Source organism: Nocardioides sp. GY 10127 (assembly GCF_004919085.1).
Taxonomy (GTDB): Bacteria; Actinomycetota; Actinomycetes; order Propionibacteriales; family Nocardioidaceae; genus Nocardioides.
Genome location: NZ_STGL01000005.1, coordinates 400879 through 458549 on the forward strand (window position 1 = coordinate 400879; position 57671 = coordinate 458549).

The following is a 57671-nucleotide window of genomic DNA, read 5'->3' on the forward strand; positions in this document are numbered from 1 at the left end:
TGCGCCTCGGCGATCGGGTCCGCCTGGTCGACGTGGGCGCCGAGGACGAGCCCCGCGCTGCTGGCGGTGTCTGCGCCTCCCGTGCCGTCGGTGGCTTGCGTCTGCGTCTCCGAGCCGGTCATGGCGCCAGGGTAGGCGGTGCCTCCGACAGCGTCGGGCGTGTCCTCGGGGCGGTCCTCGGGCCGGCGTGGGCGGGCGTGGGCCGCGGGTCAGGCCGGCTTCGTGTCGTCGGTGTCGTCGGTGTCGCTGCCCGAGCCCGGCAGCCAGCGCAGCCACCAGCGGGTGGGCTGGGTGCGGGAGAGCGAGTCGCGCCCGGGGCGGTGCTCGGGGTCGGGGCCGAGGCGGTCCGGGACGAACGGAGGGCGGCGGTCCAGCTCCCACGGTGCACCCGCGGGGACGCCCGCAGAGCGCAGCATGGCGCGTGCCTCGCGGGCGCTGAGCGGCCGGTCGGCGGGGTCCTGCGCGGTGAGCTCCCCGACGACGCCGGCGAGGAGGCCTTGGACCTCCGGCTGGGGCGGCTCGTCCCCGGTGGGCGGCGGGGCCCCGGTGAGCAGCTCGCGGGCCAGCACCCCGAGGGCGAACAGGTCGGCGCGGGGGTCCGGTCGGGCGCCGGCGTCCTGCTCGGGGCTGGCGTAGCCGGGCGTCCCCACCCGCGGGCGCCCGTGCGTGCGCTCGCCGGCGGCGAGGCCGAAGTCGGCGAGCCAGGCGTGCGGGCGCCTCGAGCCGGTGGGCTCGAGCAGGACGTTGGCGGCGGTCACGTCGCGGTGGACGAGACCCGAGCCATGGACGGCGACGAGCGCGTCGAGGAGCTGGTCGAGGACGACCGCGACGAACATGCTCGGCAGCGGGCCGTGGTCGACGAGGAGCTGGCCCAGCGTGCCGCCGCGCACGAGGGGCGCCAGGGCCCAGGCGAGCCCGTCGCCGCCGTGCACGGTGTCGTAGGGGGCCAGGACGTGGGGGTGCGCCGCGTGCGCGCCCTCGCCGCGGTCGAGGGGCACCTCGGCGCCGAGCGGGAAGGCGGCGGCCGCCACCCACCGGTCGTCGCGGCGGTCCAGCGCGCGCCAGACGACGCCCTGGGCGCCGTGCCCGATCTCGTCGTGGAGGACGAGCCGGTCGGCGACGACGTCGCCGGGCTCCGGAGGGGAGAGGTCGTCGGTCACGTCCGCCCTCTACCCCGTCCCGCCCGTCTCACCCGTCCCACGAGGCATTCTTTGCCGGGCAGACCCCGGCCGTCCTCGCGCCCGGGCGCCCCGACAATCCGCGACCCGGGGCCCATCGCGCGGCGTCCTGCTGCTTCGGGTGGCTGCTGCTTCGGGTGGTTGGGTTTCGGGCGCTTGTGCTTCGGGTGGTTGGGTTTCGGGCGTTTGTGCTTCGGGTGGTTGTGCTTCGCCGGGCCGGTGGGTGGCGTTCGGTCCTCGTGTCCACGAGGACCGAACGCAGCACGCGGCCGGCGGCTGCTGCGTCGGTGCAGGTCAGCGGGGTGCTGCGGGGTGCTGGGGGGTTGGTGAGCGCGTTCGGTCCTGGTGAGCACGAGGACCAAAGCCAGCACCGGGCCCGGTGGCGGCCGCGCCGGTCGGTGGCGTTCAGTCCTCGTGGCCGCGAGGACCGAACGCAGCACGCGGCCGGGTGTCAGATGCATTGCTGCAGGTCAGCGGGGTGCTGCAGGGTTGGTGGGGGCGTTGGGTCCTCGTGTCCACGAGGACCGAAGCCGAGCAGGGGGCCGGGGACGGGGCCGGGCGCGGTGAGGGGCTCAGCGAGGGGCCCAGTCGACGGGGCAAGCTGGCACCTGACGAGTGCCCGGCGCGAATGGCTCCTGCGGGGCGTCCGCTGCTAGCCTGCACTGTCCTCCCGCGAGCCTCCACCGACGGAGCGCGGACGGTGGGGCCCCCGCTGTCGGCCGTGCGGCCGCCGTCGGGGAACGCAAGCCCTCCTGCCACGGAAGCGCCGTGGCCGCTGAGTCCAGAGGAGGTGGAGACGCTTTGCGTGCCTACGAAATGATGGTCATCCTCGACCCGAGCCTCGACGAGCGCACCATCCAGCCGTCGCTGGAGAAGTACCTCACCGTCGTCACGAACGACGGTGGTTCCGTCGAGTCCGTCGACGTGTGGGGCCGCCGTCGCCTGTCGTACGAGATCAAGAAGAACGCCGAGGCGATCTACGCGGTCATCCAGCTCAAGGCCGAGCCCGCGACCGTCAAGGAGCTCGACCGTCAGTTCACGCTGAACGAGAGCATCCTGCGCACCAAGGTCATCCGCCCCGACGCTCGCTGAGCGCGGCCGTCCGCACGGCGTCGCTGACGCCACGTGGACGGATGTGGATGACTCCCGCCGACTGTCGGCGGAGTGGGGCAGGATCGTCCCGACCCCTTCCTCGTGGAGGGGACGGGGGCCCGCCCCCGCACCACTGACACCGGCACACCACCGACCAGACGCCGGCGCTCGCGCGCCGGCTCGATGGGAGAACCCATGGCAGGCGAGACCGTCATCACCGTGATCGGGAACCTCGTCGACGACCCGGAGCTGCGCTTCACCCCGTCGGGGGCGGCCGTGGCGAACTTCCGGATCGCCTCGACCCCGCGCACCTTCAACCGCCAGACCAACGAGTGGGAGGACGGCGAGAGCCTGTTCCTCTCCTGCGCGATCTGGCGCCAGGCCGCCGAGAACGTCGCCGAGTCCCTGCAGAAGGGGATGCGCGTGATCGTGAACGGTCGGCTGAAGCAGCGGTCGTACGAGACCCGCGAGGGTGAGAAGCGCACGGTCTTCGAGCTGGACGTCGAGGAGGTCGGCCCGTCGCTGCGCAACGCGACGGCGAAGGTCGCCCGCACCTCGCGCCAGGGCGGCGGCGGTGGCGGCTACTCCGGTGGCGGCCAGCAGTCGTCGGCTCCCAGCCAGTCCAACGACCCCTGGGCCACCCCGGCGCCGCAGCGCGGCGGCGGCGGTGACTCGTGGGGCGGCGGGAACGACCGTGGCGGCAACGACCGCGGCGGCTCGTCCCGCTCCGGCGGGGGCGACCCCTGGGGCGCCCCGGGCGTGTCCTCGGAGGAGCCCCCGTTCTGACGGGTGCCCCACGAGGCGCCACCGGCGCTCCGCCCACCGGTCGGTGGGCACCACCCCGGACCGCACCGCGGCCCGGACCAGCACATCAACCTCAACCATTCCGACCCGGTAGCCACTCCGGGACGGGCTTCTAGAAAGGAAGCACCACAATGGCCAAGGCAGTGATGCGCAAGCCCAAGAAGAAGGTTTGCCAGTTCTGCAAGGAGAAGGCGGACGGTGTCGACTACAAGGACACCACGCTGCTCCGCAAGTTCATCTCCGACCGCGGCAAGATCCGCGCGCGTCGGGTGACCGGCAACTGCGTCCAGCACCAGCGCGACGTGGCCATCGCCGTCAAGAACGCCCGTGAGGTGGCCCTGCTGCCCTACACCTCGACCGGTCGCTGAGAAGGAGCCTGAATCATGAAGCTCATCCTCACCCAGGAGGTCACCGGCCTCGGTGGCCCCGGCGACGTCGTCGAGGTCAAGGACGGCTACGGCCGTAACTACCTCGTCCCCCGTGGCGTCGCGATCCGTTGGACCCGCGGTGCCGAGAAGACCGTCGAGTCGATCAAGGCCGCCCGCGGCGCCCGCGCCGTCCGCGACCTCGACCACGCGGTCGAGGTCAAGGGCAAGCTCGAGGCCGCCCAGGCCAAGGTCGCCGTCAAGGCCGGCGCGGAGGGTCGTCTCTTCGGCTCCGTGACGCCCGCCGAGGTCGCCGACGCCCTCTCCGCCGCCAGCGGCGAGTCGGTCGACAAGCGGACCATCGCGATCAAGAACCCGATCAAGTCGCTCGGTGCCCACACCGTCACCGTGCGCCTCCACGACGAGGTCTCCGCGACCGTCACCGTCGAGGTCGTCAAGGCCTGATCAGGCTCCGGCCCGCCCCGCCTCACGGCGGGGTGCGCCACCGACGAGGGTCGGACCCACCAGGGTCCGGCCCTCGTTCGCTTTTCTGCGGGGTCGGCAGCGCGAGCCGTTCGTCGGCCCGGCACGCGCGGGGTCAGGCGCCGGTGACCATCCAGGCGCCGGAGCGGTCGCGGGCGAGGAGCACCGCGGCGCGGGCGCCCATGAAGACGACGCTGAACACGGTCCACACGGCGAGCAGGCCGGACCACCAGCCCGCGAGCAGGACCAGCGGGAGGTAGACGGCGAGGACGACCAGCCCGCCCCAGGCGAGGTAACGCCCGTCGCCGGCGCCGATCAGGACGCCGTCGAGCACGAAGGCGACGCCCGCCAGGGGCTGGAGCAGCGCCGCGACCAGCAGGACGGGGACGAGTCGCTCGGCCACCGCCGGGTCCGGCGTGAACAGGGCCCCGACCCAGGGGCTGACCGCCGCGAGGGTGAGGCCGGTCGCGGCGCCGCCCAGGACGCCCCAGCCGATCATCCGGCGGGTGAGCGCGCGGGTGCCCGCGACGTCCCCCGCCCCCAGGCTCCTGCCGGTGAGCGCCTGGGCGGCGATCGCGACGGAGTCCAGCACGAACGCGAGGAAGGACCAGAGGGTCCAGGCGAGCTGGTGGGCGGCGAGGTCGACGTCGAGGCTCGCCCCGCTCGCGCCGAGCGTGACGGCGGCGGTGGTGGCGAGGAGCGCCGCTCGCAGGGTCAGGGTCCGGACGACGAGGGGCACCCCGGCTCGCGCGGAGGCCAGGACGCCCCCGAGGTCGGGCCGCAGGGAAGCGCCCTCGCGGCGGGCGCCGCGGACCACCACGAGCACGAGCGCGGCCGCCGCCCCCGTCTGGGCCGTCACGGACCCCCAGGCGGAGCCGGCGATCCCGAGGCCGACACCGTGCACGAGCAGGACGTTGAGGGCGAGGTTCGCGACGTTGGCGACGACCGCCACGGCCAGCGGGGTCCGGGTGTCCTGGAGCCCGCGCAGCACCCCGGTGGCCGCCAGCATGAGCAGCAGCGGGGTGGTGCCCAGGAGCGCGGGGCGCAGGTATGCGACCGCCTGGGCGGCCGTGGCCTCGCTGGGGTGGAACAGCCCCACCAGCCACGGTGAGAGGGGGAGCGCGACGAGGGTGGCGAGGACGCCGATCGCGCAGGCGAGCCAGAGGCCGTCGACGCCCTGGACGAGGGCGCCGCGTCGGTCGCCGGCCCCGAGTCGGCGGGAGACCGAGGCGGTGGTGCCGTAGGCCAGGAAGACGCACAGCCCCACGAGGCTCTGCAGCAGGCCCGAGGCGATCCCGAGCCCGGCGAGGGGGGTGGTGCCCAGCCGGCCGACGACCGCGGCGTCGCCGAGGAGGAACAGCGGCTCGGCGACGAGCGCGAGGAACGCCGGCCACGCCAGTCGGAGGATCTCCGCGTCGACAGCGGTGGGTCGCAGCCGGGCGAGCAGGGAGTCGCGCGACGTGACCGGGCCCTGGGCGGGGCGGCGGTGGTCGTCGTCCCGGGTCACCCAGCCAGCCTAGGAGGGGGACGCCGGGGCGGGCGGGTCGGGGCGAGGAGGGCCGCCGGGACCGTGGCGAACCAGGCACGTCCGTATCCCTCAATCGGGGTACACCCCGTCCGACCTGCACGTTCCTGAGGAGCAGGTGAGAACACCGGGGCAGACCGGTGGAAAAACCTGGGGAGACGGTGGAAAAACCTCGGCCGGACGCTTTGTCGACATGGCGCCGCGACGTCCTCTGCGTGTCGTACCAGTGAACGAGATCGCTCCGAGAAATTCTCACCCACAGCCCGGGAATCTCTGTTCGTGCAGGTCAGGCGCCGTGCACTGGATCCGAGACCGCCACAGTCCACAAAGTTCTCCCCAGCCTGTGGGTCACCATCAACAGGTAAGCCACCGACACCACCAGGTTATCCACAGGCCCTGTGGACAGGCCGGTGTCGCGAGCACCCCCGGACCGCGTAGCGTCACGTCACGACCAGGTTTCGGGCACGACCCGCCCCCGGTCAGGGCGACGGGGCCGGAGCCGTCCGCGTCCGCGGCCCTGTCGGTGCCCCGACCTAGCGTGGGGGGTGCCGGCGTCGGGCTCGTCGGTCGGTGGGTCGGGCGGTCGAGTGAGGCGGGGAGACAGTGCAGCAGCGGGTCGAGGGAGCGTCATGAGCATCGCCGAGCAGGCCGGCAGGGACACCGCCGAGCCGCCGTTCGACGACTGGGGCGACGGCCCGGTCTCCTACGAGCCCGGGCAGCGTCCCACGTCCGGGAACGACCGCACGCCCCCGCAGGACATGGCGGCGGAGCAGTCCGTCCTAGGCTCGATGCTGATCTCCAAGGAGGCCATCTCCGAGGTCGGCGAGGTCATCCGGGGCACCGACTTCTACCGGCCGGCGCACGAGGTCGTCTACGACGCCATCATCGACCTCTACGGCCGCAGCGAGCCGGTCGACATGATCACCGTCGCCCACGAGCTCCAGCGGCGCGGCGAGCTCGCCAAGATCGGCGGCGCGCCCTACCTGCACACGCTCTCGGCGAACGTGCCGATCGCGGCCAACGCCGGCTACTACGCCGAGATCGTCCGTGAGAAGGCGATCCTGCGCCGCCTGGTCGAGGCCGGCACCAAGATCGTCCAGATCGGCTACGCCGGCGAGGGCGAGGTCGACGCGATCGTGGACGAGGCCCAGGCCGAGGTCTACAAGATCGCCGACAAGCGCAACGGCGAGGACTACGTGCCCCTCGCCGACATCATGGACGGCGTCCTCGACGAGATCGAGGCGATCGGCAACCGCGAGGCCGGCGTCTACGGCGTGCCCACCGGGTTCGCCGACTTCGACGAACTCACCAACGGTCTGCACGGCGGCCAGATGATCATCGTCGCGGCTCGTCCTGCCATGGGCAAGTCGACGTTGGCTCTGGACTTCGTCCGGGCGGCGTCCATCCACAACGGCATGACCAGCGTCTTCTTCTCCCTGGAGATGACGCGGTCCGAGATCACCATGCGTCTGCTCTCGGCCGAGGCGAAGGTGCCGCTGAACCACATCCGCAACGGCAACATGACCGACGACGACTGGCAGAAGCTGGCCCGCAAGATGGGTGAGGTCTCCAGCTCGCCCGTCTTCATCGACGACTCGCCGAACATGACGATGATGGAGATCCGGGCCAAGGCCCGCCGGCTCAAGCAGCGCCACGACCTCAAGCTCATCGTGATCGACTACCTGCAGCTGATGAGCTCGGGCAAGAAGGTCGAGTCCCGCCAGCTCGAGGTCTCGGAGTTCTCCCGGCAGATCAAGCTGCTGGCCAAGGAGCTGGACGTCCCGATCATCGCGCTCTCGCAGCTGAACCGTGGCCCCGAGCAGCGCGGCGACAAGCGCCCGATGATGTCGGACCTGCGTGAGTCCGGCTCGATCGAGCAGGACGCCGACATGGTCATCCTGCTGCACCGCGACGACGTCTACGAGAAGGAGTCGCAGCGCCCCGGCGAGGCGGACCTGATCGTGGCCAAGCACCGCAACGGCGCCACCCGGGACATCGTCGTGGCGTTCCAGGGTCACTACTCGCGCTTCGTGGACATGGCCCACTGAGCCGCAGCGGCCACGATCGTCAGGGCGGGCGGACGTCCCGCGCCCCTGACGCCGACGGAGGCCCCCGTGCGACGCGACATCCTCGCGAGCAACCTCGTGGCGGGGGCCGTCGGCCTCGCGCTGCTGATCCCGATGGGGTCGTGGCCGTTGCTGCTGTGCGGTGTGCCGTACGTGGTCGTCGCGTCCCTGTTCCTGGCGCGTGCCTACCGAGGTCCGGCGATGACGACCCGCCGCGAGGCGCTGACGTGGCTGGCGCCGTGGGCGGGGAACTCCGCGATCTGGGTGCCGCTCTTCGTGACGGACTTCGGCAACGGCGCCTCCGCGGGGGTCGCGCCCACCGCACTCGCCGTCCTCTACGGCCTGCTCCTCGCGGGGCTCCTCTGCGTGGCGTGGCAGCTGATGGCCCTGTTCCTGCGCGTGAGCGTGAGGGGTCGTGTGCCTGAGACGGGCCGTGGGGCCACTCCTGGGCACACGACTGCGGCGGAGGCCGTCCCGCGCTGACCAGGGTCCGGGCGAGATGTCCGGAAAATGCCACCAGGGCCGACAGCCCGCGCCTACCGTGCTGAGAAGCAGGTCCGCCGTGATGCCTGGACCCCAATCCGGGTATCACCCCCACGCGGCGGCACCTGCGCCCCCAGACCCGGGCACCCCGCCTGGCCCCACCCCCACGAAGGCTGCGATGAGCAACAGCAGCGAACCCCCTGCGCGCGACCCCGCCGACCCCGCCGACCCCGCCAGATCTGCCGAGCAGCACCGACGCGAGCCCGGCGAACCCTGGGTCGCGCCCGTCCAGGCGGTCGACCGCGGGCCCCGCCTCCTCGTCCGGCTCGCGGCCGCCGACCAGCCGGGGCTGACGCCAGAACCGTCACGTCAGGTCGCTGACCTGCTGCGTCGCACGTCCACCCTCACCGACGAGCAGTTCGAGCAGCTCCTGGACGCCGCTGACTGGCTGCGGACCGAGGTCCCCCGGCGGGGCCACCGCCGCGGCGCCCGCACGACCCTGCCCGCCCCCGACCTGCCGGAGCGGCTGGTGCGCCGGCACGCGGAGGAGCTCGCCGTCCTCGCCGGCCTCGTGGACGCCGACGGGCGGCCCGTCACCGCGGGGGTGCTCGAGGGCCTGCGGCCGGACGCGCCGCTGGGTGACGATCCGCTGCCTGACGGAGCACCCGCCCGGGTGCCGCGGCCGCCTTCCTGAGCAGGCCGGTCCGGGCTCAGCCCACCCGCACGTCCAGCGCGGACGGCTGGACGACGAACAGCGTCTCGGTCGCCTCGCCGAGGACGTCGCCGTCCACCTCGCAGGGCTCGGGCCGCTCGGAGCGCAGGTGCACGACCTTGGCACGCGACCGCTCGAGGGCGGGGCCGTCCTTGCGGCGGCCGGTGAGCACCCGCGCCGCTGTGCCGAACCAGTGCAGCAGGTGCTGGGGGGTGAGGACGGCGACGTCGAGGCAGCCGTCGTCGACCTCGGCGTCGGGCAGCAGCACGACGCCGCCGGTCAGCTCGCCGCAGGAGCCGACGACGACGGTCCGCGCCTCGACCCGGGTGGGCTCCCCGTCGTCCAGCCGGACCTCGAGCCCGAACGGCTCGTCGCCGAGGTGCTGGGCGCCACTGGCCACGTAGGCCGCCCAGCCCGCCCTGGCCTTCACGTCCTCGGGCGCGTCGTCCATGACGTGCGCGTCGAAGCCGAGGCCCGCCATCACCGCGAAGGCGTGGACGTTGTCGGCCCGCTCCGGACAGGTGGGGGACGCCGGATCGACCAGCTGCTCCTCGCTCGGGTCGACCACGAGCCAGCCGACGTCGATGCGGCGCACGGTCGAGCCGAGCGCGATCCGGGCGGCGTCCTCCAGCGAGGTCACCGGCAGGCCGAGGTTGCGCGCGAGCAGGTTGCCGGTGCCGCCGGGGAGGAGGCCGAGAGGGACGTCGGTCCCGACCAGCTCCTGCGCGACCGCCCGGACGGTGCCGTCCCCGCCGAGCGCGCAGACGACGCTCGCGCCGGCGGCCACCGCCTCGCGGGTCTGCCCGAAGCCGGGGTCCTCGGCGGTCGTCTCGACCAGCCTCGGCTCCGGCACGCCCAGCTCCGCGGCCACGGCCGCGAGGCAGGACCGGACGTCGTCGAGGTCGTCGACCTTCGTCGGGTTCACGATCACGACGGGTGCGCTGGTGGGGCCTGGGGCGTCGTCCACGCGCGCAGTCTGGCAGCGCCGGGTCAACCCCGGCCTCACCCCGTCCAGCCCGTCCCGTCCCCCCACGAGCGGGCCGGACGGGGGTCACGCTCCGTCCCACCGGGGCCTTCACCCCGGTGGGTGGGTTCCGTGTCGTTACCGAACGGTGACATTCATCAGGGATGGCGCAACGTCTGCGTCACCCGCGTCCCGACGCGACCAGGATCTCCGGCCGGTCGCGGGGCGCGGTCGGACCACCCCTGACCACGGAAGACCAGGTGACCTCGATGACGAGCGCCGACTCGACCCCGAGCCCCCGCAGCCACACCGCACCGCAGCACCGTCACGACCCCGCCGGGTCACCCCGCACCCACGGCGGCCTGCGCTGGACCTACCGCACGGTCACCGTGCTGGCCGTCGCCGGCACCATCGTCCTCGGACCGTTCCGCGTGGACGGCAACACCGACGACTCCTCCTCCACCACCGACTCCCCGGTCCTGGTCAGCACCCGCTGAGGCCCGCCCACGCCTCCGCCCACGCCCCGGCCCGCGCCTCCGCCCACGCCCGGGGTGGCACACTCGCCGCCCATGAGCCGGGGCTGGAGCGAGGAGGGCGTCGCGCGCGCCTACGCCGAGACGTTCGCGCCGCTGTGTGCGGGCGTGCACGACGAGGTGCTGCGGGCCGCAGGGGTCGGTGACGTCGGCTCGGAGGGCGGCCCGGCTCGGCGACGCGTGCTCGACGTCGGTGCGGGCACCGGCGCGCTCGCGGTGCGGGCGGCGGCGCTCGACGCCGAGGTCGTGGCCGTCGAGCCGGACCCGGCGATGCGGGAGCTGGCGATGCGCGAGCTGGCGCGCGGCGAGACGGCGCGCGCCGAGCACCCCCAGCCCACCCGGCCCGGCCTCGACCTCCGCGCCGGCGCCCTGCCCGACCTCCCGGTGGGGGACGGCTGGGCCGACGCCACCCTCGCGGTGTTCGTGGTCAACCACCTTGACGACCCGCGCGCCGGCGTGGCCGAGCTGGCCCGCGTGACGCGCCCGGGCGGCCGGGTGGTCGTCACGATCTGGCCGTCGGGCCAGACCGTCCAGGGCCGCCTGTGGGAGGAGGCGCTGGCCGAGGCCGGCGCGGTCCGCCCGCCCGGCGTCCGCCTGCCCCCCGAGCGCGACTTCCCGCGCACCGAGGAGGGCCTGGCCGCCCTCCTCGCCGGGGCGGGCCTGGTGGACGTCGAGGCGCGGACCGTCGCCTGGGAGCACCGGTGCCCGCCGGACACCCTGTGGCGCGGTGCCGCCGGCGGCGTGGGCGGGATCGGCGCCACGGTGCGCGCGCAGGGCCCGGACGTCCGGGCGCGGCTGCGTCGGGCCCACGACCGGCTGGTCGCGCCCCTGGTCGTCGACGGCGACCTGCGCCTGGCCACGCAGGCGGTGCTGGCGGTCGGCACCGCCTGAGAGGGACGGCTAGCAGTCCGAGGCGTGCGGGACGCCGTGCTCGGACTCCGGCAGCGAGGGTTCCTCGACCTCGGCCAGGTGCACGACGGCGTCGCCGCTGTTGACCAGCGGCGCCTCGGTGCGGCCGATGACGACGCCGTCCCGGTCGGCCCGCACGAGCCGGACCCGCTTGCCGAACGAGTCGAAGAGCCCGCCGAGCCGGTCGCCCTTCGTCACCCGGTCGCCCAGGTGCGCCTCGAGGTGCAGCATGCCGGTGCCGCGGGCGCGCACCCAGCCGCTGCGCCAGGACACGGCGGACGGCGCGGGCGGCTCCTCCTCGACGGGGTCGGTCATGCCGAGGGCGGCCAGCACCCGCCGGACACCCAGGACGCCGGCGTCCACGGCCCACCGGTCCATCCGCCAGGCCTCGCCCGCCTCGTAGAGCAGGACGGTGGCGCCCTGCTCGCGGGCGGCGTAGCGCAGGGAGCCGTCGCGCAGCCGCGCGTGCATCATCACCGGCGCGGCGAAGGCGCTGGCCAGCTCGCGGGTGCGCGGGTCCTCCAGGTCGGCCCGGATCTGGGGCAGGTTGGTGCGCCGGTCGGAGCCGGTGTGCAGGTCGATCCCGACCTCGCACTTGGCCACGACCTCGGTCATCATCAGGTGCGCGATCTGGGAGGCCAGCGAGCCGCGGGCCGCGCCGGGGAACGACCGGTTGAGGTCACGACGGTCGGGCAGGTAGCGGTCGCCGTTGGAGAAGCCGAGCACGTTGACGATCGGCACCGCGATGAGCGTGCCGCGCAGCTTCTTCGGGTCGAGGTCGGCCAGCACCTGGCGCACGACCTCGACCCCGACCGCCTCGTCGCCGTGGATCGCGGCGTCGATCCAGACGGTCGGGCCGTCCTCCTTGCCGTGGACCACGCGCACCGGCAGGTCGACGTCCGCGCCCGTGACGAGCCGGGTGATGGGCAGCGAGACGGACTGGGTCCGCCCGGCACGCACCCGCACCGGGCCGATCTCGAAGGAGGGACGCACGGGGGCATCCTTCCACCGCACGTCACCAGGCCCGTCGCCGACGCGCCTCGACGCCCCGCCGCCGGGGACCGGGGTTCAGCGCCCGCGGTTGCGCCGCCGCGTGGAGAGCGGTGGGCGCCCGCCGAGGTAGGACGACGCGGGGTCGACCACGTAGCCCTGCCGCAGCCCCTCACGCCCGATGAGCATCCGGAAGCCCATCTCGTCGCGGCGCGAGAGGGTCATCTCGGTGGTGATGGTGCGACCCATCAGCGTGACGTCCATGGGGACGACGAACCGCTCGTCGGCGTGGCCGGAGGAGGAGCGGACCTCGCGGACGTCGAGGACCGGGCGCTCGACGACGACGGCGTCCTCGTCGCTGCCCTGCCACGGGTGGACGCCGAAGCGCACCCAGCGCTCGCCGTCCTTCTCGATCTCCGTGAGGTCGAAGGCGTGGATGGCCGAGGACCGCGCGCCGGTGTCCAGCTTGGCCTTCAGCCAGGTCACGCCGCACCCTGGCAGGGCGACCCACTCGCGCCACCCGGCCACCGTGTAGGAAGGTGTCGACGGGGTCCCGGTGTCGGGCTCGGTCACGGTGCGCTCCTCTCTCGTGCGGAGGCGCCGGTCGCCCTCGGCGAGGGTCGGCACCTCGTTGCTCCCAGCAGTTCCTGCACGACCGTCACCCTGCCACCCTGCCACCCTGCCACCCTGCCACCCACCGGCCACACCCGATGCCGTCCATCGGGGCCATCCTTCGGGGGATCACGTTGAAGCTCGCCATCCTGTCCCGCGCACCGCGCTCGTACAGCACGCAGCGCCTGCGCACGGCCGCCGCCGACCGCGGCCACACGGTGAAGGTGCTCAACACGCTGCGCTTCGGCATCGACCTGGCGGGCGACGAGCCCGACCTCCAGTTCCGCGGCAAGCCGCTCTCCACCTACGACGCGATCCTCCCGCGCATCGGCAACTCCGTGACCTACTTCGGCACCGCGGTCGTCCGGCAGTTCGAGCAGATGGACGTCTACACGCCGAACACGTCCTGGGGCATCGCCAACAGCCGCGACAAGCTCCGGGCCACCCAGATCCTCTCGCGCCACCAGATCGGGATGCCGGCGACGACGTTCGTGCGCGACCGCGCCGACGTGATCCCCGCGATCGAGCGGGTGGGCGGCGCGCCCGTCGTCATCAAGCTCCTCGAGGGCACCCAGGGCATCGGCGTGATCCTGGCTCCCGAGCTCAAGGTCGCGGAGGCGATCATCGAGACGCTCCAGTCGACCCGCCAGAACGTGCTCATCCAGCGGTTCGTGAAGGAGTCGAAGGGACGCGACATCCGCGCCCTCGTCGTCGGCGACCGCGTCGTCGCGGCGATGCGGCGGGTGGCCCAGGGCGACGAATTCCGCTCCAACGTCCATCGCGGCGGGTCGGTCGAGATGGTCAGGCTCGACCCCGAGTTCGAGAAGGTCGCCGTGCGGGCGGCCCAGATCATGGGCCTGCGGGTGGCCGGTGTCGACATGCTCGAGGGCAACGACGGGCCGCTGGTGATGGAGGTGAACTCCTCCCCGGGCCTGGAGGGCATCGAGCGGGCGACCAACCTCGACGTGGCCGGCGCGATCATCGACTACATCGACAACCAGGTGGCGTTCCCCGAGATCGACGTGCGCCAGCGGCTCACGGTCTCCACCGGCTACGGCGTGGCGGAGATCCAGGTGGGCGAGGCGTCCGACATGGTGGGCCGCTCGCTGGGCGAGTCCGGCCTGCGCGAGCGCGACATCACCGCGCTGACGCTGCACAAGGGCACCCAGGTGATCCCGAACCCCAACGCGCACCACGTGCTCGAGGCCGGCGACCGACTGCTGTGCTTCGGCAAGCTCGAGGAGATGCGCTCGATGATCCCGCGCCGCAAGCGTCGCCAGAAGCTGAAGAAGCTGCCCGCCGAGCCGATCCACGAGCCGGCGGAGGCGCCGACGCACCCCTCGCAGGGCACGACCCCCGTGTACGGCGGGGACGCCGGGGGCAGCTGAGCCCCCTCAGCAGGACTCGTCAGCCGGACTCAGCTGGCGCGACGCAGCGGCTCGGCCGAGCGCACCGCCGGCCCGGCGGGCGGTGCCGGTCGTCGCACCGGAGCCGGCCGGCCGGCGGCCAGCAGGGACTCCACGCCCGAGAGCTGGGTGACCTCCAGCCCGACGACGTTCCCGGCCGAGGGGACGTCACGCCAGCGCAGCCGCTCCGCGGCGTCACCGGTGCGCAGTCGACCCTCGACGAGGACCTTCCAGCCCGAGACCGGGCCGGTCCAGGAGACCTCCAGGCGGGCGAGCTCGCCCGCCGCTCCGGCGCGGAGCAGGGCGGGCTCGATCGAGCGCACGGCCAGGAGGTCGGCGTCCACCACCGCGTAGCCGGCCACGCACGAGCCGGACCGGTCCAGGACCAGGCGGGCGTAGGCGTGCTGCTCGAGCAGGTCCCAGCACTGGGGGGTGGTGAAGGGGTGAGGTGAGGTGGTCATGGGGCCCTCCGGGGAAGTGAGGGGGTGTGGGGGGAGTGCCGGACCGGCTCCGCTGAGTGGGGGAGGCGCCGGACGGGCGGTGGTGCGGGTACCAGGCTAGGTATGCGGTGCGCTGCTCGGACAGAGCTCGGGACGTTCGGGCCGGGCCCTCAGTCCTCCGGGCGCCGGGACCAAGGTCCCGGAGTCGCGCGATCCACGCAGGTGAGGGAAACGTAAACGTGTGTGCTGACAACAGAGCCGCCGTGCAGAGTTCGTGAAGATCTCGTCAGCCGTGGTCTGGTCCGGGCTGCCCCGTGGGCTGGGGTGCGGTCGACCGCGTCTGGCCCGTTCGGGTCAGGCCGGGTGACCCTGACGGGCTCGCCCGGGTGGTGGCACGGCCCCGGTCCGGACACTCCCGGACAGCGGTCGGACGGAACCAACCGGGTGAGGGACGGACCCGAGCGGGCTCAGACCGCCGCGTCGAGCGCGAGGCGCCCCTGGGCCAACGACTCGCAGCCGCCCATCGTGCTCACCTCGAGGACGACGACGTGGCCGCGGTCGGGCACGTCGCCGAGGAAGGCGTCGCGCACCGGGCACGCCTGACGCAGCGTGCCGCCGAGCAGGACGGTCCAGGCCGAGTGGCGCCCGGCGCCACCCAGCTCCAGCACGGCCTCGTCGCCGCGGCGCGCGCCCAGCTCGAGCAGCGGGCTCGGCGAGCGCAGGGCCACCATCCCGGGGCCGACGGCGGCGTAGCCGACGGTGACGCCGGGGCGGCCGGCCACCTCGACGCGGGCGTGGTCGTGCTCGAGGAGCAGCGCCCAGCACTGCTCGTCGTCCAGCCGGTGGCAGGCGCGGTGGGTGGCGTCCTCGGCTCGGCGGAGCGCGTCGGACGGGTCGGGGCAGCTGTGGTCTCGCACGGTCATGCGGGCCTCCAGGGGTGAGGCGGGGAAGTGGCCCGGGGGAAGGCCGGTCCGGTCGGGGTTCCGGGTCGCTCGACGGTAGCCCGGGTCAGGAAGCCCCGACCGGGCCGTTGGTCCCATGGGAGGGGGTCCAGCGAGGGCTGGGACAGATCTGGCGGGCCAGGCGGAAATGTGACTGTCGCCCCGCATTCGGGCGGGCGGTCGGGCAGGTCTCAACCGGGCACCCGGGCATCAGCCCGAGCGTGGCTCGGCCACGCGCCGCCTGAGTGGCCCGGAGGGCGGGGTTCAACCGGGCAGGGCCCGGGCACGCTGGACGGCGGGTCCGGGCGCAGCGGCGTCAGGCTGCGGTGTCAGGCTGCGGCGTCAGGCCGTCGCGGCCCGCGCCTTCATGATGAGCACCTCGCGACCGGTGACGACCTCGGGGGTGATCTCGATGACGTCCCACTTGGGGGTCGGAACCCACGGGATCGTGTCGAGCGCGGCGTACTTGCCGGACTCGCTCTCCGGCACGATGTGGGCCTTCCCGCGCACGAGCACGGACCAGCCCGTCTCCTCGGCGAACCCGTCGATCTCCAGGGCCACCTCGTACTCGAGGGCGGCCGAGAGCAGCTTGTTGCCGGCGTCGGTCCGGATGGCGGGCTTGCCGTCGACGACCAGGTAGTTCACGGGGACGACGTGCACCTCGTCGACGAGGCGGTAGCCGAGACGTCCGACCTCGTGCGAGGCGAGCTTGGCCCAGCACTCCTCGGGGCTCAGCGTGGACACGGGCTGGTCGATCGAGACGCTCATGGCGGACTCCGGGTGCTCGGTGGGAAACGTCAGTGGTTCGTACCAGCGACGCTAGGCCGAGCAGCCGGTGGTGTCAGGGGGCACGGGTCCCGGTCGGGGCGGGACCTCCGCCCGTCGGCGCCCGTCGCTGCCGTTCGCAGCACCCTTACTGGGTGTGTCCCTATTCGCCCTGAGCTAGGACACCGTTGCCTTCGCCGGCGGGGGCGCTGGGGTGGGCCTCGGGGTTGGCTACTGGCTGGATCGCCAGCGTCGCGCGGCAGCCGTCGTGCGGCGTGCGTCGGACCACGCGACCATCGCCGTACGCAGACGCGGCGACCGCACAGCGCTGCCGCCGCGACGAGCGTGGAGATCGTCGCGAAGCCAACCGGGTGCGTGTGCAGCGTCGATGGCCGAGGTTTTCGTGATGAGGGCGCCGGTGGCGAGCGCGTGGCGCGCGCGGGCCATAGAGGTGAGTCCCAGATCGGCGATGGAAGGGTTGAGCCACCACCATGGGTGACGCACGGCTTTCGTCCAATAGCCGGCGAGCTCTGCGTGAGCGGCGCGTCGAACGTCATCGTCGCTCACTTTTTCCAGCACGGCATCGGGCGGACGGCCGAAGACTGCGAAGCCGTGCCTGACGAGCTCTGCCCGCGAGATTCCGGAGAATGGGCGGTCGACCAGATGTCCGTGAGTCCAGGTCGGATGGCGAGAAGCCACGTCGAGCAAGGCTGAGTTTGCGACGTAGGCACAACCGAGGTTGGCCCCTGCCGCGGTCGTAGCATCCAGTGAGCGATGGATTGCTGTGATAGTCGAACGCGCTTCGGCGTCAAGTGGTCCGTCGGTGAGCCCCACGAGGTCGATGTCGCTTACGTCTGGCCGGTAGTCACCGGTTGCGAGCGAGCCACCGACGAGAAGGTCCGTCACCCAGCCGAGAGCGATCAGCTTGGCGGAGAGTTCGTCGACCGCTGCTGGCATGTCCACGTGCTCATCTTGTCGTGTCAGCCGGGCGACCGGTTGGGCGTGCGGGATCGAGGCTTGTCACTTACGCCGCGACTGCGGGTCGGCGGCGGCGCGCCTGCTCGCGCGAGAGATGGCGAAGCGTGGTTGCGATGCAGGCGACTTGAAGCCACCCGGTCGCTGAGGCGGTGGTGTTCTCGAACGACTTCGCCAACCGGCGGGAACGCCCCAGGCGGCCGTGGGCGACCTCGACGCGCCAGGCGTGTCGGATGGGTCGGAAGACCGGCTGCTTGTCGTCCCACCCGACACGGCGGACCTCGACGTCGTGGTCCCGGCCGAGGTCCCTGGCGGCGGCCGCGGTGACTCCGCGGTCCACCAAGACGAGCTCGAGTCGGCCGGCGACACCCTGCTGATTCAGGTGCTCCAACATCAGGTCGCTGGCCCGGTTCTCGTGGGTCGAGGCGGGAACGACCACCGCGGCCACCGGAAGGCCCGTCACGTCAACGGCCACGACACGCTTGGCGCCCTTGGTGCGCCCGTAGGGGCCGCCTCGGTCGTGGAACGTGAACCCGCCGTTCGATGCTCCACGTGCGAGGTGGGTGTCGATGACGACCATCGAGGGCGTCTCTTCTGCCCTTCCGTCCTGTCGCCGCGCGGCTGCGTGCAGCACCGTCAGGGCCTGCGCCCACGTGCCGTTGCGTGACCAGCGGCGGAACTGCGACCAGACCCGCGTCCACGGTCCGAACGACTCCGGGAGGTAGCGCCACTGGCAGCCGGTCTGGGCGATGTACAGCATCGCTTCCACGACGCTGCGGAGGTCATCGGCGTGCCTGCGGCCTCGCTTGCCCGGCGCGTTGAACACCGGCTCCAGCAGGTTCCACTGCTCATCGGTCAGATCGCTTGGGTACGGCATGCCCCGCACGGTGATCACGCCCCTCGCCCAGGCAATAGGGACACACCCAGTGAGGCGCCGGTCAGCGCAGCCGACCGACGTAGGCGGCGGCCCGCCGCACGTCCGTCAGCCGCGCCTCCCACGTCAGCGCGACCGCTCCCAGCACCAGGCCGGCGAGCACGAACGGGACCCACCGCGGCCCCGCCGTGAGCCACGGCGTGGCCTCCCGGACGAGCAGGGCGAGCCCGCCCAGCGCCCCGGCCAGCAGCGGCTGCGAGAGCCGCAGCCGCACCCCGAGCAGGACCGCGACGAGGCAGCCGGCGCCGAGCAGGGCGGCCCGCAGGGTCAGCGGCTCGTCGAGCACCAGCCAGAGGCTGGGGAGGAGGGCGAGCCACAGCCCGGCCGCCAGCGCCCGGGAGGACGGAAGCGCCGGGTCGCGGCGCATCAGCCACCACCCGTGCAGCAGGAGGCCCGTGGCGAGCGGGAGCGTGTAGGCCTCGGGCGTGCTCACGCCCGCCCGGTGCAGCAGGAGCCACGACCCGGCCGTGACGAGGGCGGAGGCCACCCAGCCCGCCCAGCGCCGCGAGGCGTGGGCCGCCGCGTGGGCAGCCACCAGCACTCCGCCGCCGAGCAGCTCGAGCGCGGCCACCAGGGCGGGCTCGCGGGCGACGCTCACGCTCATCAGACCCGCGACGAGGCAGGAGGACGCCACGACGGCCTCGAGGCCGGGGACGGGTCGACGCCACCGGGCGGCGCACGCCACCACCGTCAGCGCCGCCGCGACCAGCATCACCGGACCCGCCAGGAGCAGACCGGGGGCGGTGGTCGTCGCCGCGGAGAGCGCGGCGGCGCCGGAGATCCCGGGGACGGTCACGAGCAGCGGCACGGCGAGGGCGCCCGCGGCCCAGGCGCCGCCCAGCGCGGCGTCGGCCGCGGGATCGGGGGCCGTGCTCGAACCTGCGCCCGCACCCGTGCCCGTGCCGTCGGCCGCGGCCAGGGCCCTGGGCCGCACCCACCTGACGGCGGCCAGGGTGCCGCCCAGGGTCGCGAGCGTGAGGAGGGCGAGGGGTCGGTCAGCGAGGGAGCCGAGGAGCGCGAGCGGCACGAGGACGAGCACGGAGACCAGGACGGCGGGCCGCAGCCGCCCGAGGACGAGCCGGGCCAGGGCCACCGCGGCGGCGATCGTCACGACGGCGACCGCGGCGCCTCGCGGCAGCCCTGCCCCCGCGAGGCCCGCGGCCCCCAGGAGCAGGGCGGCCCGGGCCAGCCAGTGGCGGACCCAGCGCAGGGTCGCCTCGTGGACGGTCGTCGGCCCCCCGAGGCGCCGCAGCCAGGGGAGCGCGGCGAGCGTGGCGGTGACGAGCACGCACGGCACCGTGGCGAGACGGTCGGGGCTCGCCCCGCCACCGACGACGTCGCCGACCGGGGTGACCAGCCAGGGGACGGCCACCAGGTCCACCGCCGCGGTGAGGAGGAGACCGGCGGGCACCAGCGACGCCAGCGCGACGGCGCCCCCGGCGGCCAGCCTCGACCGGTGCTCCGCCTCCGTCACCTCCGGGCCGGTGGGCCCGGGGCGCGGGACCAGCGGGACGACGGCCAGCCCGGCGCCACCGACCACGGCCGCGACGACGGCGGCCCCGAGCGCGCCGACGAGCGCGTCGGCGCGTCCGTCCAGCGCGACCCCGGCGGCCGTCGCGGCCAGGACCACCAACGCGGCGGTGACGCCGGTGAGCCAGCGGTCGGCGCGACGGACCAGACTGGTGCCCACCACCAGGACAAGCGCGACCAGCGCCACGACGAGGGCCGCCCATGGGCCACCCCCGTCGGGACCGTGGGCGGCCGCGCCGAGGCGGGCGTGGCCGGTGCTCTCGGTGGCCCCGATGGCGACCCCGGCCAGCGTGGTGAGCAGGACCACGCGACGCAGCTCCTCGCGGCCTCCCGCCGCACCCGACGCGATGGGCGCGCCCGCCGCCTCGGGCGTGGGTCGTCGGAGCAGCACGAGCGCCACGGCGGCACCGGCCCCGGCGAGGGCCACGCAGGAGTCCACCGCGGAGGGCAGCGAGAGCAGCACCGCCAGGGCGGCCGCCACGAGACCTGGGAGCCAGGAGCGCAGGCTCAGGGCGACGCCCGCGACCGTCCACCCGACGACCACCACGAGCAGGCCCGCGCCCGAGAGCAGGAGCCAGGCGCTCGTCGTCACGGCCAGCACGCAGGCGCCCGCCCGCAGGGACGCTCCACGCGTGCCGCGGCCGACCTGCGTGGTGAGGGTGGCCAGGGCGCCCACCAGCAGCACCGGCGCCACCAGGAGCAGGACGGCGAGCAGGGCGACCGTCACGCCGTCGGGGTGCGGGTCCAGCCCCAGACCCGTCGAGTACAGGGTGCCGGGATCGAGCCCGACCAGCGCGGGGTGGCTCCACATCGCGCCGAGCGCGGCGAGCCCGCCGACGGCGACGACCACGTGGACGACGACCGGGACGGCGGAGACCACGACCCACGGGGCGGTGGCCAGCCGTGCGCCGGCACGCCAGGGCCCCTCGGGGAGCGCAGGCGGGCGCGACGGGCGGGAGCGGTCCCCGAGGGCCAGCGCTGCCAGCGCGAGGGCCGTCAGCGCGGCGAGTCCCGCGGTCACCTCCACGTGCCGGGCCAGGGCGGGGCCCGCGAGCGCGAGCGGCACCAGCGTCAGCGCGCCCGCGGCGGCGGCGACCCGCCAGGCCGTGCCCAGGCGCCGACGCAGCGGTTGCAGCCCGGCCCGCGCCGGGGTGGCGGCGAGCGCGCCCAGCGCCGCGGCCACGAGGACGAGTCGGGGTCCCTGCCCCAGCACCCAGGCCCCGGCCGTGGCGTCGCCCAGCGTGACCAGCGCCTCCGCGAGCACGGCGAGGGCAGAGGCCACGGCGCCGCCGCCCAGGCAGGCCGCGGCGGGGCGGAGGCTGACCCGGGCACCGGCGTGCGCGCCCACCCCGAGACCCAGCGCGCCGCCGGCGACCACGAACCCCCCGCCGTGCGGGGCGGAGCCGGACCACGCCCACAGGGCGAGCACCGCCCCCACGCCCAGCGCGAGCTGCGGGGTCACGAGGACCGGCAGCGGCGGTCGGCGGGAGGCGGGGGTGGACGGTCGCGGTTCGCCCTTCACCCGGCGGCCGAGGACCAGGAGCAGGACGCCGGCGAGGGAGACCGTGGTCGTCACCGTGGCGGCGAGGGCGGACCCGCCCGGCGGCGGCCCGAACCAGCCCGCGGTCGCTGCGCCGTAGGCGTCCAGCCCGGCGAGCCCGGCGGCCACCAGGGCGGTCGACTCCGCGGCACCGCGCAGCCTGACCCGGACGGCGGCCAGGGACCCGGCGCCGGCCAGGAGGGTGACGGTGAGCAGCACCAGGGTCTGGAGCCCCACGCCGAGGCGGGTCCAGGTCACCGCCATGAAGATCGCGGCACCGAGCAGCAGGCTGAGGACCGCGAGGGTGAACAGCAGCCGCGGCACGGTCACCCCGGCGAGGCCGCGTCGAGCGGGTCGGGTGGGTCGGGCCGGTCCGGTCGCCGCTCCGGTCGGGGCGGTGGGTGCGGCCGGGTCCGGGCTGCTGACGTGCGCGGGCAGCCGGACGACGGGCGGGGCGGCCGTCCCTGCCCGGGCGGGGGCCTCGGTGGCGGCGGACGGCGTGGACTCCGCCCGACGCCGCCGCTCGGCGCGGAGCCGGTCGAGGGCCTGGTCCGCGGCGTGCAGCGCGGACAGCACGGCCTGGGCGTCGGCGGTGTCGAGGGGGAGCCTGCACACCGGGCAGGTCCGGACGGGCGTGGACAGCGCCGCGCCGCAGTCGGGGCAGTGGACGGGGTCGGCGTACCGCCGTCCTCCGGGATCGTGCGGCTGGCCAGTGGGGTGCGTCGCGGTCACGTCGGCCTCCCGGGTCCCCGGGGGACACGTTGCTCCCCCTGTGCTGACCGTGGCCCGCGGTGAGCCAGGACACAAGTGCCGAACGACGCGGCCCGCGCCCGTGTCGTGGTCCTGCCGCGCGGTCCTGCTCGGTGTGCCCCTCGGTGCGCCTGCCCAGTGTGCCCGCTCAGCGGGACGTCGTCCGGCGGTACTGCGCGACCGACAGCGGGACGAACATCACCAGCAGCAGGACGACCCAGAGCAGCGTGTAGCCCACGGGGTGCTGCATCGGCCAGGCGTCCGGGGGCGGGGCGGTGGTGTTGCCGAAGAGCTCGCGCACCGCCTGCGTCAGCGCAGAGACCGGGTTCCACAGCACCAGGACGCGCAGCACCCCGCTGAAGGACTCCAGGGGGACGAACGCGTTGGAGACGAAGGTCAGCGGCATGAGCACGATGAAGCTCGCGTTGTTGATGACCTCCGGGCCCGGCACGATCAGCCCGATCAGCGCCATCATCCAGCTCATGGCGTAGGAGAACAGGAGCAGCAGGGCGAACCCGGCGAGGGCGTCGAGCAGCCCGTCGCGCACCCGCCAGCCGACGGCCAGGCCGGTGAGCGCCATGATGACGAGGCTCAGCAGGTTGTAGACGACGTCGGACGTCGTCCGCCCGACCAGCACGGCCGCGGGCGACATCGGCAGCGAGCGGAACCGGTCGATGATGCCCTTCTGCATGTCCTCGGCCAGCCCGGCGCCGGTGAACGTCGCCCCGAACACGACCGTCTGGGCGAAGATCCCGCCGATCAGGAACTCCCGGTAGCTGGAGCCGTCCCCCGGGTCGATGGCCCCGCCGAAGACGAACGCGAAGAGCAGCACGAACATGATCGGGCTGACCAGCACGAAGATCAGCACCTCGGGGACGCGCTTGATCTTGATCAGGTTGCGCTGGGCCACGACCCAGCCGTCCTCCAGCGCCCCCAGCGGACCGCGGCCGGTGCGGGCGAGCGACGGGCGGGCCGGGGAGGCGCCCGGGCGGGCGGTGCCGGTCGGGGTGCTCATGCGGAGGTCTCCTCGCGGTCGGTGCTGCTGCCGGTGCTGGGGTCGGTGCTGCTGTCGTCCGGTGCGCCGGGCTCGGTGCTGCTGGTGTGGCCGGTGAGGGACAGGAACACGTCGTCCAGGGTGGGCCGCCGCAGCCCCACGTCCAGGACCTCGATCCCCTCCCCGGTCAGCCCCGTCAGCAGGTGCTGGAGCGCGGCGACGCCGGCGCCCGGGGCGCCCGGCACCGCCGCGGTGAGCCGGCGGCCGCCGTCCTCGACGGCGACCTCGCCCAGCGCCACGGCGCCCAGGACGCGGCGGACGTCGTCCGCGCGGGCCGGGTCCACGAGGACCACCTCGACCCGCTCGCCGCCGGTCCGGGCCTTGAGCTCGTCGGCCGTGCCCCGGGCGATCGCCCGGCCCCGGTCGATCACCACGATGTCGTCTGCCAGCCGGTCGGCCTCCTCCAGGTACTGCGTGGTGAGGAGCAGCGTGGCCCCCGACGACACCAGCTCCCGGATGACGTCCCACATCTGCAGGCGGCTGCGCGGGTCGAGCCCGGTGGTCGGCTCGTCCAGCACCAGCACGGGGGGCTCCGCCACGAGGGCGCCCGCGAGGTCCAGCCGTCGGCGCATGCCGCCGGAGTACGTCTTGGACGGGCGGTCGCCCGCGTCGTCCAGGCCGAACCGCTCCAGGAGCTCCCGCGCCCGCTCGCGCGAGCGCCGACGGCCCAGCCCGTAGAGCCGCCCGACCATCACCAGGTTCTCGAACCCGGTGAGGTGCTCGTCGACCGCCGCGTACTGCCCCGACAACCCGATCCGCGCCCGGACCCCGTCGGGGTCGGCGAGCACGTCGACGCCCGCGATCGTCGCGGAGCCGGCGTCGGGCCGCAGCAGCGTGGTCAGGCAGCGCACCGACGTGGTCTTGCCCGCGCCGTTGGGCCCGAGGAGCGCCAGGACGGTGCCCTCCGGCACGTCGAGGTCGAGGCCCGAGAGCGCCTCGACGTCCTTGAAGCGCTTGGTGAGTCCTCGGGCGGAGATCATCGCTGGTGCCGGCATGCCGTCCTCGTGGGGTCGGGGGTGATGGGTGCTCTGACCGGACGACGCGCCGGAACTCATCGGTGACCTGCGGCAGTTCCTCCCCGGCTGTCGGCGGTGCGCCAGCAACCTGCCCGCGCTCACCACCGGTTGCTCAGCCACCGCCATTCCGCAGATCTGCCAGGGGCGGTGCGCCAGCAACCTTCCTGCACTGTGACGACGTTGCTCAGCCACCGCTGTCCCGCGGCTGGCCGACGAGCGGTGCGCCAGCAACCTTCCGGCACCGTGACGACGTTGCTCAGCCACCGCCATTCCGCAGATCTGCCAGGGGCGGTGCGCCAGCAACCTTCCGGCACCGTGACGACGTTGCTCAGGCACCGCTGTCCGCGGCTGGCCGACGAGCGGTGCGCCAGCAACCTGCCCGCGCTCACCACCGGTTGCTCAGCCACCGCCATTCCGCAGATCTGCCAGGGGCGGTGCGCCAGCAACCTTCCGGCACCGTGACGACGTTGCTCAGCCACCGCTGTCCCCCCAGAACAGCCAGGAGCGGTGCACCAGCAACCCATCCGCACTCAGAACAGGTTGCTCGGACACCGCCCACCAGCCGGCACCACCGGCTCCGGAAGGAGCGGCCCCTACGCCTGCACCTCGACCCGCGGCGTCAGGCGATGCCGCGCTCCGCCTGCTCCTCGTCCACGCGGCGCTTCACGCGGCCCATCCCGGGCACCTTGGTGAGCAGCTCGTTGAGCTCGCGGGCGACGCCGAGGAGGTCGTGGACGTCGGGGGCGACCGTGCCGAGGGTGGTGAGGACGGGCATCACCTCGGTCTCCATCGACTCGGCGACCTCCGGCAGCTGGTCGATGAGCCTGACCAGCGCGGCGACCTCCTCGGGGGAGGTCGTGTCGGCGAGCTCGCGGGCGAGGGGGAGCAGCCGGTCCAGGACGGGGGTCAGCTCGGTGAGCCGCGGCTCGAGGACGTCCACGAGCGCCTCGATGCGCGCGACCTGGCCGGCGGCGCCCACGAGCAGGTCCGCCCCGCCCTGCCGGGTGACCTCGATCCGCGCGATGAGCTCCTCGGCGGCCAGCCGGGTGCCCTCGATGCGGTCCAGGAGCGACTCGACGCCCGGGAGCAGCGCGAAGGCCCGCGGCAGGAGGTCGAGCAGCTGGTTCACGGGGTCGAGCGGGTTCGGCAGGCGCACCCCTCGACGCTGCCAGCGGCGGGGCGTCACCGCCTCACCCGCGGGCGTGCCCGCGCGTCACACCGCCCCCCACGTCCGCCCGTCGCCCCACCCGGCCGGTCGCACCTGCGGGCTAGCGTCGATGCCATGACCCCCGCCGACCTGCTGACCGACGCCTTCTCCCGCACCCTCGAGTCCGTGACGGGCGCGGTGGAGGGCCTCACCGACGAGGACCTGGCGTGGCAGCCCGCGCCGGGCACGAACTCGATCGCCTGGCTCGTGTGGCACCTGACGCGGGTGCAGGACGACCACGTGGCGGACGTCGCGGGCACGCCCCAGGTCTGGGAGGCCCAGGGCTTCGCCGACCGGATGCTCCCCGCCTTCGCCCCGGGCGTCGGCCGCGGCGACACCGGGTACGGCCACACGCCCGAGCAGGTGGCCGCCGTCCGTGCCTCGGCAGACGACCTGCTCGCCTACCTGGCCGCCGTCACCGACGCCACCGCGACCTTCCTGGCCACGGTCGAGCCCGCCGACCTCGACGCGGTCGTCGACACGCGGTGGGACCCGCCGGTCACCCTCGGCGTCCGCCTGGTCAGCGTCGTCGACGACGACGCCCAGCACGCGGGCCAGGCGGGCTACCTGCGCGGCCTGCTCGAGCGCCGGTAGCCCGGCGCCACACGGGCACCACGCGGGCACCACGCGGGCGCCGGGCAGGAGCCGATCAGGCCGTGACGCCGTGCCCGCGCACCACGCGGTAGCGCACGAAGGACGGCACGATCAGCGCGGCCGCCACGATGCCGAGCACGACGAGGACGCCGCCGCCGGCCGCGGCCGCAGCCGCACCGACGGACGCGGCGGCCGCCCCGTGGATCGTGTCCGCGATCCGGGGCCCACCGGCCACGACGACGATGAACACGCCCTGGAGCCGGCCGCGCACGGAGTCCTCGGCCGCGCTCTGCAGCATCGACGTCCGGAAGGCGGCCGAGGCCATGTCCGCGGCGCCGCCGACGACGAGGAGCACGAGCGCGACCCCGAGCGCGACCGTCGAGCCCGCCCCGGCGGCGGCCATGACGGCGACGCCGAAGCCCAGCATCGACACGCCCCACACCACGATGCAGACGAGGACGGCGAGGCCCTGCCGGCTGATCCGCGAGACCCAGCCGGAGAACACGCCGCCGATCACCGCGCCGGCCGGGATGGCGGCGTAGAGCAGGGCGAACACGATGCCGCCCTCCTCCGGGCCGCCGAAGTCGACGTGCGCGATCTCCGGGAACAGGGCCCGCGGCATGCCGAAGACCATCGCGATGAGGTCGGCCACGAAGGACATGAGCAGCACCGGCTGCGTGCGCAGGTAGGCGAAGCCGTCGATCACGGCCCGCAGGCCGGGGGTCTGGGTGGCCGCACCCTCGACCGCGAGCGAGGGCAGGCCGATGACGGCCCACAGCGTCGCGAACAGCGACAGGGTGTCGAACGTGTAGAGCCAGGCGTAGCCGGTGAAGGGGATGAGGACGCCGGCCACCAGCGGGCCCGCGATGGCCCCCGCCTGCATGACGGTCATGTTGAGCGAGTTGGCCGCCGGCAGCTGCTCGGGCGGGAGCAGCTTGGGGAGCACCGCGCTGCGGGTCGGCTGGTTGACCGCGAAGAACGCCTGCTGGACGGCGAACAGCACCAGCAGCAGCCACACGTTCCCGAGCCCGAGGAACGCCTGGACGGCGAACAGGCCGCTGGTCACGACGAGCCCGACGGTGGTCACCTGGAGGATGCGGCGCCGGTCGAACACGTCGGCCAGCGCGCCGCCGTAGAGGCCGAACACCACCAGCGGGACGAGCCCGAAGACGCCGGTGAGGCCCACGTAGGCCGAGGACCCGGTGTCCGCGTAGATCTGGGCGGGCACGGCGACGATGGTCAGCTGCGCCCCGATGACGGTCACGATGTTGGCCGACCAGAGGCGGCGGAAGTGCGGCTCCGCGAGCGGACGGGTGTCGGCCAGGACGGCCCGGAGGCGGGGACTCACGGGCGACCACTGTGCCACCGAGACCGGGTGCGCCCCGCATCCGTCCAGGGGGAGGACGTGCCCCCGCCGCGGCGACGCGGGACCCCGCGCCGGCGTCACGGCCCCGTCACGAACCGGCCGCAGCCCGCCGAGGTGTCTGGGAAGGCCGCCCCGGACGGTCTACGGTGAGCCCGCCCGTCCACGAGAAGACCCCCGGCGCCCCGGGTGTCGCGAGCGCAAGGAGACCGCCGTGGCCCCACGCCCGCCCGGACGGTCCGTGGTGGAGGAGATGCCGCGTGGACCGGTCGCGCCGGTCGTCCCGACCGGTGGCCTGGGGGTGCGCTGCTCGGGCGTCGTCCACCTCTACCGCACCTTCGAGGGCCACGACGTGGTCGCGCTCTCCGGGGTCGACCTGGTGATCCGCCCCGGTGAGCGGGTCGCGTTCCTCGGCCCCTCCGGATCGGGGAAGTCCACGCTGCTCACCCTGCTCGGCGGCATCCAGAAGCCCAGCGCGGGCCGGATCTTCCTGGGCGACCACGAGATCTCCCGGATGCCCGAGCCGGAGCTGGCGGCGCTGCGCTCCCGCCGCGTCAGCACGATGCTCCAGGGCGCCACCCGCAACCTGCTGCCCTACGCCACCGCCCGCCAGAACGTCGCGTTCGCCCGGCTCGCGCTCACGAGGGCCGAGCGGCGCGAGGCGGTGCCGGAGCGCGACCTGCTCGCGCGCGTGGGTCTGGACGGCGTGGCCGACCAGGTCGTCACGACCCTCTCCGGCGGCCAGCGCCAGCGCCTCGCCCTCGCCTGTGCGGTGGCCTGCGGGCCCCAGCTGCTGCTCGCCGACGAGCCGACCAGCCAGCTCTCGCACGCCGACCGGGACGCCGTCGTCGCCCTCCTGCACGACCTCGGCGACGAGCTCGGGACCACCGTCGTGGTGGTCACCCACGCCCCCGAGGTCGCCGAGACCTTCCCCCGCACGGTCACCATGAAGGGCGGCCGAGTGGGCTCCGAGGGCCACGCCGGCGCCGAGTACGTGGTGGTCGGGGCCGAGGGCGTCGTCCACCTCCCCACGCACCTGGCCGAGGAGTGGCCGGCCGGGACGCTGGTGCGGATCGAGCCCGAGGACGTCGACCGGCTCGTCGTGTCGCGGGGTGCGGCCCGGCCCGCGGGTGACCCGGCCGCGGGTGACCCGGCCGCGCTAGGCGTCGCGGCGGCCGAGCCGGACGGGGTGGACCGGTGACGGCCGACCTGGTGCTCACCGACGTCACCCACGAGGCCGGCGGCCGGACGCTGCTCGCCGACGTGGCCGTGACCTTCCCCGCCGGCTCGATGACCGCGCTGTCGGGGCCGAGCGGGTCGGGGAAGACCACGCTCCTGTCCATCGCCGGCGGGCTGGTGCGTCCCACCGTCGGCGCGGCCGCGCACGGGGAGGAGCCCACCTGGACCGGCTCGGGCGACCCGCGCCCCGACGTGGCCTTCGTGCTCCAGGTCTACGGGCTGGTGCCGGTGCTCTCCGCTGCGGAGAACGTCTCCGTGGCCCTGCGCGCCCGCGGCCTCGCGCCCGCCGAGGCGGACGAACGGGCGCTGGCCGCCCTCGGCCGCTTCGGCATCGCCGACCTCGGCGCGCGCCAGGTCGAGGAGCTCTCCGGCGGCCAGATGCAGCGCGTCGCGCTCGCCCGCGGCCTCGCCGTCGGCGCCGCCGTGCTGCTCGCCGACGAGCCGACCAGCGAGCTGGACGAGACCAACCGCGCCCACGTCCTCGCCGAGCTGCGGGCCGAGGCCGACCGCGGCGCCGTCGTGGTCGTCGCCACGCACGACCCCGCCGTCGTCGCCGCCTGCGACCACCACGTCTCCCTCGACGACGGGCGCGTGGTGCTCGACGAGCGGGGCGGGTCTCGAGGCTCGGCCGTGGACGGCCTCGCACCTCGACCACCGGAGGCGCCGGAGGCACCTCGACCGGCGGTGGCGGCCCGACCTGCGGAGGCACCTCGACCGGCGGAGGCGGCCGTGGACGGGTCTCGAGGCTCGGCCGTGGACGGCCTCGCACCTCGACCACCGGAGGCACCTCGACCACCGGAGGCACCTCGACCACCGGAGCCGGTGGCACCGGACCCGCGGGCGGACGACGGGGAGGACCCGCACGCGGCGTTCCGCCGACCCCCGGGCGCCCCGTGACCCGGACCCTGCGCGGCGCGTGGTCGCGCCGCTCCACGCTCCTGCCCCTGCTCGCGCTCACCGTGGTCGTCGTGGCCGGCGTGGTCGCCGTCCTGGGGCTGGCGGGTGCCGCGGGGACGTCCCGCGCGCTGGCCCTGCCGCTCCTCGTGCTGGGCGCGGTCGCGCTGCCCACGACCGGCGCCGAGCTCGCGCGCGCCCGCCGCGGCGAGATCGCCCTGGCCCGCCTGCGCGGCCTCGAGGGGGCGCCGCTGCTCGTGCTCCTGGCGGCCGAGCCCCTGCTCGTCCTGGCGCTCGGCGGTCTGGTGGGCGCGGGGGCCGGCCTCGGCGTCGCGGCCGCCGCGACCCGGGCCTGGGTGGGCCTCCCCGCCACCGCCGTCGCCTCCTCCGGCGTGCTCGCCGGGTCCCTGGTGGCGGCGGTCGGGGTCCTGCTGGCCGGCCTCGTCGCGGTGGCCGTGGGCATGGTCGCCGCCCTCCGGGAGCCGCTGACCGACCAGGTCGGGGGTCGGCCCCGTCGCCGCGCCGCGGGCCTGGCGGCGCTGTTCGGGCAGGTGCTCGTCGTCGTCGCGGCCGTCGTGGCCTGCTACCGGGCGAGCCTGCTGGACACCGCGGACCCCGGCGCCGACGTCCACCCCGACCTGCTCGTCCTCGCCGGTTCGGCCCTGGTCGGGCTGGCCGTGGGCGGCCTGGCGCTGGCGCTGGGTCGGCTGTCGGCGTCCCTGCTGGTGCGCCGCGGCACGGCGGACCTCGCCTCCTTCGTGGCCGTCCGGCGCGTGGCGCGCACGGCGGACGCGGCGGCGGCCGTGCGCGTGCTGATCGCCGCCGCCGTGGTCGCCGGGCTGGCGCTCACCGCGGCCGACGAGGTGGACGCCTGGGCCGACGACACCTCCCGGCTCGAGGCCGGCGGGCCGGTGAGCATCGCGCCCACCGACCCCAGCGCCACCGACCTCACCGCCGCCGGGCTCCTCTCCCTCACCCAGCGCCTCGACGACTCCGGGCGGTACCTGATGGCGGCGGTCGTCGTCCCGGGCGCCGGCTCGGCGCTCGAGCGGCGGGTCTACTGGGACGCCTCCCGGGCCCAGGCCGTGCTCGGCGACTTCTACGCGAGCACCCCCGCGGCCGGGGTCGAGGCCGCCTCGGGCAGCGGGCTGCCGATGCTGTCGCCCGCCTCGGTCTTCGCGGGCGTCTCCGACACCGCGGCCGTGGCCTCCGGCACCTTCCTCAACGTCACCGTGGGCGGGGTCGGCGCGCGCAGCCGCGGCCGCCTCCTGCCCTCGGTGCGGGTGACGCTGCGCTCGGGCACCGGGCGACGGGTGGTCCGCACGTTCGACCTGACCGACCCGAGCCGGACGGGCCGCGCGCTCACCGGGACGGCGATGGTGCCGTGCGGCCCCGGCTGCAGCCTGGAGCAGGTGGTGCTCGCGAACCGGTCCGGGGCCGCGCACCTCCCGTGGCTGCTGCGCTCGGTCGGCCTCGGCGGTATCGAGCTCCTGGACCAGCCGTTCGGCGCGGCCGCCACGAGCGTCGACTTCGAGCGGGGCGGCATCCTGCGCCGCCCGGGCCACACGGGGGACGAGGCGGCGGACGGCACCGTCCCCGCGACGCCGGTCGTCACGGCGGACGGGCTCCTGGTGCCGGCCGGCAGCGGCGTCCTCGTGGCCGAGCCGACCCTCTCGCTGCCCGTGCCGGTCCTCGCCACGGACTCGGTCCTCGCCGAGGCGGCCGAGGCGGCGGCGGACGACAGCACGGACGCGGGCACCGACGAGGGCACCGAGCTCACCGCGGAGTCCCCGGGCGGCGACGACCTCGCCGCCACGGTCGTCGGCACGGCGTCCGCCCTGCCCCTCGTCGGCGCCGACGGCGTCCTCCTGGACCTCCCCACCAGCCTGGTGGGCGCCTCGCCCACCGTGCCCGCCGCCGAGCTGCGCGTGCTGGCCGCCGCCGACACCCCGCCGCGCCTCCTGGCGAAGGTGGAGCGGGCGCTCGGCGGGCGGGCGCGCACGCTGGCCCAGGTCCGCGAGGACGTCGTGGTGGCGACCGGCGCGATGCAGGCCCGCGTGTTCCTCCTGCTGGCCGGGTTCTGCCTCGCGGCGGCCCTGCTGGTGCTGGCGACGGCCGTGGCGCGGGAGCGCCGGGCCTGGGTGCACGACGTCGCGGCGCTGCGCTCGGCGGGGGTGCCGCTGGGCGTGCTGCGCGGCAGCGCCGTGCGCGAGGCCGCGTGGCTCGTGGTGCTCGCCGTCGGCGGTGCGGTGCTGGGCACGGCGCTCGGCGCGTGGGTGCTGCTGCCCGCCCTGCGCCTGGTGGCGGTGCCCGAGCACGGCCTGGCCCTGGCGACCAGCCCCGCGTCCGGACCCCTGGCGCTGCTGGCGGTCGTCGTCGCCGTGGTGGTGGCGCTGGTGGTGCTCGTCGGCCGGTCGGTCGGCGCGGCCGGGACGCGCCCCGGCGTCCTGCGCGAGGAGGGCCGATGAGCGGCCGCCGGCGGTCCGAGGGGAGGCTGTCCGAGGGGTGGGCACCCGAGGGCTGGGGGACGCTGGTCCGCGGCCTCCGCTCGCGGGCGCTGCTCTCCGGCGGCACGGTGCTCCTCGTCGTCCTCGCGGTCGCCTCCGCCGTCCTCGGGCCGGCCTTCGCCTCGCAGGTCGGCGCCTCGTTCCTGGTCCGCACCCTGGCCGAGGCCCCGCCCTCGCTCACGGGCGTGTCCTGGTCCTTCAGCCCGCGGGGGGACGCGGCCACCGACCCGGCCCTCGCCCAGGAGTCGGCCGCCTCGGCCGCCGCCGCCGTCATCGCCGGGGCCGGCGACGGCGCCGCCGTCATCGAGGACGGCGCCTACGGCGAGCCGACGACCACCCTCCTCAGCGACACCCTCTCCGCCCTCAACGCCCAGGTGGACCTGCTGGCCGCCACGGACGCGTGCGCGCACCTGACGATCCGGGGCCGGTGCCCGGGCGGCCCCGACGAGGTGCTGCTCCTCGCGCGGGACGCCGCGATGACGGGCCTGCACCGCGGCGACACGATCGACATCGACTCCTACGGCACCGTCACCGTGGTCGGCACCTACGCGGCCCCGGGCGCCGACGAGGAGGACTTCTGGTTCGACACCTCCCGCTTCTCCAGCGCCCCGCCCTCGGACAAGCCGACGCCCAAGCCCTACCGGCCGGCGCCCTTCGTCACGGTGCCCGCGGCCTTCGAGCAGCTCACCGTGGCGGGCCTGGGCTGGTCGGTGCTGGTCGACTCGCGGCTCGACCCGCCCGCGGACCTCACCGTCGACGACCTGCCGGCCCTCCTGGCCGTCGCGTCGGCCGGAGGCCGGGACACCGAGGGCGGCGCGCCGTCGTCAGGGGCCGACGCCGGCACCGTCACGCCCGAGGGCACCCTCACGCTCGCCGGGATCAACGACCTCACCACGGTGACGCAGGACGTCGTGGCCCAGCAGGGCACGGCGGCCGCCTCGCTCGCCCCCGCCGTGCTGTCGCTCGTCCTCGTCGCCCTCGCCCTCCTGCTGCGCCTGCTGGGCGCCGCGGCCGACCTGCGCACCCCCGAGATCGCGCTGGCGACGCTGCGGGGGCTGCCCCGTCGCCGGCTCTGGGCCCTCGGCCTGGGCGAGCCGCTCGTGCTGCTCGCGGTCGCGGCGCCGCTGGGGGCGGTGCTCGGCGTGCTGGCCACGGTGGTGCTGGACCGGGCCTGGCTGGTGCCGGGGCTCCCGCTGCGGGTCCCGCTCGCGTCGGTCCTCTCGGCGCTCGCCGTGAGCCTCGGCGCCTTGCTCGTCGCCGCCGTGTCCCTCCTGCTCGTGCTGCGCAGCCGCCTCGACCAGCAGCTGGCCGGGGTCCGCCGTCCGGGGCCGGGTCGGCGCGTCGCACTGGTGGCCCAGCTCGCCCTGCTGGCCGCCGCGGTCGCGGTGACGCTCGGGCGACTCACCGCCGCCGACAGCGACCCCGACCTCACCGACCTCGTGCTGCCGGTCCTGCTCGCGGCGGTGGCGGGCCTCGCGGCCACGCAGCTCACCCAGCGGCTCGCGCGCCTGCTCACCCGGCGGCGCCGCGGCAGCGGAGCCCTTGGCCGCCGCTCGGGGCGGCGCCTCCTGGCCGGCTGGGTCGCCGTGCGCACGCTCAGCCGGCGGCGCGAGGGGACGCTCGTCGTCCTGCCCCTCACGGCGGCGATCGCGATCAGCGTCTTCGCCGCCGGCGTGCACGACAGCGCGGCCGACTGGCGCGCCAGCGTGGCGGCCACCCGCGCCCCCGCGGACGAGGTGTGGAGCTCCCAGCTCGGGCTGGAGCGGACGGTGGCCCTGACCCACCGGCTGGACCCGGACGGTCAGTGGCTCATGGCCGCGGGCACGGTCTCCACGACCGACGGCAGCTTCGTCGCGATGGACACGGCCCGACTGGCCCGCGTCGGGCTGTGGCCGTCCAGCTGGACGCCCGGCACCAGCACCGCGGACGTGGCGGCGGCGCTGGAGACCCCCGGCACCGTCCCCGAGGTGACGGGCCGGACGCTGACGATGACCGTCACCGACGCCGTCACCACGGGGGACGACTCACCGCTGGTGCTGCGGCTCGACCTCTCCTCGGACGCCGGGGTCGTCCGGGCCGCCTACTCCGAGCCCCTGCGGGCGGGGCGCCACACCGTGCGCCTGGCCCTCACCGGCTGCGGTGCCGGGTGCCGACTCGAGGGCCTCACCGTGGGCACGACGGCGGCCCTGCAGACCCCCATGGCCGGCTCGCTCACGATCGAGGACCTGCAGGTGGACGGCGCGGGCGTGGGCGGCTGGCTCGGCGACGCCCGGTGGGCGGTGAGCCCCGACGCCTCGAGCCCGGAGGCGGTGCGCTCGCTGGGGGTGGCCGCCGGCGACGACGGCGCCCTGGAGGTCGGGATCGACACCGACGGCGAGCCCGCGATCGTCCAGCTCTCCACGGGCGGCGTGGGCTCCGCGGTGCCGGCGGTCTCCGGCGTGGACGCGCCGGCCGAGCCGGACGCGGCCACGGTCCGCTCCCACGGCGGGATCGTCTCCCGCACGGTGCTCACCGCGGCCTCGCTGCCGCTGAGCGGCCCGGTGGGTCGGCTGGTCGACATCGAGACGCTGACGCTCGACCGGGTGCTCTACGACCAGGGCAACGAGGTCGTCGTCCTGGCGCGGGCCGACACCCCGGACGACGTCCGGGCCGGGCTGCTCCAGGCCGGCGTCACCGAGGACACCACGTACGCGCAGGTCAAGGCCGGTCTCGACGCCACCCCGTACGCCCTGGCGCTGCGCCTCTACGCGATCGTCGCCGCGCTGGTGCTGCTGATGGCGCTGGCGGCGCTGGCCGTGTCCACGGCCGTGCAGCTGCCCGCGCGACGCCGGGACGCCGCCGGGCTGCGGGTCGTGGGCGTGCCCCGGGCCACCGTGGCCCGCGCGGTGCTCGTCGAGCTCGGCGTGGTGCTGGGCGGGACGGCCGTGGCCGGGCTGCTGGCCGGCACGGCCGCCCAGGTCGTCGTCCTGCGCACCCTCACGCTGGGCTACGTGGACGCGATCTCCACCCCGGCCCTCACCAGCGGCGTCGGCGTGCTGCGACTGCTGGTGCTGGCCGGGGCAGCCACGGTGGTCCTCGGCGGGTTCGCGGTGGTGAGCGCGGTGCTCACCGTGCGCGGCGCCCGGGGCGCGACCCTCCGCGAGGACGGACGCTGAGCCCCGGACCCGGTGCTGAGCTCAGCCCCGGTGCTGAGCGGCGGCCCGGGCGCCTCAGCGCAGGACCCAGCCACCCGCGGGCAGGTCGAGCGCGGCCTGCGGGCCCCAGGAGCCCTTCGCGTACGGCTGGACCTCGGGCCGGTCGTCGAGCAGCGGCTGGACGACCTGCCAGATGCGGTCGACCTCGTCGGAGCGGGTGAACAGCGTCTGGTCGCCGCGCAGGACGTCGAGCAGCAGCCGCTCGTAGGCCTCCAGCGGCGCCTCGTCGTGCTCCTGCTCGCCCATGTCGAGGGTCATGTAGGAGCGGCCCAGGGTCATGTCGGGGCCGGGGTTCTTCGTCTGGAGCGCGACCCGCATCCGCGGGTGGTCCGAGAGGTCGAACTGGATCTCGTTGCAGGCGGCGCGGCCGGCGAAGATCTCGGTGTCCGGGGTGCGGAAGCTGAGGGTGATGACCCGGGCGCCGCGCTTCATGGCCTTGCCGGTGCGCAGGTAGAACGGGACGCCGCGCCAGCGGTCGTTGTCGACGAACGCCTCGATCGCCACGAACGTCTCGACCTGGCTGTCCTCGTCCACGCCCTTCTCGTCGCGGTAGCCCTCGAACTGGCCGAAGACGGTGCGGGCGGGGTCGAGGGGGCGCATCGCCTGGAACACGGCGGACTTGGCGTCGCGCAGGGTGACGGCGTCGAACTCCTTGGGGTCCTCCAGCGCCACGAAGCCGAGCAGCTGGGTGAGGTGCGTGGAGATCATGTCGCGCAGGGCGCCGGTGCCCTCGTAGAAGGCGGCGCGGCCCTCGAGGCCGAGCTCCTCGGGCACGTCGATCTGCACCGAGGAGACGGTGTGCCGGTCCCACGACGGCTCGAACAGGCCGTTGGCGAAGCGGACGGCGAGCAGGTTCTGCACCGCCTCCTTGCCGAGGAAGTGGTCGATGCGGAACACCTGCTCCTCGTCGACGACGTCCTTGAGGGCGGCGTCGAGCTCGCGGGAGGAGTCCAGGTCCAGCCCGAACGGCTTCTCGATGACGAGGCGGCCGCGCTCGGTGATCTTCTCCCGGCCCAGCATCGCGATCATCGGCTGCATGGCGGCGGGCGGGATCGAGAGGTACACGAGGCGGCGCACGTCCTGCGGGTCGGAGGACATCTCCCCCTCCGCGGCGCGGACGGCGGCGGCGAGGTCGGAGCCGTCGTCGGAGTCGGACGTCTGGAAGCTGACGCGGCCGAGCAGGTCGTCCAGCACCGCGGTGTCGAGGTCGTCCACCGTCTTCGTGAGCTTCTCGCGCAGCTGGTCGCGGAACTCCTCGTCGGAGCCGGGGGAGTGCCGGCCGCTGCCGATCACGACGTACTCCTCGGGCAGCCGGCCGGCGGCGGCCAGGTGGTAGAGGCCCGGGAAGAGCTTGCGGGCCGCCAGGTCCCCGGTGGCTCCGAAGAGCACGAGGACGTGGGGGGCGAGGGCGTCGCCGGTGGGCTTCTGGGTCTCGGTCATGGTGCCGTCTCCTGCTGCGGGTGTCGGGGGAGCGCGACCCGCGCAGCGGGACCCCTGGCCCCGGGCACGCGCGTCGCCCACCGTCCAAGCGAACCTCGCGGCGGCCGTGTTCCCACCACCCCAGTGGGGTGCGGCACCTTTCCCGTGGGTGTGACCCCGGTCGCGACAAAACCGGGTGAGGTGTCCCCAAAACGCCTCTGAACTGTCATATTGCTGTGCATGAGCATGAGCAACGACAGTGCAGCCGAGGCCATCGGGGCCTATTTCGGGGGCAATGTCTTCTCCGAGGAGCCGACCTGGAGCACGGTGCTGCTCGAGAAGGCCGCCGAGGTCTACGACAGCGTCGACGAGCTCCTGTCGGCCCTCGACCTGATGAACCTGCGGGCCGAGACGGCGCCGCAGGACGTCCCCGCTGACCCGGCCCAGGCCGCCTTGCCGGGCGTCCAGCAGCCCGCCCAGCAGGCCGCCGAGCCCGCGCCCGACGCCACCCAGCAGTGGACCCCCCAACCCTGGGGCGACCACCAGGGCTGAGCCCCGACCCTCACCCGACCACCACCCGGGACCTGGGCCTCGGAGGCTCCAGGGCCGGCCGCGCGTGCGGCCGGCTCAGCAGTAGTTGCGGACGTTCTTCTTGCCCAGCAGCCGGTCCGCGAGCAGGTCGCACCACGAGCCGGACGAGCTGCCGCCGTTCACCTCGCCGTCGGACTCACCGGGGTGCTTCACCCACAGGCGGCCGTCGAACGCGTGCCGGAACACCAGCTTCGGCGGGGCGCCGATCCGCGCCCACGTCGGGTTGATGACGTCGCCGTCCACGGGGTTCTTCGCGCCGTTGCGCGAGGTGTCGATGATGTAGTGCACGTTCCGCACGCCGAGCTTGCGCAGGCGCCGGATCAGGTAGCGGGCGTACTTCTTCTCGTCGGAGGTCCGGCGGAAGTTCGACACGTTGGTGGAGAAGCCGCGGGCGTACTGGATGCCGGCGCGCTTGAGGATGCGGGCGCGGTTGGCGTACGGCGTCCAGTTGGAGTGCCCGGCGTCCAGGTAGACCCACGCGCCGGCCCGGGAGAGCTTCTTGGTGGCGTAGCGCAGGAGGGACGGCCAGGGGCGGGTGCCCTCGCACGTGTTCTGCCCGTAGAACGGGATGGCGTCCGGCTCGAGCACGAGCATGGCCTTGGAGCCCTTCAGGCCCTTCGCCAGGTGGTTGATCCACCGCTTGTACGACCGCTTGCCGCTGGCGCCGCCGGAGGACCAGCCGCCGCAGTCACGGTTGGGCAGCGAGTACACGACGAGCAGCGGCGTCTTGTCGGCCCGCTTCGCGCGGCGGACGTACCGGCGCGCGATGCTCGCGATCGTGGACGTCGAGTAGTAGTCGTGGGAGAGCCACAGCGACTGCGCCTGGCTCGCGATCGCGCGGTACCGCTTGCCCTGCGAGGCGACGGGCATCGTCTTGTCGACGAACAGGCCGAGCCGTCGGCGGGCGTCCTTGCGCGCGCTGGTGCCCGCGGTCGACGACGTGGCGAGGGTGAGGTCGCTCGTCAGCCCCGTGAGCCCCGTCAGAGAGGTCAGGGCGGTCAGGGCGCTGGAGGTCTGCGCGGTCGTGGCGGTGGGGGTCTGCGCGCCGGCGGACGCTGCCGGCAGGAGGCCGAGCAGGAGCGCGCCGGCCGTCAGGACAGCCAGGGCGAGGGACGTCGTCCGGTGCGAGGGCCCCATCCGTCGAGCGCGCCGGGGAAGGGGAGGCACGCCACAAGGCTACGGTCGACCACCCGTCCTGTCCCTCATTCGCGCAACTCCGGGGCCCCGGCGGGCGCGGGGTGGCCGGCGCCGCGGCGCGCGGGTGGCCCGCGTCAGGAACCGGCTGTCACCTGCGACGACAGCGCTTCGGGCGGCGCCGTCGGCACCGGCTGGTCGTCCTCGCGCGGGCCGAAGACGCAGAGCCCGTCGAGGGTGGCCGCGTCCAGCGCCCCGCCGCACCAGGCGGCCATCTGGGAGCGCGAGCGGCGGGAGAACGCGCCCCGGAACAGCTCGTACTCGTCGAGCTCCAGCAGCTCGTCGTCGCCGGGTGCACCCGCCCCGTAGCGGGCCGCGCCCACCTGGAAGCGGCGGGGCACGCCGCTGAGCAGCGCCGGCGCGACGGCGTGGGTGACGGCCGCCCAGAGGCCGCTCGCCGGGCGCCCGAGGCCGAGGGCCTCGTGCAGGTCGGCGGTGTGGACGGCGAGGTCCCACACGGACGCCGGGCGCGGGCTGTCGCCCAGCTGCTCGCGCACGCTCACGCCGTGGGCGGCGAGCTCGGCCAGCAGGGCGCGGACGCCGTCCTCGCGCCGCTCCTCGACGTGGCGGTGCGTCCACCCCGGGCCGGGGGCGCCGTCCAGGCGGCCGGTGACGTGGTCGGCGGCCCCACCGGCGAGGTGGGCCAGCACGTCGTGGACGTCCCACTCCGGCGTCGCCGGGACGGGGGCGTCCGCGTGCGCCTCGAGGGTCGGCGCCAGCTCCTCCAGGGCCTGCACCAGGGCGAGGTGCAGCGCCTGCCAGTCGGTCATGGGGTCCCCTTCCGTCCGGGAGCCGGTGCCGGCACGTCGGTGCCGGGAGGCCGGTGCCAGGAGCGTAGTACGCCTCGGCGCGTCGCTGGTGCCCCTAGCCTGGCGGGGTGACCCGTCCATCCCGTCCCCGCGCCCAGCGGTTCGAGGGGGCCATCGCGGGCGTCGGCACCACCTCGGGCGTGCGGCTGGTCGTCGGGCGCTGGCACACCTCGCCGCTCGGGTCCTTCGCCGACGTCATGGTGGCGACGGCGAGCGGGCACCGGCTCCTGCTCGCGCCCAGCGACGAGGTCGCGTCCTTCGTCGGCGCCACGTACCACTTCGACGAGGTGCGGGTGGAGCCGTGCGAGGCGCGGCTCTCGACCGCCGGCTGGCGCGTGCGCTCGGACTCGCTGGACCTCGACTTGGCCGTCGGCGGCCGGACCCTGCTGGGCACCGCCCTGCGGGCGGTCCCGCCGCGGCTGGCCGGGAGCCCGGCGTGGAGCACGCTCACCGACCCCGTGGCCCGGGTCGTGCTGCGCGGGGTCCGCACCCGGGGGTCGGCCGGGTCCGGCCGGCGGGAGTACTACGGCGCGCTCGACCACCACGCCGTCCTCGCGGTGTCGGCGAGCCTCGACGGCGTCGACCTCGGCGGGCTCGCGCCGGTCTCGCCGCCGCCGGACTTCGGCTTCTCCTCGACCCCGGCCCGCCCGTCCGTGACCACGGTGGTCTCCACCGTCGTCCTGCCCCGCTGAGCGCCCGGGGGCACCGGCCGACCGGCGCCGGCTGAGGCTGTGTCAGGTCAGGTCAGGTCGGCGGCCCGGTTGACCCAGTTCGAGGTCACGCGCATCCCCACCTTCTCGTAGAGGCCGAGGGCGCCGGTGCGGGAGTCGGTGGAGAGGGTGCACACGGACGCCCCGTGCGCCCGGCCCTGAGCGAAGGCGTCCACGAGCAGCGCCTGGGCGAGCCCGCGGCCGCGCTGGTCGGCGCGGGTGGCGAGCCGGGCCACGTAGGCCTCGGTGCGCTCGCCGTCCTCCGTCGGCGTGGTGACGAGCTGGAGGAGGGCCAGGGCCAGCACCTCGCCGTCCCCGACGACGACCCGCAGCTGCCAGGGCTCGAAGCCGGGGCGCCGGACGGTGCGGGCGGCCCAGTCCTCGAAGCCGTCCCGCTCCCGCTGCGACCACTCCAGGAACGCGTCCTCGTTGAGGACCCAGCAGGCCTCGTGCTCCTCCGGGCGCGCGGCGCGCACCTCGAGGCCGGCGGGCAGCCCCCGCTCCGGCACCTCGGCGCCCTCGGGCAGGGCGAGCACCCACGACTGCCAGCGCACCCGCCACCCGAGCGAGGAGAGCAGGGCGTCGGCGGGCGAGCCCTCCAGCGCGGGGGAGCCGACCACCCGCTCCCCGCGCGAGCGGGCGAGGTCCGTGCACCAGCCGGCCAGGAACGTCCCGATCCCCCGCCGCCGGTGGTCGGGGTGGACGGCGACCTCCGCCCGGTCCCCGTGCACCTCGGCGTAGGCGACGAGCGTCCCGTCGTCGTCGCGCACGCCCACGGTGCTGGCGGCGAGGTCGAAGGACGGCCGCTGCCAGTCCCCGACGATGTCGGACTCCTCGATCATCACCTCACCCGTGTCGTGCCGCTCCTGGGCCGCGATGACGGCGGTGACCGCGGCGGCGTCGCCGGGGACGAGCGGGCCGGTGCGGTAGCCGGCGGGCGGGACGGACGGGTCGCGGGGCGTGCTCACCCGCGGAGTCTGACGCGAGGGGCCGCGCGTGGCCAGCGAGTTCCGTGGCTGAGCCGCGCGGGGGGACCGAGGACCGACGTCACAGGTGTCGGGGAACGCCTCAAGCGGCCGGGGGCGCCGCCGACGTGAACTGTCGAACCCCGCACGACCCCCGTACGAACGCCCCCCGTTACCGGAGCCGAGGAGCCCCATCGTGACCGCCAGCCCCGCCACGCACGTCGAGACCGACACGCAGGTCGAGACCCGCCCCGGCCGCCGCCGCGTCCTGCGCGCCGCCGGCGGCGGTGCCGTGGCGACCGCCGCGGCTGCGGCCGGGGTCCTGGGCCAGGCCGGCGCGGCCGAGGCGGCCGTGCGTCGCTGGAAGGCGACGCCGGTGCCGAAGAAGGCCGACCGGCACGTCCTCAACCGGTTCACCTACGGGATCACCACCGACCTGGCGCGCTCGGTGCGCCGCACGGGCGCCCGCGCCTGGTTCGAGGCGCAGGTGAAGGCCGCGCAGGCCTCGGACGGCTCGACCTCGGTGGACGCCTGGTTCCCCGACCTGCGCCGCACGCCGGCCGAGGTCTACCTCCGCGAGACCACGGGCGTGCGCAGCGTCTTCACCGTGGCCCAGGACTACGCCTGCCGCGCCCTGTCGCGCCGCGTCGCCTCGCCGCTGCAGGTGCTCGAGGTGATGACGGAGTTCTGGGAGAACCACCTCCACGTGCCGGTCACCGCCGACAACATGGGCTACGTCCGCGCCGGGTACGGCGACGCGATCCGGGCGCACGCGCTGGGCCGCTTCGAGGACATGCTCCAGCTGACCACCGTGCACCCCGCGATGCTCATGTACCTCGGCAACAACGTCTCGACCCAGTGGCACCCCAACGAGAACCTGGGCCGCGAGCTGCTCGAGCTGCACACCGTCGGCATCGGCAACCACACCGAGGACGACATCAAGGCCGCCGCCCGGGTCCTCACCGGGTGGACGTTCAGCTGGGGCGTCTTCGAGACGGTGTTCCGGCCCGACTGGCACTCGAACGGCCCGGCCACGGTCTGCGGCCTCACCCTCTCCAACAGCCTCACCACCGGCCGCTCCGCGATCAGCGAGCTCATCACCCACCTGGCCCACCACCCGGCGACCGCCCGGCGGATCGCCACCAAGCTCGTGATGACCTTCGTGGACGCCGACGACGTGCCGGAGGCGCTCGTCCAGCGGCTCGCTGACGCCTACCTCGAGGCCGACACCGCGATCGTGCCCGTCCTGCGGGTGCTCCTGGACTCCCCGGAGTTCAAGTCCTCGGTCGACGGGCGCCTGCGCGACGCCGACGACGGCGTCGTCGCCGCCTACCGGGTGCTCGGGGTCGAGCTGCGCAAGCCCACCAGCGAGGCCTCTGCGGCCCGGCAGCTGCGCTACCAGGCGGCGTCGCTGGGCCTCCAACCGTTCGGCTGGCCCCGGCCCGACGGTCAGCCGCTCGACAACCGGTCCTGGGCCACGCCCACGCGGGCCCTCGCGTCCATGACCCTGCACTGGCAGATGGCCACGCGGACGTGGCCGGTGGTCGACGTGCGCCACCGGACGCCGGCCCAGCTCGTCCCCGCCGACCGGCTCCGGCTCGACCAGCTGGTCGACCACCTCTCCCGGCTCCTCCTCGCCCGCCCGGCGACCCGCACGCTGCTCAAGGCCTGCCAGGACGCCACCGGCCTCGCGGCCGCCGAGACGGTGTACCTGGGCCACCCCGTGCTGATGCGGACGTGGCCGCAGCTCGTCGTCGCGATCCTCGACAGCCCGGCGTCCTACTACCACTGAGCCGCACCGCAGCACCCGCACCAGCACTCCCCAGCACCGCCACCGGTGCCGTCGCCAGCACCCGACGGCACCACCGGTCCAGGACGGACCGGCACAACCCTCCAGGACGGAGACATCATGAGCACGAGCACGCCCCGCCGGACCCTGAGGTCCGTGCCCGCGACCCCCGCCGATCCGGCGCCCGCCGCCGAGCAGCCGCAGCCCGCCGGCTGCGACGAGGGCTGCCGCGTCACGAACCGCCGCAGCCTGCTGCGCGGCGCGATCCTCGGCGGCACCAGCGTCATGGTCGGCGGCGCGTCGATCACCTACTCCGGCGCGGCCGCCGCGGCCCCCGGGCTGGTGACGCCGGCGCCCCGCCCCGCCTCGTCCGTCATCGTCGTCGTCTCCATGCGCGGCGCGGCGGACGGCCTGAGCATCGTCGTCCCGCACGCCGAGCTCGCCTACTACGCGGGCCGGCCGACGACGGCGATCCCGAAGGCCTCCCTGCTCGGCGCGGACGCCCAGTTCGGCTTCCACCCCGCGATGGCGCCGCTGATGCCGCTGTGGAAGGCGGGCCGCCTGGCCGCCGTCCACGCCACCGGCCTCCCCGTCGCCAACCGCTCGCACTTCGCCGCGATGGAGGAGCTCGAGGACGCCGCCCCCGGCTCCGAGACCCGGTCGGGCTGGCTCAACCGGCTCGTCGGCGCCAACGGCGACCACGCGACGGTGGAGGCGCTGGCGGTCGGCAACGGGCTCCCGGCGCTGGTCTCCGGGCCGCAGCCCACGATGAGCTTCGACGAGCTGGACTCGGCCGAGCTCGCCGGGGGCAACGCGCGGGACAACCGCTCGCCGCGCCGCAAGGCGCTGAACCGGCTGTGGGCCACCCAGGGCGGCGAGATGGGCGGCAGCGTCCGGACGGCGCTCACGTCGCTGGTCGACCTCGCACCTGCCCAGGACGTCCGCCCGGCCTACCGGTCCGCCTACCCCGGCCAGCTCGGCGGGGCGCTCCAGGACGTGGCGCGCGTGCTCAAGGCGGACATCGGCGTGGCCGCGGTGACGGTCGACACCGGCTCCTGGGACATGCACGTCAACATGGGCGGGCCCGGCGGCGGCTGGATGGTCGACAACGTCTCCGAGCTCGCCGGCAGCATCGCGACCTTCTTCACCGACCTCGGCCCGGTGGCCGACAAGGTGACCCTGGTGACCATCACCGAGTTCGGACGGCGGGTGCAGGAGAACGGCAGCCGCGGCACCGACCACGGGTGGGGCGGCGTCATGCTCGTCGCCGGCGCGGGCGTGAAGGGCGGCTACTACAGCCGCTGGCCCGGCCTGGAGAACACCCTGGACGCGGACCTGGCCGTCACCACGGACTACCGCGACGTCCTCGCCGAGGTCGTCACCGCCCGCACGTCGGCCTCGGCCGCCGCCGTCTTCCCCGGCCACAGCTGGAGCAGCCTGGGGATGATGCGCGCCGCCTGACGGCTGCGCATCCGCACCCGCGTCCCCTCGTCCTGTGGCGGTGACGGGAGGACGCGGAGAACGACACGGGGCCGGGCCCACCCCCCAGGCGGGCCCGGCCCCGTGCCGGTGCGTGACCGGCCTCAGCGGCCGGTCGTGCCGGTCCGTGCGACCGGCGTGGTGATCAGGGGTTCGATCAGGCGTTCTTGATCGCCGAGATGTCGAACTCGAGCTTGATCTTCTCGGAGACGAGCACGCCGCCGGTCTCGAGCGCGGCGTTCCACTCCAGGCCCCAGTCCTTGCGGTTGATGGTGGTCGCACCCTCGAAGCCGACGCGGGTGTTGCCGAAGGGGTCGGTGGCCGAGCCGGTGGACTCGAACTCGATGGTGACCGGCTTGGAGACGCCCTTGATGGTCAGGTCGCCGGTGATCGTCCAGTCGTCGCCGTCCTTGGAGACCGCGGTGGAGACGAAGGTGAGCTCGGGGTAGGTCTCGACGTCGAAGAAGTCGCCGGAGACGAGGTGACCGTTGCGGTCGGCCGAGCCGGTGTCGATCGAGGCGGCCTTCATCGTGACGGAGACGGAGGAGGCGGCGGGGTTCGCGGTGTCGATCGTCGCGGTGCCCTCGAACTCCTGGAACTGGCCGCGGACGGTGGTGACCATCGCGTGACGGGCCGAGAAGCCCAGACGGCTGTGGCTGGCGTCGATGGTGTAGGCGCCCGAGATGTCCGAGAGGGTCTGGGTCGGGGCGTCGAACGCGGAGGCGGGGGCCTCGGACTTGCTGCGGCTGAAGAGGGCCATGGTGACTCCTGGGTCTGGTCGAGGTGTGTGGTCGGCCGGGGGCCGGCCGCGACGACCGCCCGGTGGGGGGTCGTACAAACTTCAACCACTCTAACCGGACCGCGGTCCAGATCCATTCCGACGCGCCGAGAACCGGTCTGGACCACCAGCGCTGACCTGGGTTCTTGGACCTGCCCCGGACATGCAGAGAGCCCCGCTCCCAAGGTGGGAGCGGGGCTCTCGTGCGGGGCCCGAGACGGGTCGGGCCGTCGAGGTCGGGTCGTGGAGCAGCGCCTGGGGGGCGTTGCTCAGGCGGCGGGGCTGGCGACGACGAAGCCGGCGTCGTTCAGCCAGTGGGACTCCAGGTGGCTGGTCCCGTCCGCGTCGACGACGTTCTCCCACACCAGGTGCAGGCCGTCGTGCAGCATCGAGTCAGTCATGATGGACACCTCCCGTTCACTTTCTGTTCACCAAAGGTAGCAGCCACATTCACCATCGGCCACCTGAACGGCAGTGTGAGTCGTCTCGCCCACCTGGACGTTCCGGTGCCCTGCTTGTCGTCACAACGCCCTGACCTGGGGGGATGCGTTCCCGCGGCGTCCGGGGACGAGCCGGAAAAAAGGTGAACGGAAGGTGAACGACACGGCCACCTGATGTTCACCTGGAGGGTCGGGAGCCCCTCGGCCCGGGCCCGGAACGCCCGCGCGACGATGGGGGCGCACGGCGGCGGAGCGCCTACGCTTGCACGGTGAACGACGAGAACCCCCCGGCCGCCGACGACGTGCAGGCCACCCAGCCCGAGGAGGCGGTCGAGGCGACCGCACCGGGCTTTGCCGACCTCGGGCTGTCCGAGCCCGTGCTCGAGGCGCTGCGCGCCGTCGGGTACGAGTCCCCCTCCGCCATCCAGGCGGAGACCATCCCCACGCTGCTGTCCGGCCGCGACGTCACGGGCCTGGCCCAGACGGGCACCGGCAAGACCGCCGCCTTCGCGCTGCCGATCCTGTCCCGGCTGGACCTCAAGCAGTCCGCCCCGCAGGCGCTCGTGCTCGCCCCCACCCGTGAGCTCGCGCTCCAGGTGTGCGAGGCGTTCGAGAAGTACGCCGCGAAGACGCCGGGCGTCCGCGTCCTCCCCGTCTACGGCGGTCAGGGCTACGGCGTGCAGCTCTCCGCGCTGCGCCGCGGCGTGCACATCGTGGTCGGCACCCCCGGTCGCATCATCGACCACCTCGACAAGGGCACGCTCGACCTCTCCGAGCTCCGCTTCCTCGTCCTCGACGAGGCCGACGAGATGCTGACGATGGGCTTTGCCGAGGACGTGGAGACGATCCTCGCCGAGACCCCGTCGACGAAGCAGGTCGCGCTCTTCTCGGCCACGATGCCGAACCAGATCCGCCGGCTCTCGCAGCAGTACCTCAACGACCCGGTGGAGATCCACGTCAAGGGCCGCACCGCGACGAACGCGAACATCACCCAGCGCTTCCTGGTGGTGCGCTACCAGCAGAAGCTGGACGCGCTCACGCGCATCCTCGAGGTCGAGAACTTCGAGGCGATGATCGTCTTCGTCCGCACCAAGCAGGAGACCGAGCTCGTCGCCGAGAAGCTGCGCGCCCGCGGCTTCGCCGCCGCGGCGATCAACGGCGACGTCCCCCAGAACGTCCGCGAGCGGACGGTCGGGCAGCTCAAGGACGGCTCCCTCGACGTCCTCGTGGCCACCGACGTGGCCGCGCGCGGCCTGGACGTCGAGCGCATCAGCCACGTGCTGAACTACGACATCCCGACCGACACCGAGTCCTACGTGCACCGCATCGGCCGCACGGGCCGTGCCGGGCGCAGCGGCGACGCGATCTCCTTCGTCACCCCGCGCGAGCGCTACCTGCTCAAGCACCTGGAGAAGGCGACCCGCCAGCCGCTGGCCGCCATGGAGCTGCCGAGCGTGGAGGACGTGAACTCCACCCGCCTGGCCCGCTTCGACGACGCCATCACCGAGGCGCTGGAGCAGTCCGAGCGGATCAGCGCGTTCCGCGACATCGTCGACCACTACGTCCGGCACCACGACGTGCCGGAGGCCGACGTGGCCGCGGCGCTGGCCGTGGTCGCCCAGGGCGACACCCCGCTGCTGCTCGACCCGGCCCACGACGTCATCGACTCCCCGCCGCCGGGCCGCGAGCGCCCCGAGCGGGGTGCGCGCGACGAGCGTGCGGGCGCCGCCCGCGGCGACCGCCGGCGCAGCGGTGGCGAGGGCCTGGCCCAGTACCGCATCGAGGTCGGCAAGCGGCACCGCGTGGAGCCCCGCCAGATCGTCGGCGCGCTGGCCAACGAGGGCGGCCTCAACCGGCGCGACTTCGGCAAGATCCAGATCCGTCCGGACTTCTCGCTCGTCGAGCTGCCCGCGGACCTGCCGGCGTCGGTGTACGCGGCGCTGGCGGACACCCGCATCTCCGGCAAGCTGATCGAGATCAAGCCGGACCGTGGCCCGCGCCAGGGCGGCGGTGGCCGTCCGCGGCGCGACGACGGCTACGACCGCGGCCCCCGCCGTGACGACCGCCGTGACGACCGCCGGGGCGACTTCAAGGACCGCAAGCCCCGCCACAAGAACAACGACTGACCGGCGACCAGCCCGCCTCCTCCTGGTGCCTCGCACTGGCGCCTCGTCCGGGGAGGCGGGGTGGTCTGCCTGTCGGTGACGGCTGCGAGCATGGCCCCATGCCCCGCCGTCCCCTCGCCCTCGCCGCCTGCCTGACCCTGGCCCTCGTCGGCCCGCTGGCGGGCTGCTCCCTGCTGGGGGGCGACCCGGACCTCCCGGACGCCGACGCGGCGGCGAGCGCGCTGGCCACGGCCCTGGCCCGGGAGCGGCTCGGCGACGGCCTCGTGGACGGCTCGGCGAAGACCGCGACCAAGGACCTGCGGGCCGTGGTGGACGGGATGGGGGACGTCGAGCCGACCGTCGACGTCGCCGACGTCGAGGTGAGCGGGAGCGAGTCCTCGGCCGACGAGCCGAGCGCCGCCGTCACGCTGACGTGGACCTGGCCGCTGGACACCGGGGACTGGAGCTACACCTCGACCGCGACGCTCGGCCTGACCGGGGAGGCGCACGACGACGACGGCGACGGCGTCGACGACCGGAGCTGGCTGCTGACGTGGGCCCCCTCGGTGGTCTCGCCCGACCTGGCGGACGGCTGGGTGCTCGAGCGCAGCACGCTCGCCGCCGCGCGCGGGGACATCACGGGCGCCGGCGGGCAGACCATCGTCACCGAGCGTCCCGTCGTCACCTTCGGCCTCGACAAGGCGCACGTGCACGGCAGCAGGGCGCTGGCCTCGGCGCGGACCCTCGCGCGGCTGACCGACATCGATGTCGCGGACTACGTGGCGCAGGTGAAGGCCGCGGGCGACAGCGCCTACGTGGAGGCCATCACCTACCGCGTCGCCGACGTGCCGCGTCGCCTGGCCCGGACCTACCAGGACGTCCCGGGCGTGCTGGCCGTCCGCTCGACCCGGCCGCTGGCGCCCACCCGCGACTTCGCCGCGCCGATCCTCGGCACCGTGGGCGACGTGACGGCCGAGATGGTCGAGGACGACCCGGACACCTACCAGGCCGGTGACGTCGCGGGGCTCTCCGGACTGCAGTCCCGCTACGACGAGCGCCTGCGCGGGACCGCGGGGGAGCTGGTGCAGGCCGTGCCGAGCCAGGACGCGGACGACCCGGACGCCGACCCGGTGCGGCTGCACCGGGTCGCGGCCCAGGACGGTCAGGACCTCGCGCTGAGCCTCGACGTCCCCTTGCAGGAGAAGGCGGAGGCGCTCCTGGCGGACGTCGGCCCCGCGAGCGCCCTCGTGGCGATCCGGCCGAGCACGGGAGCGGTGCTGGTCGCCGCGAACGGCCCCGGCAACGACGGGATCAACGTCGCCACCTACGGCCAGGCGGCGCCCGGCTCCACGTTCAAGATCGTCAGCAGCCTGGCGCTGCTGCGCACCGGTCTCACGCCCACCTCGAAGGTGTCGTGCACGACCACGGCGACCGTGGACGGCCGCGCGTTCGAGAACTACGACGGCTACCCCGCCTCGGGCCTGGGGCGGGTCACGCTGGCCACCGCCGTCGCGAACTCCTGCAACACGGCCTTCATCTCCTCCTACGGGCGTCTCGGCGACGGCGACCTGGCCTCCGCTGCGGAGACGCTCGGCCTCGGCGTGGACCACGAGGTCGGCTTCCCGGCGTACTTCGGCCAGGTGCCGGACCCGGAGAGCGAGACCACGGCCGCCGCCGACATGATCGGCCAGGGAACGGTGCTGGCCAGCCCGCTGGCGATGGCGACGGTCATCGGCAGCGTGCAGGAGGGCAGCACCGTGGTGCCGTGGCTCGTGAAGGGCCACGAGGACGCCGCCCCGGACGACGCCGTCGCCCTCACCGGCACCGAGGCGCGTCAGCTCCGCTCGCTGCTGCGGGGGGTCGTCACGCAGGGCTCCGGGTCGCTGCTCGCCGACCTGCCCGGGAAGCCCGTCATCGCGAAGACGGGGACGGCCGAGTTCGACGACGACGGCACCACGCGCACGCACGCCTGGATGGTGGCGGCCCAGGGGGACCTCGCCGTCGCCGTCTACGTCGCGGTGGGCGACTCGGGCTCCGGCACGGCCGGCCCGATCCTGAAGGCGTTCCTGCGGGCCGCCCAGTAGGTCGGCCCAGTAGGTCGGCCCAGTAGGGCGGCCCGCAGGTGGGGGTCCTCGCCGCGCGACGGGGACAGCGTCGCGCGACGGGGTGGAGCCCCTTGCCGCATGGGGTCAGCAAGGGGCTCCCGGTCGTCTCCCGAGTGCTCCCTCCGAAGTCGACGCCCGCCACTATGTCACCAGGTGGGGCGGTGCGGAGGGTGATTCCGGCAGCGCGTCGTGGTCGGTGGTCGACTGCCAGGTGACGCCCAGCCCGCGCTCAGGTCCGGCGGCCCGTGCCGGTGGGGGAACGGCGCTGCGAGCCGGTCGGGGCGCCGGGTGCGAGCGCCTCACCTCGGGCGGGTGAGCGCTCGGGTCGGGACCCGACGACGTCCGGCATACCGACCATCAACGCCGTCGATGATCGGTATCCGACCAGTGTCGACGAAACGGTCGGCCGGTGACCGTCGTCGGCCCGCCGAGCGGCGGGCGCGGCGGGCCGACGACGGGCGGTGACGGACGGCGGCTCAGGCGTCGCCCGCGGCCAGGCTGCCGCCGGCGGCCTTGCCCGCGGCGGACTGGATCAGCGCCTGGATGTCCAGACCTGTGGCCGACTTGAGGAGCTCCATCGTCTCCGCGACGTTGGTCGCGACCTGGCGGGGCAGGGCGCTGGCCCCGTCGGTCGACAGCACCGTGAGCTCGTCGATTGCCGCCATCGGGGCCGAGACCTCGCGGGCCAGCTGCGGCAGCATCTCGACGAGCATCTGCAGCACCGCGGCGTCGTTGTAGTCCGCGAACGCCTGGGCGCGCTTGTCCATCGCCTCGGCCTCGGCCTGCCCGACCGCGGCGATCGCCGCCGCCTGGGCCTCGCCCTCGGCGCGGGTGGCCTCCGCCTCGGCGGTCCGTCGGGCCCGCTCCGCGGCACCGCGGCGCTCGCCCTCGATGGCCTCCGCCTCCGCCAGGGCGGCGCGGCGGGCCTTCTCGGCCTCACCGGTGAGGCGGGCCTCCTCGGCCTTCGCCTCGGCGGCCGCGATGGTCGAGGCCTTGCGCGCCTCGGCCGCCGCGATCTCCGAGCTGCGGCGGGCCTCGGCCTCCTGCTCGACCCGGTAGCGCTCGGCGTCGGCGGGCTTGCGGACCTCGGTCTCGAGCTGACGCTCGGTGAGCGCCGCCTGGCGCACGGCGACCTTCTCCTGCTCGGTGAGGATCGCCTGGTCGCGGTCCGCCTGGGCCAGCGGGCCGGAGGCCGCCGCCTGGGCCGCCGCGGCGTCCGTCTCGGCCTTGATCTCGGCCTGCTTGAGGGCGAGGACGCGCTGGGCGACGGCGATCTCCTGCTCCGCCTCGATCTGGGCCTGCTCGGCGGCGCGCCGGGCGTTGGCCTCGGCGATGCGGGCCTCCTGGCTCACGCGCGCGGCCTCGGGCCGCCCGAGGTCGGTCAGGTACGAGCCGTCGTCCGTGACGTCCTGGATCTGGAAGGTGTCGAGGATGAGCCCCTGGCCGGTGAGGGAGTTCTCGGACTCGTCGGCCACCCGCTGGGCGAACGCCGCGCGGTCACGGATGATCTGCTCGACGGTGAGGCCGCCCACGATCGAGCGCAGGGCGCCGGCGAGGACCTCCTGGGTGAACGGCTCCACGTCCTGCTGCTGGGAGAGGAACCGCTGGGCGGCGAGGCGGATCTGGTCGGCGTTCCCGCCGACCTTCACGATGGCCACGCCCTCGACGTTGAGCTTGATGCCCTGGCCGGAGACCGCGCCGCGGATCTGCACGGAGATCCGGCGGCTGGAGAGGTCGAGGGTCCCGAGCTTCTGCACGAACGGGATGACGAACGTGCCGCCGCCCAAGATGACCTTCTGGCCCGAGAGGTCGGTGGTGAGCTCGCCCGTCTCCGGGTTCACCACGGCCTTGCCCTTGCGGCCCGTCACGATGAAGGCCTCGTTCGGCCCGGCCACCTTGTAGCGGCTCGTGACGAGCAGGACCAGGAGGACGAGGACGACGACGAGGCCGCCGATGGGCACGAGCAGGGACAGGTCCATGGGAATCCTTTGCCGGACGGACGGGGGCGTGCGGGTGGTCGTGGTGCTGCTGCTGGTGGTGGTGGGCCTCAGCCGAGCTCGCGCCACAGGGGCGCGACGGTGACGGCGGTCGGGGAGAGCGAGCCGGTGACGTGGACGCGCTCGCCGGCCTCGAGCGGGAGCGGGTGGTCGGCGTCGAGCCGGGCGTTGAGCCGCAGCTCGCGCCCGCCCACGAGCACGCGGACGGTGCCGTAGCCGTCGGCGGGCACCGCGGTGAGGACCAGCGCCTCGTGGCCGACGGCCGTGCCCGTGCTGGGCGGCTCGGCCTCGTCGTGGCGCAGCAGCCTGGTCAGCCAGACGGCCAGCGCGCCGAACCCGGTGCCTCCGGCCACGCCCGCCAGCAGGGAGACGACGAAGGGCGCGTCCAGGGCCTCCACGATGCCCGCGGAGAAGCCGAACGCGGCGACGGCCGAGCCGATGACCGCGGTCGAGAACACGTCCCCACCCAGCCCGTCGCCCAGCCCGTCGAGCCCGTCGAGGAAGCCGTCCAGGACGTCCCCGAGCACGAGGGAGAGCAGCAGCAGGGCGAGGCCGGCCACACCCAGGACCAGGAAGGTCGTCATGCGGGGCCCCCTCGCGTGGGCCGGCCCGGTGCGTGCGTGGCCGGTCGGGTAAAGAGTCAGGCCCATCCTGCCCCATGGGCGGTGAGACCCGACCGGGGGTCCCCGGGTCTGTGGAGAACTGCCCGGGTGCCGTCAGGTGGTGACCGCGGCGGCGGTGTCGGCGGCGGTGTCGGCTGCGGTGTCGGCGGCGACAGCGGCGGCCCGGTCGGCCAGCCAGGCGTCCCAGCCACGGCGCGCGGCGTCGCGGTCCTCCACGGGCGCCTGGCCGTGGACCCACCAGCCGAGCCGGTCGGTCGTCGTGCCGGCGTCCGCAAGGCCTGCGGGCGTGGGGGAGGCCGCGGCCTCGAGGGAGAGGGCGAGCCAGGTGCGCGAGGCGCTCCCCGCCCGGGCGAGCAGCGTGCCGAGGACGTCGCGGACCTCGCCTCGGACGTCGCGGCCCAGCCGGTAGCTGGTGAGGCGGCCGTCGCTGGCGGAGTCGCTGTCGAGCACGAGCCGCAGCAGGAGGTGACGCTCGCCCGCCGACAGGCTCCACACGAGCGGCAGGGCGCCCGCCGACCCCGAGGTGCTCCCGCCGTCGCCGCCCTGGTCGCCGCCGTGGTCGCCGCCCTGGCCGCCCTGGCCGTCCAGCGCCGCGGCGAGCCGCTCCGTCACCTGGGCCGTGGACGCCGTGGGCAGCCCGCGGGTGAGGAGTCGACCGGACGCGTCGCGCAGGTCGACCTCCAGGTCGTCGGGCACGGCCACCTGCGAGGCCCGCAGCGCCCGCACGTCCCCGGCCAGGTCGGTGCCGGCGTCCACGAGGGAGTCGTCGGCACCCAGGGTGAGGGTGACGGTGCCGCTGAGCTCCTCGCCCCAGGCGCGCCAGCCGCGCACGGCGTCGGCCAGGTCGTCGGTGCCGTCGTCGGTGCCGTCGGCGGCCACGCGGTCGGAGTCCACGACAAGGAGGTCGGTGCTCGAGCCGGGGGCGAGGACGCGCAGGGTGAACGGCGCGGGGTACCCCTCGGCGTCCGCCACCTCGACCACGCGCTCCATGAGGGAGACGACGTCCTCGACGGACAGGTCGTCTGCCAGGCGCACGTCCACACGGGCGGGCTCCGTGTCCGGGTCGGCGACCCCGACCTCCGCGGCCGCAGGCGCCTGGAGGACGCGGGCAGAGACCTGGGACGCGGCGCTGCCGGTGAGGCCGCAGCCGGCCAGCCCGGTCGCGGCGACCAGCGCCAGGACCACGGCCACGACGGGTGACAGGACGGGGGCCGCGGTCGTCCGCCGGGCGGGGCCGCCCGGCCTCGTCCTCGTCCGCACCGTCCTCCTCAGCACGCAGGCATCGTCGCACGTCGGGGCGGTCCCGGACCCCGGAAGTGCGGCGATGGTGCGGGCCCGGCTCAGGTCGCCGGGTCGGGAGCCGGGTCAGACACCCAGGGCGGCGGCGAGCTCGCGCCGCGACCCGATGGCGAGCTTGCGGTACACCCGCGACAGGTGCCACTCGATGGCCTTGACGGTGACGTGCAGCTCCTCGGCCACCTGGCGGTTCGTCAGCCCCTGGGTGGCGAGCGCCGCGACCCGGCGCTCGGCGACGGTGAGGTCGCTCAGGGCGTCCGGGGGGATGGACCCGGCCGTCTCCCCCACGAGCACCAGCAGCTTCTGGGCGCGGGCCAGCAGCGGGGCCAGGCCCTGCCTGCCGGCGTAGGTCTCCGCGCTGCGCAGGAGCCCGACCGCCTCGTCCCGGCCGCCCGCGAGCAGCAGGAGCCCGCCGAGGTCCGTGTCGACCTGGGCCAGCAGGCGCCCGCTCGACCCGGACTCACCGAGCACTCGCCGCGCCTCGCGCAGCAGGTCCGAGCGGTCGCCGCCACTGGTGACGTTGGCGAGCGTGCGCAGCGCGAGGCCCTCGGCGTGGGCGCTGCCGGAGAGCCGGGCGAGGCGCAGGTGCTCGGTGGCGAGCGCGACGGCCTCCGGCTGCCGGCCCAGCGGCACCAGCGCCAGGGCGAGCCCCGTGCGCCACGGGAGCAGGACGGGGTCGGCGTCCGGGAGGAGCTCCCCGACCCGGCCCAGCTCGTCGGCGGCCGACTCCGAGTCGCCCAGCGCGAGGGCCAGCAGCCCGGAACCGTGGGCGACCACGGCCCGGACGGCGTCCTCCCCGGGGGCGCTGCCACCCGGCCCGGCACCCAGGCTGACGAGGCGCGCGGCCGCGTCCCGGGCACCGTGGAGGTCGCCGCGCGCCAGACGGGCGTCGACCTCGGCGTGCAGGAGGTGGGCCCGATCCAGCCCGCTCAGTGGCGAGGTGTTCACCGCAGCGAGCGACGCGAGCGTGAGCGAGACCTTGCCCGCGCGCAGCTGCGCGCAGGCGCGTGCGACCTCGAGCGAGCGAGGTGCCCCGGTGCACGTGGTGACGGGCGACGTCGGCGTCGACGCGGTCGTGCTGGGGGGCATGGCGCCGAGAGTACGGGCGGCCCTCGGAGCGGGGTGGGGGATTCAGGCGATTGGCAGGAAGACGTCTGGTCAGATGCCCGGAGGGCGCTCCTGCGCCTGGCACGGACCTGCCGCCGTCCCCCCGACGCCCGCCGCCGGCGTGTGCTCCGAGTCCTCGCCCGGGGCCTGCCGCGCGAGGACCGCCGGGTGGTCCGGCTCCAGCCGACCGGGGAGCCCGAAGAGGGCGAAGAGCCGCGGGTCGAAGAAGGCCTCGACGGCCCGCACCTGCTCGCCCGCCAGGTGCACCACCTGGAGCTGGAACGGCTCGAAGCCGCCGTCGGGCGCACGCATGTACAGCCCGAACGCCGGCTCGCCGTTGGCGGTGGTCGGCAGCATCGGCATGTCGCCGCTGCCGCCGGGGCACTCGTTCCCGATGAGCCAGGCGATGTTCTCGCGCCCGCGGAACCAGGAGGTGAAGGGCGGCATCTGCCACACGGCCTCGGCGGTGAGCAGGGCGGCGATCCGGTCGACGTCCTTGCGCCAGAAGGCCTCGGTGTAGCGCTCGAGCAGGCGCGACTGCTCGGGGGTGAGGCGGTCGGCCAGCGGGCTGTCCGGGTCGGGGCGCACCGCGGCCAGCTGGGCCCGTGCCCGCTGGAGGGCCGAGTTCACGGCGGGGACGCTCGTGCCGAGGGCCTCCGCGACCTCGGCGGCCGACCAGTGCAGCACCTCGCGCAGGAGCAGCACGGCCCGCTGTCGCGCGGGCAGGTGCTGGAGCGCGGCGACGAAGGCGAGCCGGATGGTGTCCCGCTCGGCGACCTCGACGCAGGCGTCGGGCACCGGCTCCAGCCAGGCGATCTCGTGGTCGGTCTCCAGGGCCTCGCCGGCCGGCTGGTCCGGGGTCCCGATCCCCGCGGGGAGCGGGCGGCGGGGCCGCCCCTCGAGGTGGTTGAGGGTGGCGTTGGTGGCGATCCGGAACAGCCAGGTGCGGGCCGAGGAGCGGCCCTCGAAGCCGTCCCGCGCGCGCCAGGCCCGCAGGAAGGTCTCCTGCACCAGGTCCTCCGCCTCGTGCACCGACCCGGTCATCCGGTAGCAGTGCGCCCGCAGCTCGCGCTCGTGGGCGCGGACGAGCGCCTCGAGGTCCAGCTCGGTCGTCGTCGTGCTCATCCGTCGTCTCCCTGCCGTGCTCCGCGGTGCTGCCCGGGTGGCCTGGGCGTGGGCTGTGAGCCCGCCAGGGAGTCTGCCCCCTGCCACCGACACCCGCCAGGGGCGCGGCTCGCCGGACGGCTGGGCAGGTGTGCGGGCGGCGCCTCAGGCGGCGCGGGCGACCGCGGCCAGGGCGGCCTCGGCCAGCGGCCGGACCACCTCGCGGTCGGCCGCGACCAGGCCCACGCGGGTGCGGCGGTCGAGGAGGTCGTCGGCGTCGTGCGCGCCCTCGTGGGTCACGCCGAAGACCAGCTCGGCGAGCGTGACGGGAGCCTCCGGAGAGGCCGGCCGCAGCAGCGCCGCGTCGTCCAGCCCCGTCACCTCGCGCGCGGTCGCGAGCACCAGCGCGGCGTCCGTGCCGTAGCGCCGCAGGAGGCGGGCCGGGGCGTCGAGCGAGGCCAGGACGGCCCGCGGGGCGGCGCCGCTCAGCGGCAGCGTCCGGGTCCGGCACGGCCCGGCCGACAGCCCCGCCGCGGAGACGCCGGCGTCCACGGCGTCCTGCGCCATGCGCCGGTAGGTGGTGAGCTTGCCGCCGACCACGGTGACCAGCGCGGCGCCGCGGGCGCCGCCGACGGCCCGCGCCCCGTGCACCAGGACGGCGTGGCGGCGGGAGAGGTCGGCCGTGCCGTCCCCGGTGCCGCCCGTGCTCCCGGCGTGCGGGTCGGCCAGGAGGGGGCGCAGGCCGGCGAACGCCCCGAGCAGGTCGGCGGGCGTCGGCGGGTGGGCGAGGACGCCGGCCAGCACGTCCAGCAGGAACGCCACCTCGCCCTGGGTGGGCTCGGGCACGTCGGGGACCGGCCCGGGCGCCGGCTCGTCGGTGAGGCCCACGTACGTGGTGCCGTCCGGCTGGGGCAGCAGCAGGACGAACCGCGCCCGCTCGCCCGGGACGGGCACCGAGAGCGCGGTGGAGAGGCCGCCCAGCGCGGCGGTGCGCACGACCAGGTGCGTACCCCGGCTCGGGGTGAGGTGCAGGCGGTCGTCGAGGCCGGCGGCCCAGACGCCGGTCGCGTTGACGACCAGCCGCGCCCGGACCTCGACCTGGCGCCCCGTCAGGGTGTCGACCAGCGCCGCCGAGCCGGGCCGCGCCTCGACCACGCGGGCGCGGGTGCGCACGTGGGCCCCGTGCTGGGCGGCGGTGCGGGCGAGCGTGGTGACCAGCCGGGCGTCGTCCTCGAGGCGGCCGTCCCACCCGAGCAGGCCCCCGCGCAGGCCGGCGGGGCGCAGCGCAGGTGCCAGGGCGAGGGCCTCGGCGGCCCCCACGCGCCGCGAGCGGGGGAGCTCGCCGGCGCCGGCCCCCGCGGCGTGGCGCAGGACGTCGCCCGCAGCCAGGCTGGCGCGGACCACCGTCGCCGCGCGGTGACGGGTGCCGTCCGTGAGCGGGACGAGCAGGGGGAGCGGGTGGACGAGGTGCGGGGCGGTGCGGCTCATCAGCAGCCCGCGCTCGACCGCCGACTCACGAGCCACCCCCACCTGGCCGTGCGCCAGGTAGCGGAGCCCGCCGTGGACGAGCTTGCTGCTCCAGCGGGAGGTGCCGAACGCGAGGTCGTGGGCGTCGACGGCGAGGACGCTGAGCCCGCGCGACACGGCGTCCAGCGCGACGCCGCACCCGGTGGCGCCCAGCCCGACGACGAGGACGTCGACCTCCGTCGGCGCGCCGTCGAGGCCCGCCGTGATGCGCGGGGCGGCCGGGAGCGCGTGCGCGGGCACGTCAGGCGCCCGTCGCGGGGGTCGGTGCGGGGGTGGGCGCCAGCGCGCCCCGTAGCTGGGCGGCGAGCTCGGCCTCCAGGGCGGCCTCGTCGACGACCGGCCTGTCTGTTGCCGCCTCGGGCTGGGCCTCGGGCCGGCCGTCGGCGGGGTCGACCATCGTGTGCCGGGAGAGGACGTGGCCGTGCAGGGTCAGCAGCAGCGCCCGGGCGATGGTCGTGGGGTCGCCGGCGCGGACCGCCCCGACGTCCTGCCCGTGCCGGACCGCCTCCGCGACCAGCCCGGCCATGAGCTCCTGCGAGCGGCCGCGGCGGGCCAGGAGGTAGGGCAG

General features: G+C 75.1%; 50 protein-coding genes and 1 pseudogene (2 of these 51 only partly in view). 22 read left to right on the forward strand and 29 right to left on the reverse strand.

Translation table 11 applies throughout. The annotated features are described in order from the left end of the window. Both E8D37_RS09065 and E8D37_RS09070 read right to left on the reverse strand, forming a co-directional pair. Positions 1-122, reverse strand: partial view of a deoxyribonuclease IV gene (locus E8D37_RS09065; protein ID WP_136569423.1) — the 5' end (the start) only. The gene continues 739 nt to the left of window position 1, outside the view; the window shows 122 of its 861 coding nt (coding positions 1-122); the start codon lies at positions 120-122; its stop codon lies off the left edge, out of view. Positions 123-209: 87 nt separating this feature from the next. Further along, a complete protein-coding gene (locus tag E8D37_RS09070; protein WP_136569424.1) occupies positions 210-1160 on the reverse strand; it encodes a serine/threonine-protein kinase in 951 nt (316 codons plus the stop codon). 819 nt (positions 1161-1979) lie between these two features. On the opposite strand from E8D37_RS09070, the gene rpsF reads away from it, so the two are divergent. The 4 genes from rpsF (at position 1980) to rplI (ending at position 3904) form a co-directional block, all read left to right on the forward strand. Continuing rightward, positions 1980-2270 (forward strand): 30S ribosomal protein S6, encoded by a 291-nt coding sequence (rpsF, locus tag E8D37_RS09075; RefSeq protein ID WP_136569425.1) that lies wholly within the window; start codon positions 1980-1982, stop codon positions 2268-2270. Between the two features lie 195 nt (positions 2271-2465). Continuing rightward, positions 2466-3056, forward strand: coding sequence for a single-stranded DNA-binding protein (locus tag E8D37_RS09080; protein ID WP_136569426.1), 591 nt, complete (start codon positions 2466-2468; stop codon positions 3054-3056). Positions 3057-3205: 149 nt separating this feature from the next. Next, a complete protein-coding gene (gene rpsR / locus E8D37_RS09085) occupies positions 3206-3442 on the forward strand; it encodes a 30S ribosomal protein S18 (protein ID WP_136569427.1) in 237 nt (78 codons plus the stop codon). Positions 3443-3457: 15 nt separating this feature from the next. Further along, a complete protein-coding gene (rplI, locus tag E8D37_RS09090) occupies positions 3458-3904 on the forward strand; it encodes a 50S ribosomal protein L9 (RefSeq protein WP_136569428.1) in 447 nt (148 codons plus the stop codon). A 133-nt stretch (positions 3905-4037) separates the two neighbouring features. Here the strand turns inward: rplI and E8D37_RS09095 are convergent, their stop codons facing one another. Then, the gene (locus E8D37_RS09095) at positions 4038-5369 is read right to left on the reverse strand and encodes an MATE family efflux transporter (RefSeq protein ID WP_136569627.1); all 1332 of its coding nucleotides are present in this window, start codon (positions 5367-5369) and stop codon (positions 4038-4040) included. A gap of 707 nt (positions 5370-6076) precedes the next feature. Between E8D37_RS09095 and dnaB the strand changes: the two genes are divergently transcribed. From dnaB to E8D37_RS09110, 3 genes are all read left to right on the forward strand, one after another. Beyond that, a complete protein-coding gene (gene dnaB, locus E8D37_RS09100) occupies positions 6077-7495 on the forward strand; it encodes a replicative DNA helicase (protein ID WP_136569429.1) in 1419 nt (472 codons plus the stop codon). Between the two features lie 66 nt (positions 7496-7561). Next, on the forward strand, positions 7562-7996 hold the full coding sequence (locus tag E8D37_RS09105) for a hypothetical protein (protein ID WP_136569430.1): 435 nt from the start codon (positions 7562-7564) through the stop codon (positions 7994-7996). A 178-nt stretch (positions 7997-8174) separates the two neighbouring features. Beyond that, positions 8175-8690 carry a hypothetical protein gene (locus E8D37_RS09110; protein ID WP_136569431.1) on the forward strand — a complete coding sequence of 172 codons (516 nt, stop codon included), beginning with the start codon at positions 8175-8177 and terminating at the stop codon, positions 8688-8690. 16 nt (positions 8691-8706) lie between these two features. Here the strand turns inward: E8D37_RS09110 and E8D37_RS09115 are convergent, their stop codons facing one another. Continuing rightward, positions 8707-9675 (reverse strand): diacylglycerol kinase family protein, encoded by a 969-nt coding sequence (locus E8D37_RS09115; protein ID WP_206055657.1) that lies wholly within the window; start codon positions 9673-9675, stop codon positions 8707-8709. 266 nt (positions 9676-9941) lie between these two features. On the opposite strand from E8D37_RS09115, the gene E8D37_RS19830 reads away from it, so the two are divergent. Together E8D37_RS19830 and E8D37_RS09125 are read left to right on the forward strand one after the other, a co-directional pair. Continuing rightward, positions 9942-10169: a hypothetical protein gene (locus E8D37_RS19830; protein ID WP_168929694.1), complete on the forward strand. Its 228-nt coding sequence runs from the start codon at positions 9942-9944 to the stop codon at positions 10167-10169. Between the two features lie 72 nt (positions 10170-10241). Further along, entirely contained in the window at positions 10242-11096 is an 855-nt protein-coding gene (locus tag E8D37_RS09125) for a class I SAM-dependent methyltransferase (RefSeq protein ID WP_136569433.1), read from the forward strand. A gap of 9 nt (positions 11097-11105) precedes the next feature. Here E8D37_RS09125 and E8D37_RS09130 read toward each other — a convergent pair whose 3' ends face one another. Continuing rightward, on the reverse strand, positions 11106-12107 hold the full coding sequence (locus E8D37_RS09130; protein WP_206055658.1) for a succinylglutamate desuccinylase/aspartoacylase family protein: 1002 nt from the start codon (positions 12105-12107) through the stop codon (positions 11106-11108). 75 nt (positions 12108-12182) lie between these two features. Then, a complete protein-coding gene (locus E8D37_RS09135) occupies positions 12183-12677 on the reverse strand; it encodes a RimK/LysX family protein (protein WP_136569434.1) in 495 nt (164 codons plus the stop codon). Between the two features lie 173 nt (positions 12678-12850). Between E8D37_RS09135 and E8D37_RS09140 the strand changes: the two are divergent. Further along, positions 12851-13708: pseudogene (locus tag E8D37_RS09140) on the forward strand (RimK family alpha-L-glutamate ligase); the annotation flags it as partial. 66 nt (positions 13709-13774) lie between these two features. Then, positions 13775-14104, forward strand: coding sequence for a TrkA C-terminal domain-containing protein (locus tag E8D37_RS20685; protein WP_346763587.1), 330 nt, complete (start codon positions 13775-13777; stop codon positions 14102-14104). Between the two features lie 29 nt (positions 14105-14133). On the opposite strand, the gene E8D37_RS09145 is transcribed toward E8D37_RS20685, so the two are convergent. The 9 genes from E8D37_RS09145 to E8D37_RS09185 all read right to left on the reverse strand — a co-directional run bounded on the left by E8D37_RS09145 (position 14134) and on the right by E8D37_RS09185 (position 25223). Next, positions 14134-14583 carry a hypothetical protein gene (locus E8D37_RS09145; protein ID WP_136569436.1) on the reverse strand — a complete coding sequence of 150 codons (450 nt, stop codon included), beginning with the start codon at positions 14581-14583 and terminating at the stop codon, positions 14134-14136. Between the two features lie 446 nt (positions 14584-15029). Then, positions 15030-15485 carry a hypothetical protein gene (locus E8D37_RS09150; protein WP_136569437.1) on the reverse strand — a complete coding sequence of 152 codons (456 nt, stop codon included), beginning with the start codon at positions 15483-15485 and terminating at the stop codon, positions 15030-15032. A gap of 360 nt (positions 15486-15845) precedes the next feature. Then, positions 15846-16271 carry a pyridoxamine 5'-phosphate oxidase family protein gene (locus E8D37_RS09155; protein WP_136569438.1) on the reverse strand — a complete coding sequence of 142 codons (426 nt, stop codon included), beginning with the start codon at positions 16269-16271 and terminating at the stop codon, positions 15846-15848. Positions 16272-16499: 228 nt separating this feature from the next. After that, positions 16500-17225 (reverse strand): nucleotidyltransferase domain-containing protein, encoded by a 726-nt coding sequence (locus E8D37_RS09160; protein ID WP_136569630.1) that lies wholly within the window; start codon positions 17223-17225, stop codon positions 16500-16502. Between the two features lie 67 nt (positions 17226-17292). After that, positions 17293-18138, reverse strand: coding sequence for an IS5 family transposase (locus E8D37_RS09165; protein ID WP_136569439.1), 846 nt, complete (start codon positions 18136-18138; stop codon positions 17293-17295). A 43-nt stretch (positions 18139-18181) separates the two neighbouring features. After that, the gene (locus tag E8D37_RS09170; protein WP_136569440.1) at positions 18182-21979 is read right to left on the reverse strand and encodes a hypothetical protein; all 3798 of its coding nucleotides are present in this window, start codon (positions 21977-21979) and stop codon (positions 18182-18184) included. A gap of 166 nt (positions 21980-22145) precedes the next feature. After that, positions 22146-23012: an ABC transporter permease gene (locus E8D37_RS09175; RefSeq protein WP_136569441.1), complete on the reverse strand. Its 867-nt coding sequence runs from the start codon at positions 23010-23012 to the stop codon at positions 22146-22148. Further along, complete coding sequence (locus E8D37_RS09180; protein ID WP_206055659.1) at positions 23009-24046, reverse strand: ATP-binding cassette domain-containing protein; 1038 nt, start codon at positions 24044-24046, stop codon at positions 23009-23011. The genes E8D37_RS09175 and E8D37_RS09180 overlap by 4 nt, the downstream gene beginning before the upstream one ends. 640 nt (positions 24047-24686) lie before the next feature. Beyond that, on the reverse strand, positions 24687-25223 hold the full coding sequence (locus E8D37_RS09185; RefSeq protein ID WP_136569442.1) for a hypothetical protein: 537 nt from the start codon (positions 25221-25223) through the stop codon (positions 24687-24689). 126 nt (positions 25224-25349) lie between these two features. On the opposite strand from E8D37_RS09185, the gene E8D37_RS09190 reads away from it, so the two are divergent. Beyond that, entirely contained in the window at positions 25350-25868 is a 519-nt protein-coding gene (locus E8D37_RS09190) for a DUF664 domain-containing protein (protein ID WP_136569443.1), read from the forward strand. 55 nt (positions 25869-25923) lie between these two features. On the opposite strand, the gene E8D37_RS09195 is transcribed toward E8D37_RS09190, so the two are convergent. Further along, positions 25924-27216, reverse strand: a complete 1293-nt coding sequence (locus tag E8D37_RS09195) for an MFS transporter (protein ID WP_136569444.1) — start codon at positions 27214-27216, stop codon at positions 25924-25926. A gap of 229 nt (positions 27217-27445) precedes the next feature. On the opposite strand from E8D37_RS09195, the gene E8D37_RS09200 reads away from it, so the two are divergent. From E8D37_RS09200 to E8D37_RS09215, 4 genes are read left to right on the forward strand one after another with little or no spacing between them, the layout of a single operon-like run. Beyond that, on the forward strand, positions 27446-28432 hold the full coding sequence (locus E8D37_RS09200) for an ATP-binding cassette domain-containing protein (RefSeq protein ID WP_240770303.1): 987 nt from the start codon (positions 27446-27448) through the stop codon (positions 28430-28432). Continuing rightward, positions 28429-29367: an ATP-binding cassette domain-containing protein gene (locus E8D37_RS20080; protein ID WP_240770304.1), complete on the forward strand. Its 939-nt coding sequence runs from the start codon at positions 28429-28431 to the stop codon at positions 29365-29367. Before E8D37_RS09200 ends, E8D37_RS20080 begins: the two co-directional genes overlap by 4 nt. After that, complete coding sequence (locus E8D37_RS09210; protein WP_136569445.1) at positions 29364-31832, forward strand: hypothetical protein; 2469 nt, start codon at positions 29364-29366, stop codon at positions 31830-31832. Before E8D37_RS20080 ends, E8D37_RS09210 begins: the two co-directional genes overlap by 4 nt. Then, on the forward strand, positions 31829-35026 hold the full coding sequence (locus E8D37_RS09215) for an FtsX-like permease family protein (RefSeq protein WP_136569446.1): 3198 nt from the start codon (positions 31829-31831) through the stop codon (positions 35024-35026). The genes E8D37_RS09210 and E8D37_RS09215 overlap by 4 nt, the downstream gene beginning before the upstream one ends. Positions 35027-35080: 54 nt before the next feature. On the opposite strand, the gene zwf is transcribed toward E8D37_RS09215, so the two are convergent. Continuing rightward, entirely contained in the window at positions 35081-36505 is a 1425-nt protein-coding gene (zwf, locus tag E8D37_RS09220; protein ID WP_136569447.1) for a glucose-6-phosphate dehydrogenase, read from the reverse strand. Positions 36506-36724: 219 nt separating this feature from the next. On the opposite strand from zwf, the gene E8D37_RS09225 reads away from it, so the two are divergent. Next, the gene (locus tag E8D37_RS09225) at positions 36725-37036 is read left to right on the forward strand and encodes a hypothetical protein (RefSeq protein WP_136569448.1); all 312 of its coding nucleotides are present in this window, start codon (positions 36725-36727) and stop codon (positions 37034-37036) included. Between the two features lie 75 nt (positions 37037-37111). On the opposite strand, the gene E8D37_RS09230 is transcribed toward E8D37_RS09225, so the two are convergent. Both E8D37_RS09230 and E8D37_RS09235 read right to left on the reverse strand, forming a co-directional pair. After that, positions 37112-38242 carry a glycoside hydrolase family 6 protein gene (locus tag E8D37_RS09230; protein ID WP_136569449.1) on the reverse strand — a complete coding sequence of 377 codons (1131 nt, stop codon included), beginning with the start codon at positions 38240-38242 and terminating at the stop codon, positions 37112-37114. 104 nt (positions 38243-38346) lie between these two features. Further along, positions 38347-39039 carry a maleylpyruvate isomerase N-terminal domain-containing protein gene (locus E8D37_RS09235; RefSeq protein ID WP_136569450.1) on the reverse strand — a complete coding sequence of 231 codons (693 nt, stop codon included), beginning with the start codon at positions 39037-39039 and terminating at the stop codon, positions 38347-38349. A 107-nt stretch (positions 39040-39146) separates the two neighbouring features. Between E8D37_RS09235 and E8D37_RS09240 the strand changes: the two genes are divergently transcribed. Continuing rightward, entirely contained in the window at positions 39147-39770 is a 624-nt protein-coding gene (locus tag E8D37_RS09240; RefSeq protein ID WP_136569451.1) for a hypothetical protein, read from the forward strand. A gap of 47 nt (positions 39771-39817) precedes the next feature. Here the strand turns inward: E8D37_RS09240 and E8D37_RS09245 are convergent, their stop codons facing one another. Next, positions 39818-40756 (reverse strand): GNAT family N-acetyltransferase, encoded by a 939-nt coding sequence (locus E8D37_RS09245; protein ID WP_240770305.1) that lies wholly within the window; start codon positions 40754-40756, stop codon positions 39818-39820. Positions 40757-40949: 193 nt separating this feature from the next. Between E8D37_RS09245 and E8D37_RS09250 the strand changes: the two genes are divergently transcribed. Beyond that, on the forward strand, positions 40950-42545 hold the full coding sequence (locus E8D37_RS09250) for a DUF1800 domain-containing protein (RefSeq protein ID WP_168929695.1): 1596 nt from the start codon (positions 40950-40952) through the stop codon (positions 42543-42545). Between the two features lie 153 nt (positions 42546-42698). Then, entirely contained in the window at positions 42699-44003 is a 1305-nt protein-coding gene (locus E8D37_RS09255; RefSeq protein WP_168929696.1) for a DUF1501 domain-containing protein, read from the forward strand. Between the two features lie 175 nt (positions 44004-44178). Here the strand turns inward: E8D37_RS09255 and E8D37_RS09260 are convergent, their stop codons facing one another. Beyond that, entirely contained in the window at positions 44179-44781 is a 603-nt protein-coding gene (locus E8D37_RS09260; RefSeq protein WP_136569454.1) for a YceI family protein, read from the reverse strand. Between the two features lie 287 nt (positions 44782-45068). Continuing rightward, entirely contained in the window at positions 45069-45200 is a 132-nt protein-coding gene (locus E8D37_RS20540; RefSeq protein ID WP_276606475.1) for a hypothetical protein, read from the reverse strand. Between the two features lie 308 nt (positions 45201-45508). Between E8D37_RS20540 and E8D37_RS09265 the strand changes: the two genes are divergently transcribed. Both E8D37_RS09265 and E8D37_RS09270 read left to right on the forward strand, forming a co-directional pair. Beyond that, positions 45509-47365 (forward strand): DEAD/DEAH box helicase, encoded by a 1857-nt coding sequence (locus E8D37_RS09265; protein ID WP_136569455.1) that lies wholly within the window; start codon positions 45509-45511, stop codon positions 47363-47365. A 98-nt stretch (positions 47366-47463) separates the two neighbouring features. Continuing rightward, the gene (locus tag E8D37_RS09270; RefSeq protein WP_136569456.1) at positions 47464-49428 is read left to right on the forward strand and encodes a penicillin-binding transpeptidase domain-containing protein; all 1965 of its coding nucleotides are present in this window, start codon (positions 47464-47466) and stop codon (positions 49426-49428) included. A gap of 497 nt (positions 49429-49925) precedes the next feature. On the opposite strand, the gene E8D37_RS09275 is transcribed toward E8D37_RS09270, so the two are convergent. The 7 genes from E8D37_RS09275 to E8D37_RS09305 form a co-directional block, all read right to left on the reverse strand. After that, a complete protein-coding gene (locus E8D37_RS09275) occupies positions 49926-51428 on the reverse strand; it encodes a flotillin family protein (protein ID WP_136569457.1) in 1503 nt (500 codons plus the stop codon). Positions 51429-51496: 68 nt separating this feature from the next. Further along, positions 51497-52030: a hypothetical protein gene (locus E8D37_RS09280; protein ID WP_136569458.1), complete on the reverse strand. Its 534-nt coding sequence runs from the start codon at positions 52028-52030 to the stop codon at positions 51497-51499. A 132-nt stretch (positions 52031-52162) separates the two neighbouring features. Beyond that, entirely contained in the window at positions 52163-53344 is a 1182-nt protein-coding gene (locus E8D37_RS09285; protein WP_136569459.1) for a hypothetical protein, read from the reverse strand. 90 nt (positions 53345-53434) lie between these two features. Continuing rightward, positions 53435-54454 (reverse strand): LuxR family transcriptional regulator, encoded by a 1020-nt coding sequence (locus E8D37_RS20085; RefSeq protein ID WP_136569460.1) that lies wholly within the window; start codon positions 54452-54454, stop codon positions 53435-53437. Between the two features lie 69 nt (positions 54455-54523). Continuing rightward, positions 54524-55597, reverse strand: a complete 1074-nt coding sequence (locus E8D37_RS09295) for a sigma-70 family RNA polymerase sigma factor (RefSeq protein ID WP_136569461.1) — start codon at positions 55595-55597, stop codon at positions 54524-54526. Between the two features lie 144 nt (positions 55598-55741). Beyond that, a complete protein-coding gene (locus tag E8D37_RS09300; RefSeq protein ID WP_136569462.1) occupies positions 55742-57343 on the reverse strand; it encodes a glycerol-3-phosphate dehydrogenase/oxidase in 1602 nt (533 codons plus the stop codon). A 1-nt stretch (position 57344) separates the two neighbouring features. After that, on the reverse strand, positions 57345-57671 hold the end of the coding sequence (locus E8D37_RS09305; RefSeq protein WP_136569463.1) for a TetR/AcrR family transcriptional regulator. Its footprint extends 399 nt past the window's final position; the window shows 327 of its 726 coding nt (coding positions 400-726); its start codon lies off the right edge, out of view; its stop codon occupies positions 57345-57347.

Excerpts from the sequence above, each read along its gene's own strand:
- E8D37_RS09080 (WP_136569426.1), top strand. The coding sequence starts at position 2,466 with ATGGCAGGCGAGACCGTCATCACCGTGATCGGGAACCTCGTCGACGAC.
- rpsR (WP_136569427.1), top strand. The coding sequence starts at position 3,206 with ATGGCCAAGGCAGTGATGCGCAAGCCCAAGAAGAAGGTTTGCCAGTTC.
- rplI (WP_136569428.1), top strand. The coding sequence starts at position 3,458 with ATGAAGCTCATCCTCACCCAGGAGGTCACCGGCCTCGGTGGCCCCGGC.
- dnaB (WP_136569429.1), top strand. The coding sequence starts at position 6,077 with ATGAGCATCGCCGAGCAGGCCGGCAGGGACACCGCCGAGCCGCCGTTC.
- E8D37_RS09110 (WP_136569431.1), top strand. The coding sequence starts at position 8,175 with ATGAGCAACAGCAGCGAACCCCCTGCGCGCGACCCCGCCGACCCCGCC.
- E8D37_RS19830 (WP_168929694.1), top strand. The coding sequence starts at position 9,942 with ATGACGAGCGCCGACTCGACCCCGAGCCCCCGCAGCCACACCGCACCG.
- E8D37_RS09125 (WP_136569433.1), top strand. The coding sequence starts at position 10,242 with ATGAGCCGGGGCTGGAGCGAGGAGGGCGTCGCGCGCGCCTACGCCGAG.
- E8D37_RS09145 (WP_136569436.1), bottom strand. The coding sequence starts at position 14,583 with ATGACCACCTCACCTCACCCCTTCACCACCCCCCAGTGCTGGGACCTG.
- E8D37_RS09150 (WP_136569437.1), bottom strand. The coding sequence starts at position 15,485 with ATGACCGTGCGAGACCACAGCTGCCCCGACCCGTCCGACGCGCTCCGC.
- E8D37_RS09155 (WP_136569438.1), bottom strand. The coding sequence starts at position 16,271 with ATGAGCGTCTCGATCGACCAGCCCGTGTCCACGCTGAGCCCCGAGGAG.
- E8D37_RS09160 (WP_136569630.1), bottom strand. The coding sequence starts at position 17,225 with ATGCCAGCAGCGGTCGACGAACTCTCCGCCAAGCTGATCGCTCTCGGC.
- E8D37_RS09175 (WP_136569441.1), bottom strand. The coding sequence starts at position 23,012 with ATGAGCACCCCGACCGGCACCGCCCGCCCGGGCGCCTCCCCGGCCCGC.
- E8D37_RS09180 (WP_206055659.1), bottom strand. The coding sequence starts at position 24,046 with ATGCCGGCACCAGCGATGATCTCCGCCCGAGGACTCACCAAGCGCTTC.
- E8D37_RS09190 (WP_136569443.1), top strand. The coding sequence starts at position 25,350 with ATGACCCCCGCCGACCTGCTGACCGACGCCTTCTCCCGCACCCTCGAG.
- E8D37_RS09215 (WP_136569446.1), top strand. The coding sequence starts at position 31,829 with ATGAGCGGCCGCCGGCGGTCCGAGGGGAGGCTGTCCGAGGGGTGGGCA.
- zwf (WP_136569447.1), bottom strand. The coding sequence starts at position 36,505 with ATGACCGAGACCCAGAAGCCCACCGGCGACGCCCTCGCCCCCCACGTC.
- E8D37_RS09225 (WP_136569448.1), top strand. The coding sequence starts at position 36,725 with ATGAGCATGAGCAACGACAGTGCAGCCGAGGCCATCGGGGCCTATTTC.
- E8D37_RS09235 (WP_136569450.1), bottom strand. The coding sequence starts at position 39,039 with ATGACCGACTGGCAGGCGCTGCACCTCGCCCTGGTGCAGGCCCTGGAG.
- E8D37_RS09260 (WP_136569454.1), bottom strand. The coding sequence starts at position 44,781 with ATGGCCCTCTTCAGCCGCAGCAAGTCCGAGGCCCCCGCCTCCGCGTTC.
- E8D37_RS20540 (WP_276606475.1), bottom strand. The coding sequence starts at position 45,200 with ATGACTGACTCGATGCTGCACGACGGCCTGCACCTGGTGTGGGAGAAC.
- E8D37_RS09270 (WP_136569456.1), top strand. The coding sequence starts at position 47,464 with ATGCCCCGCCGTCCCCTCGCCCTCGCCGCCTGCCTGACCCTGGCCCTC.
- E8D37_RS09275 (WP_136569457.1), bottom strand. The coding sequence starts at position 51,428 with ATGGACCTGTCCCTGCTCGTGCCCATCGGCGGCCTCGTCGTCGTCCTC.
- E8D37_RS09280 (WP_136569458.1), bottom strand. The coding sequence starts at position 52,030 with ATGACGACCTTCCTGGTCCTGGGTGTGGCCGGCCTCGCCCTGCTGCTG.
- E8D37_RS20085 (WP_136569460.1), bottom strand. The coding sequence starts at position 54,454 with ATGCCCCCCAGCACGACCGCGTCGACGCCGACGTCGCCCGTCACCACG.
- E8D37_RS09295 (WP_136569461.1), bottom strand. The coding sequence starts at position 55,597 with ATGAGCACGACGACGACCGAGCTGGACCTCGAGGCGCTCGTCCGCGCC.